General features: G+C 58.2%; 54 protein-coding genes (2 of these 54 only partly in view). 24 read left to right on the top strand and 30 right to left on the bottom strand.

The genetic code is table 11. The annotated features are described in order from the left end of the window. From ACAM27_RS00530 to ACAM27_RS00520, 3 genes are all read right to left on the bottom strand, one after another. Positions 1-232: the 5' end (the start) of a GntR family transcriptional regulator gene (locus tag ACAM27_RS00530; RefSeq protein WP_011784049.1), read on the bottom strand. Its footprint begins 428 nt before the window's first position; only the first 232 of its 660 coding nucleotides appear in the window; the start codon lies at positions 230-232; its stop codon lies off the left edge, out of view. Positions 233-296: 64 nt separating this feature from the next. After that, positions 297-1,733, bottom strand: coding sequence for a cardiolipin synthase (gene cls / locus ACAM27_RS00525; protein WP_369612403.1), 1,437 nt, complete (start codon positions 1,731-1,733; stop codon positions 297-299). After that, the gene (locus tag ACAM27_RS00520) at positions 1,730-2,770 is read right to left on the bottom strand and encodes an AraC family transcriptional regulator (protein WP_369612402.1); all 1,041 of its coding nucleotides are present in this window, start codon (positions 2,768-2,770) and stop codon (positions 1,730-1,732) included. Before ACAM27_RS00520 ends, cls begins: the two co-directional genes overlap by 4 nt. Positions 2,771-3,154: 384 nt before the next feature. On the opposite strand from ACAM27_RS00520, the gene ACAM27_RS00515 reads away from it, so the two are divergent. From ACAM27_RS00515 to ACAM27_RS00500, 4 genes are all read left to right on the top strand, one after another. Beyond that, on the top strand, positions 3,155-3,949 hold the full coding sequence (locus tag ACAM27_RS00515) for an alpha/beta fold hydrolase (RefSeq protein ID WP_113879499.1): 795 nt from the start codon (positions 3,155-3,157) through the stop codon (positions 3,947-3,949). A gap of 98 nt (positions 3,950-4,047) precedes the next feature. After that, complete coding sequence (locus ACAM27_RS00510) at positions 4,048-5,139, top strand: SMP-30/gluconolactonase/LRE family protein (RefSeq protein WP_369612401.1); 1,092 nt, start codon at positions 4,048-4,050, stop codon at positions 5,137-5,139. Continuing rightward, the gene (locus ACAM27_RS00505; protein WP_183580103.1) at positions 5,136-5,606 is read left to right on the top strand and encodes an acyl-CoA thioesterase; all 471 of its coding nucleotides are present in this window, start codon (positions 5,136-5,138) and stop codon (positions 5,604-5,606) included. Before ACAM27_RS00510 ends, ACAM27_RS00505 begins: the two co-directional genes overlap by 4 nt. 81 nt (positions 5,607-5,687) lie before the next feature. Then, entirely contained in the window at positions 5,688-6,668 is a 981-nt protein-coding gene (locus ACAM27_RS00500; protein WP_222534295.1) for an NADP-dependent oxidoreductase, read from the top strand. A 15-nt stretch (positions 6,669-6,683) separates the two neighbouring features. Here the strand turns inward: ACAM27_RS00500 and ACAM27_RS00495 are convergent, their stop codons facing one another. The 3 genes from ACAM27_RS00495 to ACAM27_RS00485 form a co-directional block, all read right to left on the bottom strand. After that, complete coding sequence (locus ACAM27_RS00495) at positions 6,684-8,552, bottom strand: sodium:proton antiporter (RefSeq protein WP_011784056.1); 1,869 nt, start codon at positions 8,550-8,552, stop codon at positions 6,684-6,686. 21 nt (positions 8,553-8,573) lie between these two features. Beyond that, the gene (tcdA, locus tag ACAM27_RS00490; RefSeq protein ID WP_141066845.1) at positions 8,574-9,380 is read right to left on the bottom strand and encodes a tRNA cyclic N6-threonylcarbamoyladenosine(37) synthase TcdA; all 807 of its coding nucleotides are present in this window, start codon (positions 9,378-9,380) and stop codon (positions 8,574-8,576) included. Positions 9,381-9,528: 148 nt separating this feature from the next. Further along, entirely contained in the window at positions 9,529-11,550 is a 2,022-nt protein-coding gene (locus ACAM27_RS00485; protein WP_369612400.1) for a hypothetical protein, read from the bottom strand. Positions 11,551-11,783: 233 nt separating this feature from the next. Between ACAM27_RS00485 and ACAM27_RS00480 the strand changes: the two genes are divergently transcribed. Continuing rightward, positions 11,784-12,941 (top strand): helix-turn-helix transcriptional regulator, encoded by a 1,158-nt coding sequence (locus tag ACAM27_RS00480; RefSeq protein WP_141066847.1) that lies wholly within the window; start codon positions 11,784-11,786, stop codon positions 12,939-12,941. 185 nt (positions 12,942-13,126) lie between these two features. Here the strand turns inward: ACAM27_RS00480 and ACAM27_RS00475 are convergent, their stop codons facing one another. Continuing rightward, the gene (locus ACAM27_RS00475; protein ID WP_206855175.1) at positions 13,127-14,902 is read right to left on the bottom strand and encodes an acyl-CoA dehydrogenase C-terminal domain-containing protein; all 1,776 of its coding nucleotides are present in this window, start codon (positions 14,900-14,902) and stop codon (positions 13,127-13,129) included. Between the two features lie 176 nt (positions 14,903-15,078). Here ACAM27_RS00475 and ACAM27_RS00470 point away from each other — a divergent pair, with 176 nt between their 5' ends. Further along, positions 15,079-15,813, top strand: a complete 735-nt coding sequence (locus tag ACAM27_RS00470) for an SDR family NAD(P)-dependent oxidoreductase (RefSeq protein WP_369612399.1) — start codon at positions 15,079-15,081, stop codon at positions 15,811-15,813. Between the two features lie 34 nt (positions 15,814-15,847). Here the strand turns inward: ACAM27_RS00470 and ACAM27_RS00465 are convergent, their stop codons facing one another. Next, positions 15,848-16,486 (bottom strand): ChrR family anti-sigma-E factor, encoded by a 639-nt coding sequence (locus ACAM27_RS00465; RefSeq protein ID WP_206855169.1) that lies wholly within the window; start codon positions 16,484-16,486, stop codon positions 15,848-15,850. Next, positions 16,483-17,082 (bottom strand): sigma-70 family RNA polymerase sigma factor, encoded by a 600-nt coding sequence (locus tag ACAM27_RS00460; RefSeq protein WP_014420382.1) that lies wholly within the window; start codon positions 17,080-17,082, stop codon positions 16,483-16,485. Before ACAM27_RS00460 ends, ACAM27_RS00465 begins: the two co-directional genes overlap by 4 nt. A gap of 235 nt (positions 17,083-17,317) precedes the next feature. On the opposite strand from ACAM27_RS00460, the gene ACAM27_RS00455 reads away from it, so the two are divergent. Then, on the top strand, positions 17,318-18,355 hold the full coding sequence (locus tag ACAM27_RS00455; RefSeq protein ID WP_153740803.1) for an AraC family transcriptional regulator: 1,038 nt from the start codon (positions 17,318-17,320) through the stop codon (positions 18,353-18,355). A gap of 27 nt (positions 18,356-18,382) precedes the next feature. Here the strand turns inward: ACAM27_RS00455 and speA are convergent, their stop codons facing one another. Then, a complete protein-coding gene (gene speA / locus ACAM27_RS00450; RefSeq protein WP_199453064.1) occupies positions 18,383-20,296 on the bottom strand; it encodes a biosynthetic arginine decarboxylase in 1,914 nt (637 codons plus the stop codon). A 138-nt stretch (positions 20,297-20,434) separates the two neighbouring features. Here speA and speE point away from each other — a divergent pair, with 138 nt between their 5' ends. Continuing rightward, positions 20,435-21,316, top strand: a complete 882-nt coding sequence (gene speE / locus ACAM27_RS00445) for a polyamine aminopropyltransferase (protein WP_369612398.1) — start codon at positions 20,435-20,437, stop codon at positions 21,314-21,316. A 63-nt stretch (positions 21,317-21,379) separates the two neighbouring features. Here the strand turns inward: speE and ACAM27_RS00440 are convergent, their stop codons facing one another. Together ACAM27_RS00440 and glnK are read right to left on the bottom strand one after the other, a co-directional pair. Then, complete coding sequence (locus ACAM27_RS00440) at positions 21,380-22,651, bottom strand: ammonium transporter (protein WP_011784067.1); 1,272 nt, start codon at positions 22,649-22,651, stop codon at positions 21,380-21,382. A 67-nt stretch (positions 22,652-22,718) separates the two neighbouring features. Continuing rightward, a complete protein-coding gene (gene glnK, locus ACAM27_RS00435; protein ID WP_011784068.1) occupies positions 22,719-23,057 on the bottom strand; it encodes a P-II family nitrogen regulator in 339 nt (112 codons plus the stop codon). 378 nt (positions 23,058-23,435) lie between these two features. Here glnK and ACAM27_RS00430 point away from each other — a divergent pair, with 378 nt between their 5' ends. From ACAM27_RS00430 to trmB, 3 genes are all read left to right on the top strand, one after another. Continuing rightward, positions 23,436-23,687, top strand: coding sequence for an accessory factor UbiK family protein (locus tag ACAM27_RS00430; RefSeq protein WP_011784069.1), 252 nt, complete (start codon positions 23,436-23,438; stop codon positions 23,685-23,687). A 66-nt stretch (positions 23,688-23,753) separates the two neighbouring features. Next, the gene (locus ACAM27_RS00425; RefSeq protein WP_022992150.1) at positions 23,754-25,286 is read left to right on the top strand and encodes a YifB family Mg chelatase-like AAA ATPase; all 1,533 of its coding nucleotides are present in this window, start codon (positions 23,754-23,756) and stop codon (positions 25,284-25,286) included. 71 nt (positions 25,287-25,357) lie between these two features. Further along, positions 25,358-26,074 carry a tRNA (guanosine(46)-N7)-methyltransferase TrmB gene (gene trmB, locus ACAM27_RS00420; protein ID WP_011784071.1) on the top strand — a complete coding sequence of 239 codons (717 nt, stop codon included), beginning with the start codon at positions 25,358-25,360 and terminating at the stop codon, positions 26,072-26,074. Between the two features lie 2 nt (positions 26,075-26,076). On the opposite strand, the gene ACAM27_RS00415 is transcribed toward trmB, so the two are convergent. The 10 genes from ACAM27_RS00415 to ACAM27_RS00370 form a co-directional block, all read right to left on the bottom strand. Further along, positions 26,077-26,628: a hypothetical protein gene (locus ACAM27_RS00415; protein WP_011784072.1), complete on the bottom strand. Its 552-nt coding sequence runs from the start codon at positions 26,626-26,628 to the stop codon at positions 26,077-26,079. Continuing rightward, the gene (gene hemW / locus ACAM27_RS00410; RefSeq protein ID WP_369612397.1) at positions 26,628-27,776 is read right to left on the bottom strand and encodes a radical SAM family heme chaperone HemW; all 1,149 of its coding nucleotides are present in this window, start codon (positions 27,774-27,776) and stop codon (positions 26,628-26,630) included. The genes ACAM27_RS00415 and hemW overlap by 1 nt, the downstream gene beginning before the upstream one ends. Positions 27,777-27,780: 4 nt before the next feature. Beyond that, on the bottom strand, positions 27,781-28,380 hold the full coding sequence (gene rdgB / locus ACAM27_RS00405) for an RdgB/HAM1 family non-canonical purine NTP pyrophosphatase (RefSeq protein WP_011784074.1): 600 nt from the start codon (positions 28,378-28,380) through the stop codon (positions 27,781-27,783). A 4-nt stretch (positions 28,381-28,384) separates the two neighbouring features. After that, on the bottom strand, positions 28,385-28,837 hold the full coding sequence (locus tag ACAM27_RS00400; protein ID WP_369612396.1) for a DUF4426 domain-containing protein: 453 nt from the start codon (positions 28,835-28,837) through the stop codon (positions 28,385-28,387). Beyond that, positions 28,834-29,436 carry a methionine biosynthesis protein MetW gene (metW, locus tag ACAM27_RS00395; RefSeq protein WP_011784076.1) on the bottom strand — a complete coding sequence of 201 codons (603 nt, stop codon included), beginning with the start codon at positions 29,434-29,436 and terminating at the stop codon, positions 28,834-28,836. The genes ACAM27_RS00400 and metW overlap by 4 nt, the downstream gene beginning before the upstream one ends. Then, positions 29,433-30,581 carry a homoserine O-acetyltransferase gene (locus ACAM27_RS00390; RefSeq protein ID WP_121208266.1) on the bottom strand — a complete coding sequence of 383 codons (1,149 nt, stop codon included), beginning with the start codon at positions 30,579-30,581 and terminating at the stop codon, positions 29,433-29,435. Before ACAM27_RS00390 ends, metW begins: the two co-directional genes overlap by 4 nt. 171 nt (positions 30,582-30,752) lie before the next feature. After that, positions 30,753-32,717, bottom strand: coding sequence for a dynamin family protein (locus tag ACAM27_RS00385; protein WP_369612395.1), 1,965 nt, complete (start codon positions 32,715-32,717; stop codon positions 30,753-30,755). A 261-nt stretch (positions 32,718-32,978) separates the two neighbouring features. Beyond that, entirely contained in the window at positions 32,979-33,563 is a 585-nt protein-coding gene (locus ACAM27_RS00380; protein WP_011784079.1) for a YggT family protein, read from the bottom strand. Between the two features lie 22 nt (positions 33,564-33,585). Further along, entirely contained in the window at positions 33,586-34,419 is an 834-nt protein-coding gene (gene proC / locus ACAM27_RS00375) for a pyrroline-5-carboxylate reductase (RefSeq protein ID WP_113879490.1), read from the bottom strand. Between the two features lie 62 nt (positions 34,420-34,481). Further along, entirely contained in the window at positions 34,482-35,195 is a 714-nt protein-coding gene (locus tag ACAM27_RS00370) for a YggS family pyridoxal phosphate-dependent enzyme (protein ID WP_369612394.1), read from the bottom strand. 52 nt (positions 35,196-35,247) lie between these two features. On the opposite strand from ACAM27_RS00370, the gene ACAM27_RS00365 reads away from it, so the two are divergent. From ACAM27_RS00365 to ACAM27_RS00355, 3 genes are all read left to right on the top strand, one after another. Further along, the gene (locus ACAM27_RS00365) at positions 35,248-36,282 is read left to right on the top strand and encodes a type IV pilus twitching motility protein PilT (RefSeq protein WP_011784082.1); all 1,035 of its coding nucleotides are present in this window, start codon (positions 35,248-35,250) and stop codon (positions 36,280-36,282) included. A gap of 21 nt (positions 36,283-36,303) precedes the next feature. Next, positions 36,304-37,425 (top strand): PilT/PilU family type 4a pilus ATPase, encoded by a 1,122-nt coding sequence (locus ACAM27_RS00360; RefSeq protein WP_011784083.1) that lies wholly within the window; start codon positions 36,304-36,306, stop codon positions 37,423-37,425. Between the two features lie 146 nt (positions 37,426-37,571). Further along, positions 37,572-39,038 carry an OmpP1/FadL family transporter gene (locus tag ACAM27_RS00355; protein ID WP_369612393.1) on the top strand — a complete coding sequence of 489 codons (1,467 nt, stop codon included), beginning with the start codon at positions 37,572-37,574 and terminating at the stop codon, positions 39,036-39,038. 37 nt (positions 39,039-39,075) lie between these two features. Here the strand turns inward: ACAM27_RS00355 and ACAM27_RS00350 are convergent, their stop codons facing one another. Then, positions 39,076-39,444, bottom strand: coding sequence for a hypothetical protein (locus ACAM27_RS00350; RefSeq protein ID WP_369612392.1), 369 nt, complete (start codon positions 39,442-39,444; stop codon positions 39,076-39,078). A 199-nt stretch (positions 39,445-39,643) separates the two neighbouring features. After that, complete coding sequence (gene polA, locus ACAM27_RS00345; RefSeq protein ID WP_369612391.1) at positions 39,644-42,370, bottom strand: DNA polymerase I; 2,727 nt, start codon at positions 42,368-42,370, stop codon at positions 39,644-39,646. Positions 42,371-42,455: 85 nt separating this feature from the next. Between polA and ACAM27_RS00340 the strand changes: the two genes are divergently transcribed. Beyond that, complete coding sequence (locus ACAM27_RS00340; RefSeq protein ID WP_041654519.1) at positions 42,456-42,794, top strand: DUF2782 domain-containing protein; 339 nt, start codon at positions 42,456-42,458, stop codon at positions 42,792-42,794. Between the two features lie 13 nt (positions 42,795-42,807). Here ACAM27_RS00340 and ACAM27_RS00335 read toward each other — a convergent pair whose 3' ends face one another. After that, positions 42,808-43,305 carry a fibronectin type III domain-containing protein gene (locus ACAM27_RS00335; RefSeq protein WP_369612390.1) on the bottom strand — a complete coding sequence of 166 codons (498 nt, stop codon included), beginning with the start codon at positions 43,303-43,305 and terminating at the stop codon, positions 42,808-42,810. 263 nt (positions 43,306-43,568) lie between these two features. Between ACAM27_RS00335 and ACAM27_RS00330 the strand changes: the two genes are divergently transcribed. Next, positions 43,569-43,988: a hypothetical protein gene (locus ACAM27_RS00330; RefSeq protein ID WP_011784089.1), complete on the top strand. Its 420-nt coding sequence runs from the start codon at positions 43,569-43,571 to the stop codon at positions 43,986-43,988. Between the two features lie 65 nt (positions 43,989-44,053). Here the strand turns inward: ACAM27_RS00330 and ACAM27_RS00325 are convergent, their stop codons facing one another. Then, positions 44,054-44,701, bottom strand: coding sequence for a DUF4124 domain-containing protein (locus ACAM27_RS00325; protein WP_023008361.1), 648 nt, complete (start codon positions 44,699-44,701; stop codon positions 44,054-44,056). A 3-nt stretch (positions 44,702-44,704) separates the two neighbouring features. Beyond that, positions 44,705-45,343 carry an orotate phosphoribosyltransferase gene (pyrE, locus tag ACAM27_RS00320; protein ID WP_011784091.1) on the bottom strand — a complete coding sequence of 213 codons (639 nt, stop codon included), beginning with the start codon at positions 45,341-45,343 and terminating at the stop codon, positions 44,705-44,707. An 81-nt stretch (positions 45,344-45,424) separates the two neighbouring features. On the opposite strand from pyrE, the gene ACAM27_RS00315 reads away from it, so the two are divergent. After that, complete coding sequence (locus ACAM27_RS00315) at positions 45,425-46,231, top strand: exodeoxyribonuclease III (protein WP_011784092.1); 807 nt, start codon at positions 45,425-45,427, stop codon at positions 46,229-46,231. Positions 46,232-46,388: 157 nt separating this feature from the next. On the opposite strand, the gene rph is transcribed toward ACAM27_RS00315, so the two are convergent. Then, positions 46,389-47,105, bottom strand: coding sequence for a ribonuclease PH (rph, locus tag ACAM27_RS00310; protein WP_011784093.1), 717 nt, complete (start codon positions 47,103-47,105; stop codon positions 46,389-46,391). A 182-nt stretch (positions 47,106-47,287) separates the two neighbouring features. Here rph and ACAM27_RS00305 point away from each other — a divergent pair, with 182 nt between their 5' ends. Beyond that, positions 47,288-48,157, top strand: a complete 870-nt coding sequence (locus ACAM27_RS00305) for a YicC/YloC family endoribonuclease (RefSeq protein ID WP_369612389.1) — start codon at positions 47,288-47,290, stop codon at positions 48,155-48,157. A gap of 44 nt (positions 48,158-48,201) precedes the next feature. Here the strand turns inward: ACAM27_RS00305 and ACAM27_RS00300 are convergent, their stop codons facing one another. Then, a complete protein-coding gene (locus ACAM27_RS00300) occupies positions 48,202-49,080 on the bottom strand; it encodes a universal stress protein (RefSeq protein ID WP_199453078.1) in 879 nt (292 codons plus the stop codon). Positions 49,081-49,226: 146 nt separating this feature from the next. On the opposite strand from ACAM27_RS00300, the gene gmk reads away from it, so the two are divergent. The 4 genes from gmk (at position 49,227) to ACAM27_RS00280 (ending at position 52,941) form a co-directional block, all read left to right on the top strand. Beyond that, complete coding sequence (gmk, locus tag ACAM27_RS00295) at positions 49,227-49,859, top strand: guanylate kinase (RefSeq protein WP_023011593.1); 633 nt, start codon at positions 49,227-49,229, stop codon at positions 49,857-49,859. Between the two features lie 88 nt (positions 49,860-49,947). Continuing rightward, positions 49,948-50,160 (top strand): DNA-directed RNA polymerase subunit omega, encoded by a 213-nt coding sequence (gene rpoZ, locus ACAM27_RS00290; RefSeq protein ID WP_011784168.1) that lies wholly within the window; start codon positions 49,948-49,950, stop codon positions 50,158-50,160. Between the two features lie 175 nt (positions 50,161-50,335). Beyond that, the gene (locus ACAM27_RS00285) at positions 50,336-52,480 is read left to right on the top strand and encodes a bifunctional (p)ppGpp synthetase/guanosine-3',5'-bis(diphosphate) 3'-pyrophosphohydrolase (RefSeq protein WP_369612388.1); all 2,145 of its coding nucleotides are present in this window, start codon (positions 50,336-50,338) and stop codon (positions 52,478-52,480) included. A 74-nt stretch (positions 52,481-52,554) separates the two neighbouring features. Next, on the top strand, positions 52,555-52,941 hold the full coding sequence (locus ACAM27_RS00280) for a RidA family protein (protein ID WP_011784170.1): 387 nt from the start codon (positions 52,555-52,557) through the stop codon (positions 52,939-52,941). Between the two features lie 3 nt (positions 52,942-52,944). On the opposite strand, the gene ACAM27_RS00275 is transcribed toward ACAM27_RS00280, so the two are convergent. Then, positions 52,945-53,811, bottom strand: a complete 867-nt coding sequence (locus ACAM27_RS00275) for an NAD-dependent epimerase/dehydratase family protein (protein WP_023008015.1) — start codon at positions 53,809-53,811, stop codon at positions 52,945-52,947. A 76-nt stretch (positions 53,812-53,887) separates the two neighbouring features. On the opposite strand from ACAM27_RS00275, the gene ACAM27_RS00270 reads away from it, so the two are divergent. Together ACAM27_RS00270 and recG are read left to right on the top strand one after the other, a co-directional pair. After that, a complete protein-coding gene (locus ACAM27_RS00270) occupies positions 53,888-54,847 on the top strand; it encodes a hydrogen peroxide-inducible genes activator (protein WP_011784172.1) in 960 nt (319 codons plus the stop codon). 7 nt (positions 54,848-54,854) lie between these two features. Further along, on the top strand, positions 54,855-56,266 hold the 5' portion of the coding sequence (recG, locus tag ACAM27_RS00265; protein ID WP_023008014.1) for an ATP-dependent DNA helicase RecG. 664 nt of this gene lie beyond the right edge of the window; the window shows 1,412 of its 2,076 coding nt (coding positions 1-1,412); its start codon is at positions 54,855-54,857; its stop codon lies beyond the right edge, outside the window.

Genomic DNA, 56,266 nt, shown 5'->3' with positions numbered 1-56,266 from the left:
GTTCATCCAGCGGCGTGACGAACGCGCCTTTGCGGGGTACGTTACGCACCAGATGGCGCTTCTCCAGCAGCAGCAGGCCTTCCCGGATGGAGCCGTGGCTGACATCCATTTGCTTGGCCATGGCACTTTCATAGATGCGCTCGCCGGAACGGAGTTGCTCGAAGGCAATCAGGTTTTCAATGTGACGAGCGACCTGTTCGGTCAGGGTTTCTCTGGGTTTGAATGCGTTCATGAAATGGTCGTTTACAGCATCAGTCGAGCGCTCATGTTCGCACAAGCGCCCGCCCGGGGCCAGATCAAAGCAGGGGCGCCAATAGTCGTACCGCCCGGCAGCCCAGCCGGAACAGGATTGAGCGCTGGCGATAGTCGTTTTCGGTCATGGGCCGGCTGGCGCCCAGATCTTCCTCCAGCATGATTTCCACCTGCTGGATGAACGTCGGGCTGGTGTTGACGGCGGTAATCTCGAAGTTCAGGCGCATGGACCGGTTGTCGAGGTTGGCGGTGCCGATGGCGGCGTAGCGGCTATCCACCAGAACCACTTTCTGGTGCATGAAGCCGGGCTGGTAACGATAGATACCGATACCGGCCTGACTGGCCTGTACCAGATAGGAATAGGCGGCCAGCCGGACCAATGGACTGTCGGTTTTCTCCGGTATCAGGATGCGAACATCCACCCCCCTGAGCGCCGCCAACTGCAGGGCATTCATGATCTGGAAATCCGGCACAAAATAGGGCGAGGCAATCCAGATCCTGGTGCGCGCGTTGTTGATGCAGTTCAGGAAGAACAGGGTGCAGGTTTCCCAGGTGTCTGCCGGGCCGGTGGGCAATACCAGTACTTCCTGGTCGCCGGGAGGCTGAGACACGGACGCCCAGTTCAGTTCCGGCCGGGTATTGCTGGCCCAGTTCCAGTCCTCCAGCCAGGCCAGCTGGAGGCCGGTGACAGCCGGCCCTTCTATCCGGCAATGGGTATCGCGCCAGGGCTCCTGGTCCATGGCGGTGCCCAAGTATTCGTCGCCCAGGTTGATGCCGCCGACAAACCCCACCTTACCATCGCAGACCAGGAGCTTGCGATGATTACGGAAGTTGATCTGGAAGCGCCGACGCCGGATGTTGCCGTCACCAAACGAGGCAATGCGGGCGCCGGCAGCAGACAGTTCATTCAGCCATTTGCGGGACAGAAACGCGCTGCCAATGTCGTCATACAGGAACCAGACTTCTACGCCCTGGGCCAGCTTGCGTTCAAGGATGGCCTTGATGCGCTGGCCGACACGGTCTGAGCGGACAATGTAGAACTCCAGCAGCAGGTAATGGCGGGCGTCTTCCATGGCATCGAACAAGGCTTCGAAGGTGGCTTCACCGTCTCTCAGAAGCGTGCACCGGTTGCCGCTGGTGATCGGTTGTCGGCCGAGCTTGCACAGCACCTGTAGCTCATCGCTGAAATGCTCCTGGCCCGGATTGGTGATGGAGGTGGTCTGGCTTTCAAACTGATCCAACAGGTTGGTGAGGGATTCATCGCCCATGCGGCGGGCCTTGACGTAACCACCAAAGCGATAACGACCAAACAACAGGAACATGGGCACGGCAATGTAGGGCAGGCCCACCAGCGCGAGAATCCAGGCTATGGCTCCCTGGGCCGTCCGATAGGTGAGCAGGATGCGGTAAATACAGGCCAGCGCCGCCAGGTACAGCGCTATCAGCGGAATGGCCAGTAGCGAAAGGTTCTCTGTAATCATGACTCATGTCCCTGATGACTGGCCCGGAACTGGGCCGGGGCAACACCGGTCCAGCGCTTGAACGCACGGCTGAAGGCACTCAGCTCGGAGAACCCCAAGAGAAAGGCGATTTCGCCAAGTGCGTACTGGTCGTCGGCGACATAGCGCAGGGCCTTGTCCTTGCGGACCTGTTCCACCAGGTCGTGGAAACTCATGCCTTCTTTCTTGAGTTTTCGGTACAGGGTCTGGCGGCTCATATGACACTGCCGGGCCAGGGTGTCGGCATCAATCCGGTCGGTGGCCATCTGTCGGGAAATCAGGCGCCGCACCTTTCGGCTGAACGAGCGGCGGGTCTGTAGCCGGGCCATGACCGCATTGACCTGTTTCAGCACCGCTGAGTAAACATAGGGATTCCGGTGCGGGATGGGGTGGCCCAGATGCTTGCTGTCAAACGCCATGCGGGTAACGCCACAGCCGAAATGGACGGTACCACCGAACAGTTTGCGATATTCATCGGCGTACGCCGGCTCCGGATGGGCAATTTCCAGCCAGTCAGCCTCGATACTGCGATGGATAAAATGCCGGGTCCGGCACAGGGCGGCGGCCAGGGTGCGGTCCATGTCCTGGCGACAGTAATGATCCGGACGATCCGGCTGCCAGGTCAGGATGGCCTGGTCCGGGGTTTGCTCAAAACTCAGGGTGACTGATTCGTTGATCAGTCGGTGCAGCCGGACATACTGCACCACGGCTTCGCCCAGAGTGTCGCAGTTGAAGAACACATGGCCGACCAGTCCCATGCGCTCGGGGTCGATGACCTGGCCGGCATGCAGGCCGACGCCCGGATCGGCGGTCAACTGCTCGGCCAGTTCCCACAAACGGTAATGGGCAGAAGCGGGTACCCGCAGGTCCGGATCTTTCAGAGTCGCCAGTGTCAGCCCGGTAGCCTGTTCCACCCGGACACGATCCAGAAGACCCCGTGTTTCCAGATAATGCACCAGCGCCAGGGTGCTGGATGCCGCCACCTGGGGCGATTCCGGATATTCGGTCTGGGGCTGCATGCCTGGGTTCTGCTCCCGGTTGTTATCTGGTGGACTGATACAAAATGTCAAATGATTGGGACAGCAAGTCAACGGGTTGCCACTGCTTCAACGATAGCATGTTGGCTATCAGGTTGAAGTAATGCGTTGCAAAGTGGAGGTGTTGTATGGAACAGGAAATCTTTGTACCCCATAGCGAAATGGAGCGCAAAAACGTTCTGGCACTCGCTGAATACCTGGACAGCATTTTCTATTGCTGATCTTTCAGGCGTATGTCTGTGACCTTCCAGCCGGGCCATGCCCGGCTTTTTTCTGCCTGTCGGGTTGGCACCAAATTCCCCTTGCCCCGTAAACTGGCAGTGGTAGTGTATCCGGTTTGATCCGACAACCGGAGGCTGCCAGACCATGAGTGTTGCACTGAATCACCGTATTTCCGGTCAGGGAGATCCCTTGATCCTGCTGCACGGACTATTTGGTTCCCTGGAAAACCTGGGTGGTATTGCCCGCCGGCTTGAGGACGGCTGGCAGATCCATGCTCTGGATGAACGCAATCACGGCAGCTCTCCCCATACTGACGACATGGACTATCCGGCTATGGCCGAGGATGTCATTGCCTATCTGGATGCCCAGGGTATTGAAAAAGCCAGTCTGCTGGGCCACTCCATGGGCGGCAAAGTCGCCATGCAGGTTGCCCTGAAGCATCCTGAGCGGGTGCGGTCATTGATTGTGGCGGATATCTCGCCGGTTACCTACAAGGCCCACCACGACGCCATTCTTGAAGGCATGCAGCAGATGGATCTTCGTGGCGTGAAATCCCGCAGCGAGGCGGATGCCCGCCTGGCCAGGTTTGTCGAAGTGGCGGGTGTGCGCCAGTTCCTACTGAAAAACCTGGAGCGTATTCCGGCCCAGGAACAGGCCGACGATGAGGTGGCTTTCCGCTGGCGGCTGAACCTGTCTGTCATTGATGCCTGTTATGACAAGCTGGCGGCAGCGCCGGAAGGGCAGGGACCTTTTGAGGGACCGGTGCTTTTTATCAAGGGTGCGGATTCCGCCTACATCCAGGAGAAACACCGGGACACCATTCGTACCCTGTTTCCGGGCGCCGAGTTGAAAATCATTGAAGGCACCGGGCACTGGCTGCACGCGGAAAAGCCGGACGCTTTTGCCATGCTGTGCCGGCGTTTTCTGGAACAGGCCTGATCTTGTCAGAAACCCTGTGATGTCTGCTAAGGTTAGGCACACGGAGTTATCCGCCGGGTCGCCTGCGGACAAAGAATCATAAAAGGGAACGGGCGCGCATGATGAAATGGTTGCTGGTTGGCTTGCTGGTTGTCTTTTTGTTGCTTGGCAGCTTTCTGCTGACCCCGTCTCCGATAGACAGTAAAGCCTGGGATGCGCCCTCTCCACCGGCCATGACCGGTGTGCTGGCGCCCAATGAACGGTTGCGGCTGGCGGATCTGCTTGCTCGTGGCGAGGTGTACGGCCCGGAAGACACCACCATCGGCCCTGATGGTGTGCTCTACACCGGTACCCAGGATGGATGGGTTGTTCGTGTTCACCCTGATGGTACGGTGGAACACTGGCTGGAAACCGGTGGCAGGCCGCTTGGACTGGTGTTTGACAGCAACGGCAATCTGATTGTCGCCGACGCCTGGAAAGGCCTGTTATCCATTACCTCTCAGGGTGACATCACGGTGCTTACCCGGGAGGCCGAGGGCACCCCCTTCCGGTTCACGGATGATGTGGTGATCGCCCCCGATGGCCGAATATATTTCACCGACGCCAGTTCCCGCTTCCAGCAGCCTGATTACGTACTCGACTTGCTGGAGATGCGTCCTCACGGCCGGTTGTTGAGGTACAACCCGAAAACCCGGAAAACCGAGGTGTTGCTGGGTAACCTGCATTTTGCCAATGGCGTGGCAGTATCCCCTCAGGGCGATTATGTACTGGTGAACGAGACCTGGAAATACCGCATTCTCCGGTACTGGATCAGCGGTCCCAAGGCTGGCCGGGCTGAGGTATTTGCCGACAACCTGCCGGGTTTTCCGGACAACCTGGCGGTGGACGGTGGGGGCCGTTACTGGGTCGCCTTCCCGACCCTGCGTAATCCCCGGGTCGATGCCATGCACAAGTCCCCCTGGCTGAAGGATCTGGTTGCCAAGTTGCCGGACAGCCTGAAGCCCAAGCCCCAGAACTACGGTCTGGTCGTCGCCTTCAATAGCAAGGGCCAGATGCTGACCAGCCTGCACGACACTCGCGGTACTCATCTGCAGGAGATTACCTCAGTTAATCCCCACGACGGTGTTCTATACTTTGGTTCACTTCACAACGACCGTATTGGCCGGCTACCGTTGCAGGCCATCCCAGGCCTTGGAGAAGCAACCCCATGACTGATGCCCCTGCCCTGAGCTGGGATTTGCCCGGCCCGTTCACCCTGGAAATCACGGTTCAGGCCGAAGATACCGATCGACTTGGCCATGCCAATAACGTGGTGTACATCCGTTGGCTGGAGGAAGTGAGCTGGGCACACATCGAGAGTCTGGGCATGACCTGGGCCCTGCACGAGGAAACCGGCAAGGCCATGGCCATTACCCACACCGACGTTGACTACCTGATGTCGGCTAATGCCGGCGACCAGCTGGTGCTGGGCACCTGGCTGACGGACTGGGATGGTCGTTTTCGCTCGGCCCGCCAATTCCAGTTGATTCGCCGGGCCGATGGCAAAACCCTGTTGCGGGGGCTGTCTACTCACGCCTGCGTTGATATGAAATCCCAGCGCCCGGCTCGGGCTCCGAAAGCCTTTGTCGATATTCTGTCCGGCGCCCTGGTGCCCGGCGGCCGGGGCCTGCCGCGCTAGGGCCGTCGCCGGAAATATCTGCTAGTCTCATCCTTGATGCCCCTCGAGGGACATCTGACCCCATGCACTCCGGAGGCAACCATGGAACCTACCGACGTTAGTGAATCAATCCTCATGCAGCACGTGATCTACGGCGAGTTTGGTGAGCGGGAGGTGCTTCAGGTGGCGCAGGCTCCGGTGCCTGAGCCCCGGGAGGGTGAAGTGGTTATCCGAGTGCATGGCGCCGGTTTGAACCCGATTGACTGGAAAACCCGGAAGGGGCTGGGGTTCGCCGCCCGACAGATCGAAAACCGGCTGCCCTGGACGCCCGGGTACGACGTTGCCGGTGAGGTCGTCGCCGTTGCTGAGGGCGTGACCACCCTGGCCCCGGGCGACCGGGTGATGGGTATGGTGGGCTTTCCGGCCGGCGGTGGTGCTTATGCGGAGTACACACTGGCTCGTGCTGATGAGTTGGCCATCGTCCCTGATGAGCTTGATCTGGTGACTGCCGGCGCGGTGCCCCTGGCGGCATTGACGGCCTGGCAGGCCCTGTTTGAGGTGGCCAGGCTGGAATCCGGTCAGAAGATACTGATTCACGCCGGGGCTGGCGGTGTCGGCCATTTTGCGGTTCAGTTTGCGCTGGAGCGTGGCGCCCATGTGGTGGCGACAGCCTCACCGGCCAATCGGGATTTTCTGGCAGAGCTCGGCGTGCACGAAGTGATTGATTACCACACTACCGACGTGGCTGAGGAGTGCTATGGCCTGGATGTGGTGCTGGACCTGGTGGGAGGGGAAGCCGGCAAACGCTCCCTGCATACCCTGTCAGAAACCGGCGTGCTGGTGACCATTCCCACTGTGACTGCAGATGACATTGTCAGCGCCGCCGAGGCCATGGGGCTCCGGGCCCACGGCATGACCGTAAGGCCGGACGTGTTTCACCTGGACGAAATTGCCGAGCTCATTGAAGACGGCGATGTGCGGGTCCATATTGACCAGGCTTTCCCGCTGGATCAGGTACAGGCCGCCCACGCATTGCTGGAGGGCGGCCACGTCCGTGGCAAGCTGGTGCTCGACTGCCGCTGACGGTTGCGAATAGCGTCAGGCTGGAGCGGCACCGCTTGCCGTTTTGTCGCCTTTCTCACCGGCAGGTTCTTCCCGGTCCCGACGTTCCTTCTGGGGTTGTGGGGGAACCAGGCTGATCAGTACCCAGTCATCACCTGGCTCAAGGGTTTCCATGTCCTTGACCGGGTGAATATGGTCCCGACTGTCGCGTACGAACAACACCAGGGCCTGGTTCTGATACTGGTTCAGAAACTGCTGGTAGCTGAACTCTTCGCTTAGCTGCGTGGTTTTCACGGTGTAGCCCTGGCTGACCAGGCTCGCCAGCTTGGCATAGCTGACGCCATCGAACAGTCCCCGGGTTCGCTGCACCTTGCCTGCGGTCTGAAGCCGCGCCCGCTGATCCTGGTCGCCTTCCACCAGACCAAATACCGAATCATCTCCGAACCAGTCCAGAAAATGGTAGGTGGCCAGACTGTTCATCTGCTTGTATGGCGACAGTATCAGGAGGTTGCCGATCCCGGTCAGGTCCATATGTGTGGCGGCATGTTCCGACACCGGGTTGCCGAAATACACCGGCAGGTTTTCCATGCGCGCCTGACGCACGTTCTCCCAGTTGGTGTCGGTCAGCATGGTGGGAATGTCATGCTTTTTCAGAGCCTGGGCCACCAGCCGGGCCACCGGGTTGGCGCCCAGAATCAGGAAGCCGTGCGCGGGCGGTTCCTGAACCCCCAGCAGTTTTGCCACTGGTCGTGCAGTGAGGCTTTGCAGGGTAACGGTGGTGATGATGAGCATAAACACCAGTGGTACCAGTACGCCGGCACTCTCATACCCGATTCGCTCAAGCTGGAATGCGAACAGCGCTGAGACCGCTGCAGCGACAATGCCACGTGGAGCAATCCAGCTCAGGTACAGCTTTTCCCTCCAGTTCAGTGTGGTGCCAATGGCCGAGAGGAAGATGCTCGCGGGGCGTGCAATCAGCATGAGGATAGCCAGCACAGCAACCAGGCCCCAGCCCAGTTCGGCGATGGCAGCAAACTCCACGCGGGCGGCCAGAATGATAAACAGGGCCGAAATGAGCAAGACACTGAGGGATTCCTTGAATTCCAGAATGCTGTCGACCGGAACCTGCTTCATGTTGGCCATCCAGATGCCCATCACGGTGACGGTGAGCAGGCCGGATTCGTGGGCCAGTTCATTGGAGATGGCAAAGACACCGAGCATGAAGGTGAGCGTGCCGGCGTTATGCAGGTACTGCGGGATCCAGTGCTTTCTGAGGACCAGGCCGTTCAGGTAGCCGGCGGCGGCACCGATGGCAAAGCCAACCAGCAGAGTCTTGCCGAAAATGTAGAGGGAGTGGCTGAAAACATTACCCTGGCCCCAGGAAACGATGCCCTCGAACACCAGAACGGCCAGCAGTGCGCCTACCGGGTCAATGATGATGCCTTCCCAGGTGAGGATGTTCGCCAGCTTGGAGGTGGGGCGTACTGCCCGGAGCAGGGGGGCAATCACGGTAGGCCCGGTGACCACGGAGATAGCACCGAACAACAGGGCAACTTCCCAGGATACTTGGAGAATCCAGCGGGCGGCCAGGGTGCCGATAATGCAGGTGACGATGGTACCCACAGGAATAAGATTGCGCACCATCTTGCCGTGGCCTTTGATTTCCTCGTAGCGCAGGGTAAGGCTACCCTCGAACAGGATGATGGCCACTGCCAGGGAGATAACAGGAAACAGCAGGTCGTCAAAAATGGCTTCCGGTTGCAGGAACCCGGTCACCGGGCCGGCAAGGATGCCACCGGCGAGCAGGAACAGGATAGCCGGCATGCGTACCCGCCATGCCAGCCACTGGCAAACCAGGGAAGAAACGCCGATGCCGGCCAGAATTAACGTGGTGCTTACGGCCATAAAAGGGCCCCGATGGTTGATTTAGGCGTTGGCCTTGCGGGCGATGCGATTCAGCAGCCGGGACGCTGCGAAAAAGCCGAAACTTGCTGTCACCGGGCTGGCAGCACCAAAACCGGTGGCGCAGTCGAGCCGCACCGGGCCGTCGCTTGTCGGTTTCTGTTGACATACCTCGCCGTCCGGGGCGGGATAGGTCAGTTGTTCCAGAGAGTATACAGCTTCTACGCCGAAGCGCCGTTTCGGGTTTCGGGAAAAACCGTATTCCCGGCGCAACATATTACGGACCTTGGCCAATAATGGATCCTGTGTGGTTTTTGCCAGGTCGGCCACCTGGATCTGGGTCGGGTCCATCTGGCCTCCCGCGCCACCGGCACAGACGATCGGAATCTTGCGCCGCTGGCAGTGGGCAATCAGCGCCGCTTTTGCCTTCACGCTGTCGATGGCATCCACCACGCCGGTCATATCTTCGGTGATCAGCTCGCCGACATTCTTCACCGTGAGAAAGCCAAAGTGCACCCGAATATCCGCCTGGGGATTGATGGCGCGCAACCGCTCCGCCATGGCATCGGTTTTGGTTCGACCATACTGGCCCTGCAGAGCGTGTAGCTGCCGGTTGGTGTTGGAGACACAGATGTCGTCCATATCAATCAGGGTGATGGTGCCGATACCACTACGCGCCAGAGCTTCTGCCGCCCAGGAACCGACGCCACCGAGACCAACAATGGCGATGTGAGCATGGCGGAAAGCATGCAGGGCCTTGCGGCCGTACAGACGCTCTATGCCTCCGAAGCGGAGCGAGTAATCGGTGTTCCTGAGGTGTTCGCTACTCATAGTTGCCCGTGCGATCGGTGTCGACTGGAAATCCAGGGCAGATAGTAACTGACAGACCGTAGAGGCGCGAAGGAGTGAGACAAAAAAAGTGGGCCCGGAGGGCCCACGGATTGATTGCACAAGGAGTGTTGGGTAGGACGCTGAGCCTTTATTGGCTTACATCAATCAGTACGGCCAGTCCCAGTTCGTCGCGATCACCTCCAGCCTCGACATAGCCTGTGGTGAAGACCCCCAACGAGCCGTCTGAATTGAAGAAACCCTCCAGTACGGTATGGTCAGAGTTGGAATCACCAACGGTGATCGTTGTCGCCCCATTGGCTGCCAGTGACATGGTAAAAGCTTCTGCGTTTACGACATCCGCCATTGAAGTGAGGTCCGACCCTAAGCCCGCCGGCATTTCCAGCTCAGAGAAGGTGCCGGTAACGGTGCCTGCCGTATTACTGCTGGCAGTCAGGTAGGTATTGAACTGCGACGCTGACAGGTTGATGGTGTTGCTACCACCTCCTTGCAGGTGCATGGCCATGAACATCAGGCGATACTTTTTGCCGGACAGATCCAGGGTCTGGGTGGGGAGTTTGACCAGCATTGTTTTTTCAAACGACGCAAACTCCCCCTGCAGGCATTGCTGGGCCTGACTGTTGCAACCATCGGTCTCGGTGAAGTCGATATAGTCACCGGTTTCGTTGACCTGGCCAACAGCCCCCCCTCCAAAGTCGATGCTGCCATTGGCAGAAATGGGCAGGGTTACAGCTGCCTCCGCAGCAAAGTTGTTACTGCCATAGATGGCTGCACCGTTGGCGTTAACCACCAGTTCGTGAGAGGTGCCGGCCTGGGCCGTAGCCTCAAAGTCACCAGAAAACGCAACAACATTGTTTTCGGTTACCAGTTCCAGGTAGCCGTTTTCAAGGTAGGCGCTCAGATAGATGCGTCCGTAATCACCCTGGACCTCGGCACTGGTCAGGTTGTCGGGTTGACGAATGAAGACTTCCAGTGTTCGCGCTACTTCGTCCCCGGAGCGGGCATTCGGGTCGAGAGCATCGTCCTGGCCGTCGTTGTCGGTGTCGGTCAGTTCATAGCGAACCCCGGCCTCGTGGTTCAGGCCGATAAACATACCTTGTCCGGAGACCTGCTGAAAAATGTAGCTCTGACCGGGCCAGCGCCAGCCAAAACCGGAATCGGTGTCGAGATCCTCTTCAAACTCTCCTTCAACGGAGAGCACTCCTGCGGTGGTGTAGCTGCCTTCGAAGCTTTCTGAAAGCTGCTCGCTGTCTACTTCGTAGTAGACCATGGCCTGATCCAGCGCGGTACCGTGAAGGTTGGCGTAGGCGGAATCGCTGGCGGTGAAGTTTACATTTACCGTTCCGGTGTCACCGGCTGTGAAGGTGAAACGGTCAATCCAGGTGTCATGGGCATAGGTGCCGTAGCCATTGCCATCGGTATCGTGAAGGGCGAAGGCGAAGGCGGTGTTGATGTAGTTACCGGCAATCGAAGCCGTCGCTGCGCCTTGTGCGCTGATCGCCACGACATCGTTTTCAATGAAGGTCCCAACCTCGTTCTCAAGCGATGTAAACATGGCATCGAGATTTTGGCCGCTTACCTTGGTCAGGTCGTATTCCTCGACCTTGCCGCTGAGTTTGACCACATCGGTAACGACCAACTGGTCAAGATTGGCGCCGGTCTCGATAAATTTTCGCAGCACGAATTCAGACACCGGGCTGATGTCGACGTCTTTTTCAACAACCTGGGCCCGTAACTGCTGGTTGTTCTGCCCGGTGATACGAACGACGAGGTTGCCTGCCAGGTTTACGCCCTCGGGCAGAGTAAGGGTGTAATCACCGGAAATAGAGGTGCTGGTGGTGGCAAGTACATTGCCGATCTGATTGCCGTCGTCGTCCACACGAATGAGCTCGACATTTGCTCCCTGAACTGGTTGAAGGCCCGTTATGGCCGCTGCGGCCGGGGAGATCAGGAAGTTCACTGCAACTTCCATGAGACCGGGCTCCTGCCAATGTGCCACGGTTCCGGCGGGGGCGGTCGCTGTGCCGGAAATGGTCTCTCCGGAGGCTGTGTTGCTATCGCTGCTGCTGCCACCACTGCTTCCCCCGCACCCTGCGATGCCCACAACAGAAGAAACGGCGGTCGCCAGTGCGAGTTTCTTGAAACAATTCATATAAAGCTCCTTGATTCAGTTAAATCACCGGATTCGGCGGGTGAATCCGGCTCGGCCCTGAGGCTCCCTGTGAGAGGGTTATTCAGATATAGCAAGGAGGATCTGGCAGCGCCCCACCCATTTGGGGAGTGGGCGAGAATCTTTTGTAGGCAATGTGTAACGGTCTGCGGGTGGAATATTTCAGCAGTTTGCACTAGTTTACGTCGTAAACAGCGATACAAGAGCTCTCTGCCGTGACCTCCCCGCACCGTGAAGGTTTTTTTCAGCACGACTATCACGAATTGATTGGACTCATCTACGACGCCGTGACGGCAGAGCAGGGATTCTTTCCGTTTCTAAGGCGATTCATCGACATTTTTCATGGGCACAGCGCTTCGTTTGCCATATACAACACGGCAGAAAATGCCTTGCTGGGCGCCTGGACCGTTAATATCCCTGAGCAAGCGCTGGAGTTTTATTCGGAGCACGTCTCCCACCGGGATGTTCTGGTCGAGCGGGCGATGTCGTTCTATCAACGGGGAGAATGCCGGTTTGTCGCCAGCAACCTTGACCTCGGGCCAGATGTTCAGCGGTTACGCGATGAGACCCGGGCAGAGGAATGGCTGGAGAGTTACGGGGCCAGCGAGGCGGCTGGTGCAGTGGCCTACATGGAGGGGCATTACCTGAACTTCTTCGGAATACAACGGTCCGCAGATCAGCCGGCATTCAGTTATGAGGAACTTCGGGTATTTGATGGTTTTCTGCCTCACCTGCATCGTGCGGTAGATCTCTACACCCGGCTGATGCAGAAGCGCTGTGAGCCAGCGGTTGAACGCCTGGTGCTGGAACGTGTTAATCGAGGCATCATCATTTGTGACGCATCCTTTCGTGTCGTTTTCCAGAATGCCAAGGCGGACGAGATACTGGGCAGGAATGTCGGCTTGTGGATTAATGACGAAGGTATGCTGGCAGCAAACGGTAGCGAAAGTGCACGCCGTTTTGCCATTCTCCTGTCATTGGCCGTTGAGGCCTCTATCGCACGCCAGGATCTGGATGACCAGGTGCTCAGCCTGGCTCACGGCCGCCAAAGGATTACACTGGTAGTTTCTCCCTTGCTATCCGGCGCTGGTTCCGGGAGCTCTGCCCAGGGGGCGCTGGTCACCTTGCATGATTTAAGCTGGAGCCCTGAAATCAAGGAGGACCTGCTGCAGAATCTATTCGACTTGACCGATGCCGAGGTTGCCGTGGCCAGTGATCTTCTTCACGGCCAGAGTCTGTCAGATATTGCCCATACGTCTGGACGATCCAGAGAGACCGTTAAATACCACCTCAACAGCATCTTCCGGAAAACCCGGACCCGTCGCCAGGGTGAACTCGTGTCGCTGCTGTCGCGGGCCTGCCTGTCGCCATAAAAAAAGCCGCGCATAGCGCGGCTTCAAGAAGGTACCAGCCTCGCAAGGAGGCGGGTTGGACTAGTTCAGAGACACTAATCAACGTGACTATTATCAATTTCTGATCTGTCTTGATGAAGGTCACAAATTGCCATTTGTCGGTCATTTCCGGCCAGGATTTTTGGCCTGACCGGAAGCTCTGCCGCTTAGGCCATCCACTGCTCATCTTCCAGGGCCATCAGGCTGTCTTTGCCGGACTGAATATCGCGTAGCAGCCAGTCCGCCTCAGGCATCAGTTTCTCGAAATAGAAACGGGCGGATACCTGCTTGCTTTCCAGTAGTGGCTTGTTACCGGCGCCTGCTTCGAGCTGCTGGCCAGCCACGGCAGCCATGCGGGACCATAGATAGCCGATGACGGTCAGGGCTGTCAGGCGCAGATATGGCGTTGCCGCAGCGCCAGCCTGCTCCGGATCTTTCGGGGCATTCTGGGCCAGCCACAGAGTGGCCTGCTCAAGACCCTTGACGGCGCCTTTCAGTTCTTCCCGGTAGGGCGCATCAGGATTGTCTTTCAGGTAACCCGTCAGCTCGGCAAACAGGGCGCGTACCAGTTGCCCGCCCTTCAGCGACAGTTTGCGGCCCACCAGATCCATCGCCTGGATGCCGTTGGTGCCCTCGTAGATACGGGCGATACGGCCGTCGCGTACCAGTTGTTCCAGCGGCCAGTCCTGGGTGAAGCCGGAGCCACCCAGTACCTGCTGGCCCCAGTTGGCGTTGTTGTAGCCCTCATCGGTCAGGAAGGCTTTGACCACCGGCGTCAGCAGTTGCACCAGATCATCGGCGTTTTCACGAACCTTTTCGTCCGGGTGTGCCACGGAGAGATCCAGCTGGTGGCCGGTAAACAGTGCCAGTGCACGCATGCCTTCGTTCAGCACTTTCTGGCGCATCAGCATGCGGCGTACATCCGGGTGCACAATGATCGGATCGGCCGGGCCGTCGGGATTCTTCGGGCCACTCAGGGAGCGGCTTTGCAGACGCTCTTTTGCGAATGCCAGGCTTTCCTGGTAAGCCATTTCCGCCAGACCCAGGCCCTGCATGCCCACCATCAGACGGGCTTCGTTCATCATGGTGAACATGGCGCTCATGCCCTTGTTGGGCTCGCCCACCAGCCAGCCCTTGGCGCCTTCGAAGTTCATGACGCAGGTGGCGGAACCCTTGATGCCCATCTTGTGCTCCAGGCCACCACAGAAGGCCGGGTTGCGCTCACCGGAGTCTGGCAGGAACTTGGGTACCACAAACAGGGAAATCCCTTTGGTGGTGTCTGGCGCGCCCGGCAACTTGGCCAGCACCAGATGGACAATGTTGTCCACCAGATCGTGCTCACCGCCGGTGATCCAGATTTTGGTGCCCTCAATGGCGTAGCTGCCATCATCATTCGGGGTGGCTTTGGTGCGAATCAGGCCCAGATCGGTGCCACAATGGGGTTCGGTAAGGCACATGGTGCCAGTCCATTCGCCGGAAATCAGTTTTTCCAGATACGTCTGCTTAAGCTCTTCCGAGCCGTGGGCATAGAGGGCGCTGATGGCACCATGCGTCAGGCCGGGGTACATGCCCAGCGACAGGTTAGTGGAGCACACCATCTCGTCCACCACGAATTTCAGCGTGTGAGGCAGGCCCTGGCCGCCAAACTCCAGTGGCGCGTCCAGTGCGGTCCAGCCACCTTCGACAAACTTCTGGTAGGCCTCTTTGAAGCCGTCTGGAGTCTTGACCAGTTTGGTTTCTGGGTCGTAGCTGCAGCCCTGACGGTCGCCAACCTGGTTGGTGGGCTGAATAACCTCTGCCGCCAGCTTGCCGGCCTCATCAATGACCGCGGAGATCAGGTCGGGTGTGGCATCGGCATACTTTTCCAGCTCGTGCAGCTTGTCTGCACCCAACACATCAAACAACAGAAAGCGAAGATCGTTCGCTGGTGCCTGGTATTGCATGGATACTCTCCTGTTTTAATTTGACGGTCTCAACGACCGCCGGATGTCGTCGTTCTGATCTGGAAGCCTTACTTCATACGGGCGTTTGAATTATTTGGTTTGCTTCAGGATGGCCCGAACGCATTGATTTTTCGTATCAACGGCATGGTGTTGATTGATAATCGGGAGATCGGTGAATGACGACCGTTATTGCGGGGGTGTCCGGTGCCATCGGCGCGGCATTGGCCCGACGTTATCTGAGCAGCTATCCGGACCGGAGCCTGGTTGGGCTGTGCCGGAGGCCGGAGACGGCGCCGGATGATCTGAAAAATCACTCTGGCGTGAGATTGATGGCCTGGGATGCAGAAGACGAGCAGCGGCTTGATGTCGCCGAGTTCAAGGCTGCGCTGGAAGCTTCTGGTCCGGTTCACACCGTTATTTATGCCGCAGGCCTGCTGCACGATGACCAGTTGTTTCCGGAGAAACGGTTGGAGGATATTGATGGCCGAAGCATGATGCGAAGCTACCAGGTGAACTGCGTCGGGTTTGCCCTGCTGATTCAGAGGCTCGCTCCGGCGCTGAGGGGAAAGCACTTCAAGCGTATTGCCGCGGTGTCTGCGAAGGTGGGGTCTATTTCGGACAACCAGTTAGGGGGCTGGTATGCCTATCGCGCCTCCAAGGCGGCCATGAATATGGTGGTAAAGAACCTTTCTATTGAATTGTCGAGGCGTTACGCGCCACTGGCCTGCGTTTCCCTGCACCCGGGCACCACCTTGTCGCCGCTGAGCCAACCGTTTCAGCAGTCGCTGGAGCGGTTAACGGTACACGAGCCAGAGCAGACGGCAAGCAATCTGTTTTCGGTTCTGGAAAGCCTTGATGCCAGGGATAATGGACGTTTTATCAGTTGGGATGGCAGTGATCTGCCGTGGTAGCGCAGTCATGCTGCGGCGGCGCCGCAGCATACTGTTAACGCAGGAACGGATTGAGCAGGCGGGTGAAGGTCCCGGTCAGCTTCAGGGGGGCGCTCAGCACGGACAGCGTAATGCAGTCTTCGCAACCGACGGCCACCGGACGATGTTCGTCCTGTTCGTTCAGAACCACAAAGTCCCACTGATTGAATACGCCCTTCTGGTCTGCAAATGCCCCTTGAAGCACAATCGTGGTTTCATCGCCACGGTGGGTATGGGCCGGCGCCTTGCCGCCCGCTACCAGTTTTTGCAGAACGACCCTCTCGTTCTGGCCGGGAAACTTGTCGGTAATGTCGAGCACACTCACGTCCGCAAGCTGACGTTTCCAGGGCAGCGCATTGATGTCATCCCCGAGCAGTTTCTGCAGAGGGCTCACCTTCGGTTGAGGAACCACCGGAGATGATGCTTGCGGGGAACTATCGATGCGCGCCATCAGTTGGTCAAAGCTCGAATCAGCCACCGTCACCTTTGGCTGGTGATCCATCATGACAGCGCCCAGGCTGTTCAGAGTATCGACCCGGCTACGGCAGTGGGGGCACTGCTCCAGATGCAGGCGGATGCACAGTGCATGGGGCTCGCTCAGGTTGCCCGCACTGTACTCCATCAGACTCAGGCTGTCGGGATGGTGCCGTGTCATACGTTTTGATCCTGCAAAATCACTTTCAGTTTGTTCAGTGCCAGGCGAACCCGGCTTTTCACGGTGCCGAGAGGAATGTTGAGCTCATCTGCCACCATCTGATGGGATTTGTGCTCCATATATACCTTGGCAATTACGGTAATCTGCTCTTCCGGGAGCTGGCTCAGCGACTCCCGGATGCGCCGCTCGGACATCAGGCGATGCAGGGAGGTGACTGGTTCGTCTTCGTTATCACCCGGGATCTGCCAGAGATCCTCGGTTTCCACCGCCATCTCAGCACTGGTGCGCTGCATTTTGCGCAGCATATCAATGCGCTGGTTCCGGGCAATGGTGAAAATCCAGGTGGAAGCGGCCGCTTTGCGCCAGTCGTACAGACAAGAGCGACGCCAGATAGAGACGAAGACTTCCTGCACCAGCTCTTCCGCGTGGCTGGCCAGCCCGTTCGAGATTGCGTAGTACTTGATCTGCGGGGCAAAGTGCTCGAACAAAGCGTGATAAGCCGCCCGATCCTGATGCTTGCCGACTTTTTCCAACAAAACACCCCAGGGGTCTTTGCGCCCTTCGGTTTTCGTTGGTTGCTGCTCCAGTGTTGTCACCGGGCGCTCCTTGACAGTTATCGTATTTGAGCTGGCTATGGTCATCATTCTATGCACTCGTCACAGATTTGTCAGTGAGAGTGTTTACGCAATGGATTACCGGGCGGATTCATGGATTCCGAAAAAATTGTCGGGATGGCCTGAAGGCCGGAAGAACTGCGTCACCGGGGTTATTGCCGGTTGCCCCGGCAGGGGCTAGTCTGATCGGTAAAACAACGATCAAAAATTCCAGACCATGAACGCAACGCTCTCCAGTGGCTCTTTGCCCGTTATGCGGGTGCATTACGCTGAAATTCTCTGCCAGTTGGCAGAGGAGCGTGGGGTGCGTCGTTCCGATCTGGTGTCAGTGGCCGGTATTCGAAACAGCCAGCTCAGTCATCCCGACAATTTCATTACACTTGATCAGTTCACGGCGTTATGCCAGCAGGCACTGACCCGCTGTGGCGATGAATGCCTGGGGCTGGAATACGGCAAACGTCTGAAGTTCACCGCGCACGGAGCCCTGTCCCAGGCTGCCATCAGTTGCGACACCCTGGAGCAGGCGCTGGCGGTGTTGATCAAATATTTCCGGATCCGGTTTGCCTACATGTCGCTGGCGTTCTTCGTCGAGGATGAGGATGCAGTGATTCAGCTGGAGATTCACCACGACACCGAGAAGCTTCATCGGTTTAATATCGAAGTGGTGATGGCCACCCTGATGGACGTGAATTACCTGTTATTCGGCACTCAGTTACTGGATGGCGGGCGGTGCCTGGTGGATTACCCTCGCCCCGAGGATGTTGAGCGCTACCAGTATCTGTTCGGCGGCAAGGTCACGTTCTCGGCGGGAGTAAACCAGTTGCGTTTTCGCAAGTCGTTTCTGGGGTTACCGATGTCACTGTCCAATCCGGTTGCCCGCCGGGTGGCAGAAGCCCAGTGCGAGGAAGAAATGCGCCAGATGGAAGCATCTGCCTCGGTGAGCGATCGGGTCTTGCGTTTGCTGGAGTCTGCCCGGGATGGTCGTTTGCCCGGCCTCGAGGATGTGGCGCAGCAAATGGGGGTGTCGCCACGAACGCTTCGGCGGCAGCTCTCCGCCGAGGGTGGCGGGTTTCATGGTCTTCAGGAGAGTGTGCGACATCAGCGGGCCCGGGAGCTGCTGTTGCGCCATTCGGCGATGAGCATTGACGAGATTGCCGAGCATCTGGGTTACAGCGACCCGTCCAATTTCGGCCGGGCCTTTCGCAAGTGGGAAGGAGTGTCGCCCTCGGCCTGGCGCCGGGACAATCAGACCTGATCACGCCTTTTCGTCCGTCCTGACGTCTTATCCTTCTTCCAGGTAGGTATAGCCCTCAAGCCCGGAGGACAGCTCGGCCAGCAGCGTTTGCTGCAGCTCTGCAGCCAGGCCGCTGTGCCGGAACTTCTGCCGGTAGGCCTCAAGCAGGTTGGCGGGTTCGAAATTCACATAACGCAGTACTTTCGCCACGGTGTCCCCGGTAATGGCTTTCCCCACCTGATATTGCCCCTGTTGGTCCAGTTTCACGTCCACCGAGTGGGTATCGCCAAACAGGTTGTGCATATCGCCAAGGATTTCCTGATAGGCGCCGGTCATGAAGAAGCCCATCAGCAAAGGGGACTCCGGGTCGTGTTCGGGCAGTGGCAAGGTGGTTTCGATGCCCTGGCCGTCCACGTACTGATCAATCCGGCCGTCCGAATCGCAGGTGATATCCTGAATCACGGCCCGCCGGTTCAGTGACCGGTTAAGCCCGTTGATCGGCATCACCGGAAAGATCTGATCGATGCCCCAGACATCGGGCAGGGACTGGAACAGGGAAAAGTTCACGAACAGTTTCTCAGCAAGCTTCTCGTTCAGCTCGTCGATGATTTCCCGGTGCGCCCGGTTGGCGCTGTCCAGCTCGGCCCGGAGCATCCGGCAGCAGCGCACGTACAGGGTTTCGGCCTGGGCCCGCTCCTGCAGGGACAGCAAACCGTGGGCAAACTGGGCGTGGACATCGGCCATGGCGTGCAGGATGTCGTGATAGATTTCCGCCAGTGAGCGGGGCGAGTCCTCATCCTGAAGACTTTCCAGGTCTCGCCAGAGATCCTGCAGCGGCGCGGGGGCCTCAGCAGCGGGTTCCGTAGGCTCGCGGTTGTCCGGGTATTCGCGGTCAATCACATTGGTGACCAGTACCGAATGATGGGCGGTGAGCGCCCGGCCGGATTCACTGATCAGGTCCGGGTGCGGGATACCCTGGCGGTCACACTCGGACTGCAGCACGTGCACCACGTTGTAGGCGTATTCGAATACGCTGTAGTTCATGGAGCAGCTACTGCGGGAACGGGTTCCTTCGTAGTCGACACCCAGGCCGCCGCCGATATCGACGGTACCGATGGGGGCGCCCATAGCGTGCAGTTCCGTGTAGAAGCGAGCGCATTCACGCAAGCCGGTCTGGATGTCCCGGATATTGGCAATCTGTGAGCCCAGATGGAAATGCAGCAGTTGCAGGGTGCCCAGGGCTCCGGCCTGTTTCAGGGTATCCACCACATCCAGCACCTGGCTGGCAGACAGACCGAACTTGGATTTCTCGCCCCCGGTATTCTGCCAGTTGCCCTTGCCAATAGTCGCCAGACGGGCTCGCACGCCAATCAGCGGGGAAATGCCCAGCTTCTTTGCTTCTTCCAGAATCAGTGGCAGTTCCGACTGCTTTTCCACCACGATAAACACCCGGTGACCCAGTTTCTGGCCGATCAGTGCCAGGCGGATGTACTCCCGGTCCTTGTAGCCGTTGCAGACAATCACCGAACCGGCCTGCTTTGCCAGCGCCAGTACGGCCATCAACTCCGGTTTGCTGCCGGCTTCAAGGCCCACCTGGTTGGCTGAGGCGGCCGGTTCGGCTGACAGCAGTTCTTCCACCACCCGGCGCTGCTGGTTTACCTTGATGGGGTAAACCGCGGTATAGCGGCCCCGGTAGCCCTGCTCCTGAGTGACTTTGTTGAAGGCATTGCAGAGCTTGTTGACCCGATCGTGCAGGATATCGGTAAAGCGAATCAGAACCGGCAGGGGCACACCGGCTTCGGCCAGCGAGCGAGTCAGCGCCGGCAGGTTGATGCGGGCGTCGCTTCTGCCCCGGTCCGGGCAGATTTCAACCTCGCCCTGACCGTTGACTGAAATGTATCCGTCACTCCAGTGAGCGATGTTGTAGACCTTGTGGGCTGGTGATGCAGCGGTTTCAGCCATTGTTGCTATCCTGTCAGGGAACCCGGGGCGGCCGGCGGGCCGGTAACAGGCTGCATTGTAGGAGCTGACCACTGCACCTACAATACGCCCCTTTCAGATGCCCCGGCACATTGCAGCGGCACACAGTGGGAGACAGACATGACCGCATTGAACGAAGGCTGGTTCACCGAGGTATTTCAGGACCAGGGCACCGCTTTTTCCCTTCAGGTAAAGCGCAAGCTCCATGAAGAGCAGACGCCATTTCAGAAACTCGAAATCTATGAAACCGAAACCTTCGGCAACCTGATGGTTCTGGACGGCTGTGTGATGCTGACCACCAGGGACAATTTCCTGTACCACGAAATGATGACCCATCCTGCGCTGTTCACCCACAAGGACCCGAAAAAAGTGGTCATCGTCGGTGGTGGCGACTGCGGCACCCTGAAAGAAGTTCTGAAACACCCAGGAGTGCAGGAAGCCTGGCAGGTGGAGATCGATGAGCGGGTAACCCGCATGTCTGAGAAGTACTTTCCAGAGCTGTGCGAAGCTAATGGTGACCCCCGCGCCAACTTCTTTTTCGGTGATGGCATCCAGTGGATGCGTGATATCGAGCCGAACAGCATTGATGTGCTGATTATCGACAGTACCGACCCGGTGGGTCCTGCGGAAGGCCTGTTCGCGCTGGATTTCTATCGCGATGCCATGTTGGCCCTGAGGGAGGGCGGTATCATCGTTCAGCAGAGCGAATCCCCCCTGCTGCACACCAATACCATCATCAAGGACATTCACGATGATATGCATAAAGCCGGTTTTGGCCATGTGCAGACATTGCCATTCCCCCAGCCGGTATATCCCACGGGCTGGTGGAGCTGCACCATGGGCAGTAAGGAAAACCCGCTGAAGTATTTCCGCGAGGAAGATGCCAGCAACCGCCCCTTTGTCACCCGTTACTACAATGCCGGGGTGCACCACGGTGCCTTGGCCATGCCGCAGTTTATGGTGGATGCGCTGGAAGATGAGGTTCGCCCGGAAGAGGGTTGAATCAGAGCTTAAAGAAAAAGGGCGCCACAAGGGCGCCCTTTTTTATTCCGGTAGGTAGCGGTGTTACTGCTTGCCGCTGACAAACTCCGGATAGGCTTCCATACCGCATTCGGAGAGGTCGACACCTTCGTACTCTTCCTCTTCGGTCACACGGATGCCCATGACAGCCTTCAGGATACCCCAGACGACCAGGCTGGCTACGAATACCCAGATGAAGATGGTCAGGGCGCCGATGATCTGGCCGCTGAAGCTGACATCGCCGTTGGTAACCGGTACCAGCAGCAGGCCCAGCAGACCACAGACACCGTGGGCAGAGATGGCGCCGACCGGGTCGTCGATGCGCAGCTTGTCCAGAGTGACGATGCTCAGTACCACCAGGATGCCGCCCAGGGCGCCCCAGATAGTGGCTGTCAGCGCGCTCGGGGTGGATGGCTCGGCGGTGATTACCACCAGACCGGCGATCGCACCGTTCAGCAGCATGGTCAGGTCAGCCTTGCCAAACATCAGGCGAGCGGTGATCAGGGCGGCAATAGCGCCACCGGCAGCGGCTGCGTTGGTGTTCAGGAACACCATGGCCACGGAGTTGGCACTGGCGACGTCGCCGAGTTTCAGTACAGAACCACCGTTGAAACCGAACCAGCCCATCCACAGGATGAAGGTACCCAGAGCGGCCAGCGGCATGTTGGCGCCCGGGAAGGCACGGATTTCACCGTTGGGGCCGTATTTGCCTTTACGCGGGCCAAGCAGCAATACACCAGCCAGGGCCGCAGCGGCACCTGCCATGTGTACGATGCCGGAGCCGGCGAAGTCACTGAAGCCAAGATCACCGAGGTTGTACATACCGAACACATCGGCGCCACCCCAGGTCCACGCGCCTTCCAGCGGGTAGATAAAGCCAGTCATGAAGACCGCGAATACCAGGAACGCCCACAGCTTCATGCGCTCGGCAACCGCGCCGGACACGATGGACATGGCGGTGGCCACGAACACGACCTGGAAGAAGAAGTCAGAGGCCGCTGAGTAGATGGAGCCGCCGGTGAAGCCGTCTTCACGGGTGGCGAAGTCACCCAGTACGCCGTCCACGTCCACATCGGCGATGCCGGAGAGGAAGACGTTACCGCCGTACATGATGGCGTAACCGCACACCAGGTACATGGTGCAGGCCACGGCAAAGAGCGCGACGTTCTTGGTCAGGATTTCGGTGGTGTTTTTAGCACGCACCAGGCCGGACTCGAGCATGGCAAAGCCTGCGGCCATCCACATGACTAATGCGCCACACACGAGAAAATAAAAGGTATCTATTGCATACTGCAGGTGAAAGAGATTGCTTTCCATAGGAAGCCCTCCGCACAAGGCTCTTCAGGTTATAAGTTTTTTGCGTTGGCTAGGTGTCAGTTCTGGATCAGACCGCTTCTTCGCCGGTTTCGCCTGTCCGGATCCGGATAGCCTGTTCCAGTTCAGTCACGAATATTTTGCCGTCGCCGATCTTGCCGGTATTGGCTGCCTTGGTGATGGCTTCGATGACCTGGTCCAGCAGGTTGTCGCCAATGGCGATCTCCACTTTGACCTTGGGCAGGAAATCCACCACGTATTCCGCGCCACGATAGAGCTCTGTGTGGCCTTTCTGCCGACCGAAGCCTTTGACTTCAGTGACGGTTACGCCTTGTACGCCAATCTCGGATAGTGCCTCACGGACATCATCCAATTTGAAAGGCTTGATGATCGCTGTCACAAGTTTCATTGCTTTCTCCTTGGTAAAGCCGTCCCAACAGTGAGGGCCCGTCGGCCGGTTGTTGAGTTCGGGATGCTGCCACCTCGCACATCAATTGTGCGGATTGCGTACGAGGGCTTTAGCATCGGGTATGCCAACGCAAAAAATAGCTTTTAAAACAAACTCTTAATTATTGTCTGTGCCGAAATGGCGCAGCTTGATGCACTGTTTTGGTGCATTGCGCCTGCGATTGTCTCAAAACAGCGCAGTCGAGCCATCGGCCGCGGCCATTATAATGCCGACCGGGTACAGTATGGCAGGGGGTAGGGTGTGATACACTCCCGCAAACACCCCGGCGACACGGAAAATAGTCTGATATCGCCGAAAAACCGATACGAGAGGTGATTGATGAAAGGGCCCCAGGAAATTTTTTCTCAGTTGCAGGGTCAGTTTGGCCAGTTTGTTCCCGATATGGCTCGGGCAGCACGGGAAGATTTTGAAACCCAGGCCCGGGCCACGGTGATGTCGGTTCTGTCCCGGCTGGAGCTGGTGACCCGGGAAGAATTTGATGCCCAGCAGGCGGTCCTGATGAAAACCCGTGAAAAGGTTGAGGCCCTGGAAAAACGTGTTGCCGAACTGGAGCAACGCCAGAGTTCCTGATGGTTTGCCCGGGCGGCAGGGTCGCTGCCCGCAACGACTGATTGTTCTGTGCCATGGAAGGTTGTCATGCTCGCTATTGTCCATTCGCGCGCCAGCATTGGCGTGTCTGCTCCCCCGGTTACCGTTGAGGTGCACCTGTCTGGTGGCCTGCCGGCATTATCCATCGTCGGGCTGCCGGAAACCGGAGTGAGGGAAAGCAAGGATCGGGTTCGCAGTGCACTGCTGAATGCCGGTTTCGAATTCCCCGCCCGTAGAATCACCATCAATCTCGCGCCTGCTGACCTGCCCAAAGAAGGTGGCCGTTTTGATTTGCCCATTGCCCTGGGCATCCTGGCAGCCTCCGGCCAGATTCCCCCCGAAAGCCTCGAAAGCCACGAGTTTCTCGGAGAGCTGTCCCTGGATGGTGCGCTTCGGCCCCTCAAGGGGATATTGCCCGCGGTACTGGCGGCTCGCGAAGCAGGCCGTTCGCTGTTGCTACCTCAGGACAACGCCGAGGAAGCTGCCCTTGCCAGCCGTGATGATGTGCTTGCCGCCAGCCATCTGCTGACAGTATGTGAGCATCTGGCGGGCCGTGCCAGACTGGTTCCTGTTCCTCGATCTGAAACGCCGGGAGACGGTGCCGCAGCGGTGTCTGTGGCCGATCTCTCAGAGGTGCGAGGCCAGCAAGTGCCCCGTCGGGCGCTGGAGGTGGCCGCAGCTGGCGGTCACAATCTGCTGTTTTTCGGCCCTCCCGGAACCGGTAAAAGTATGCTGGCGAGCCGGTTACCGGGCATTCTGCCAGGTTTGCCAGATGAGGCAGCCATGGAGGTGGCCAGCGTGCATTCCGTTGCGGGCCAGCCGCTAAAGCCAGGTGGCTGGCGTCAGCCACCATTCAGGGCGCCTCATCACACGGCGTCTGCAGTGGCGCTGGTGGGCGGTGGCAGCAGTCCTCGCCCGGGCGAGATCTCTCTGGCGCACCGGGGGGTGTTGTTTCTGGATGAACTGCCGGAGTTTGAACGGCGGGTCCTGGAAGTGCTGCGGGAACCTATGGAAACAGGCGAAATCTCCATCAGCCGGGCGGCGCGGCAGGTCACCTTCCCAGCGCGATTTCAGGTCGTGGCCGCCATGAACCCATGCCCATGTGGTTACAGTGGTCACCCCAATATCGAGTGCCAGTGCACGCCGGCACAGGTGATGCGTTATCGGGCAAAGATCTCGGGGCCGTTGCTGGATCGGTTCGATCTGCATGTGGAAGTTCCGGTGCAGTCCGGAGAGGTCTTGCTCGGTTCCGGGGTGTCCGGTGAGAGTAGCGCCAGTGTCAGGGCCAGGGTTCTGGCTGCCAGGGCCCGGCAGGAGGCTCGTGGGATGCTCAACTCGGCCCTCTCGGGAGCGTTGCTGGATCAGGCTTGCCGGCTGGATGCCGCCAGTGAGCGGTTGTTGACCCGGGCCATGGAGCGACTGGGGTTGTCGGCCCGGGCGCTCCATCGAATATTACGACTGGCCCGCACCCTGGCGGATCTGGAGGGTGCTGAACACCTGAGCCAGTCACACCTGATGGAGGCGCTGGGTTACCGTCAACTCGACCGTCAGGCTGGCCAGGGGTCGGTTGTCTCCGCCTGAAGCTGCTGACTCTGGTAAACTGTGTGCCAGGTTTATTCCATGAGATCCGCTTTGAAGCTTGAGGACACAGAATGACTGACCAGAACGAGACTCAGGATACGAATCCGGTCACCACACGCCGCGGTGTTCGCAGCTTTGTACTGCGCCAGGGGCGGATGACCGAAGGTCAGAAGAAGGCCTTCGATCGCAACTGGGCCAAGTACGGACTGAGCCGTGACAATGGCATGATCGACCCCCGTGAGGTGTTTGGCCGCGATAACATGCTCAACCTGGAGATCGGTTTCGGGATGGGCAAATCCCTTGCCGATATGGCCGAAGCTGCACCCGAGCAGGATTTTATCGGCGTGGAAGTGCACCTGCCTGGCGTCGGCGCCTTGTTGAAAGAAGTGGAATCGCGTGGTCTTGAGAATGTGCGGGTATACAGCATTGATGCCAATGATGTGATTGACCTGTGTCTGCCGGATGCCTGTCTGGATCGGGTGATGGTGTTCTTTCCGGACCCGTGGCACAAGAAAAAGCATCACAAGCGCCGCTTGATCCAGCCGGAATTTGTACAGCGCATCCGCCATAAACTCCGGGTGGGCGGTATTCTGCACCTGGCCACTGACTGGGAGAACTACGCTGAGCATATGCTGGAAGTGATGAGTGCGTCAGAAGGCTTTGCCAATACCCAGGAGCAAGGTGGTTATTCGCCCAAGCCTGATGACCGCCCGATCACCAAGTTCGAGAAGCGTGGCGAAAGTCTTGGCCACGGAGTATGGGATTTGTTGTTTTATCGCACCAACTGAGTTCAGTGGGAGTGAGTCAGGGGCCTGCGGCGGGAAGCACGGATGACCACGAGGCCCGCCATGCCAAGTATCAGGCCGGTGAATTTCACCAGCGCCAGAATGGTGGCGGTCAGGCTCAGGGAGTCTGAAGGCGGATTGAAGTTATTAAGCAGAACAATGTTTTCCGCTACATCGCTGATGCCTGCGATGACAAAAAGGGCGCGCACCCAGCGGGCGACCATCCGTTCCCGGATACCCGGTCTGTCCCGGGTGAAGTGGCGGGTTAATTGAAGCAGCGCGGCCAGATAGACCACGATGAACACAAAGTCGAGCCACAGTGATAGCCGTGCCATGGCGAGATTGCCGTCACGCCAGCTGCGCAGAATGGCGTGAGTCTGCTCGGCGGTACCGGCCAGCTGTAAACTGACAATCCCCTGAGGCGCGGCGGACGTATGCAGTGGCTGGTTCAACGCCACCAGAACCAGCCACAGTGCCAGTGCAGCCACCAGGGAAACCTTCATGGGCAGCTTCATCGGGCGCATGGGAATAAGCGGTGGGCGCTGGGCTGAGTCCATCAGAGAAAGTGCTCCAGCAGGCTGTTCAGGTATCTTTGCCCCTTTGCCGTCGCCTGCAGACGGTCGGGGACGATCAGGTTTTCATTTCGTAACTGCTCAAGTTTTACCGCAATGGACGACAGTGGTAAACCTGTATGCTCACCGTACAGTCTTTCGTCGGTGCCGCTTTTTAGTCTCAACGCATTCATCATGAATTCCAGGGGCCGGTCTTCCGGCTCTATGGCTTCACTGCCAGCGGTGCGGGAGCCGATCCGGTTGAGATATGCGTCGGGCTGCCTGGTCTTCCAGTATCGCAGGATGCGTCCGTCGGCAAGGCTCACCTTGCCATGGCCGCCTGCCCCAAGGGCCAGATAATCCCCGAAGGTCCAGTAATTCAGGTTATGCCGGCTCTGAGCGCCCGGCAGGCTCCAGGCGGAGACTTCATAATCGTCCATCCCCGCCTGGCGCAGCAGATCTCCCCCGAGCTGGCAAATCTCCCAGAGCCGGTCATCGTCCGGCAGGGCGGGTGGTCGGGAGAAAAACTCGGTGTTGGGCTCGATGGTGAGCTGATACCAGGACAGGTGCCGGGGCTGGTAGCTCAACGCTGCCTGTAAATCATCCAGAGCCTGACTCGGTGTCTGGTCGGGCAGGCCATGCATCAAGTCGACATTGAAGTTATCAAAACCGGCCTTGCGGGCGGCTTCAATGGCGCTGTGGGCCGAAGCTCTGTCGTGAATCCGGCCCAGGGTTTTCAGTTGCGCCGGATCAAAGCTTTGAACACCGATGGACAGCCGATTGATGCCAGCCTCCCGGAAGCTCTCGAATCGACCAGTCTCCAGCGTGCCGGGATTGGCCTCCAGGGTGATTTCGGCCTCGGGGCTGAATGTTAGCCGTTCCCGGAGCCGCTCGAACAGGCGGTGGTAGAACGCGCCGCTCATCAGGGACGGGGTTCCGCCACCGATGAACACGGTTTCAATGGGGCGTTCCCGTACCAGGCTCAGATCCTGATCCAGGTCTTCCAGAAGGGCGTTCAGGTAGGCGTGTTCGGGAATCTCTCCCTTGACAGCGTGGGAGTTGAAGTCGCAGTACGGGCATTTGCGCACGCACCAGGGCACGTGAATGTACAGACTCAAGGGCGGGCAGACCGCCACGGGCAGGGTGGCGGTCACAGTATTAAAGCTCCGCCCTGAGTTGATCCAGAAGGCTGGCCAGAGCCCGTCCCCGATGGCTGATCCTGCCTTTCTGCTCCCGTGTCAGCTCGGCAGCGCTGCATCCATGCTCCGGTACCAGAAAGACCGGGTCGTAACCGAAGCCGCCTTGCCCGCGCGGCTCGGCAAGAATGCGGCCTGGCCAGCGACCATGGCAGATGATCGGCGTGGGATCGTCAGCATGGCGGAGATAAACCAGAACGCAGTGAAACTGAGCGCTGCGCTCTGCTTCAGGCGTGTCTTTCAACGCTGCCAGCAACGCCTCGACATTATCATTGTCGGTTGCCTCTTCGCCGGCAAAGCGGGCGGAGCGAACGCCCGGGCGGCCGTCCAGGGCATCCACGGCCAGGCCACTGTCGTCGGCCAGCGCAGGCAGGCCAGTGACTCTCGCTGCATGGCGGGCTTTGATAATGGCATTCTCAACGAAGGTAACGGCCGGTTCTTCGGCCTCTGATACCCCAAGCTCACCCTGGGCGACCGGCTGCAAGCCAAGTGGCGCGAGCAGATCAGTCAGTTCGGCGATCTTGCCCTTGTTGTTGCTGGCGATGACGAGTTTGCGGGCCATGGTATCAGTCGTTGAACAGGGTATGGGAAAAACGGATCGGAAGATCTTCCTGGTGGCCGCTGGGGCGCGCCGTGACGTTGAACGTCATCAGATCTCCGGATTGATACTGGTACTGGGCAATGAAGTACACGGCATCACCTTCCTGAATGCGCCGGAACGCCAGAAAGTTCACCTGCTGGATATCGTTGGAGACCTGGCCTTCCACCTGCCCACTGACGGGCTGGATCTGGCCGTGCTCGTCTTCGGTCATGATCGAGATGTTAACGATGCCGATGCCCCGGCTGCGTTGCAGATTGTTGGCCTGTGCCACTTCCGGCGCGAGGAAGGTGCTGGGGAGCACGCTCCAGTGCACCTGATATTCTCCGAAATCCTTTTGTCCGGCCTGGCTGGTGATCGATACCAGCGTGAGCCCGAATGCCAGAAACAGTGTCTTGCTTGCAGTCAGAAGGTTCATCATGTGCTCTCCCGTGTGATGCGGTATATGGCGATTTCCCCCAACAGATTGGGCCAGAGCCGCGCCAGCCAGCTGTTCTGATGCTGCCCGTCCACTACCCGGCGGCTTTTGATCTTGATGCCTTTCTGCCGGCACAGCGCTTCAAAATCCTTGAAAGTGCAAAGGCGGATATTGGGGGTGTTATACCATTTATACGGCAGTGCATCGGATTCGGGCATTCGGCCGCTCAGCGCCAGGCCCCAGCGCAGTCGCCAGTGGGCAAAGTTGGGGAAGGTGACGATGCCTTCGCGACCCACCCTCAGCATTTCATCAATGACCTTGTCGGGGCGGCGTACCGCCTGCAGGGCCTGGGTCATCAGGACAATATCGAACATGCCATCATCGAAGTTGTCGAGGCCCTGGGTATCCAGGTTCTGCTCGATCACCCGTACGCCGCGGCCCATACAGGTGGTGATGTGGTCCGGGTTGATCTCAAGGCCAAATCCGGTGGCATTGCGCTCCCGTTGCAGGAAATCCAGCAGGGTGCCGTCGCCGCAACCCAGGTCCAGAATGTGGTGGCCCGGGCGCACCCACTGTTGAATAATTTCAAGATCTGCTCTCATGCGCCGACCTCCCGTGCTACCCGGTCCATATACGCAGTAAAGATGTCGGTGTATCTGGGGGTTGGGATCAGGAAGGCATCATGGCCCCAGGGTGCATCAATTTCGGCATAGCTTACGCGCTTTCTGGCGGAAATCATGGCATTGACCATTTCCTCGGAGCGCGCCGGCGAGAATCGCCAGTCGGTGCTGAAGGACAGTACCAGGTATTCACATTGTGCCGGTGCCAGGGCCTTGGACAGATCGCCGCCGAAGTCGTAGGCGGGGTCAAAGTAGTCCAGTGCCCGGGTCATCAACAGATAGGTGTTGGCGTCGAAGGTTTCGGAAAAGCGCTCGCCCTGGTAACGCAGGTAGCTTTCCACCTGAAACTCGGCGTCGAAACCGAACTTGTAGGCTTCCTCACGCAGTTCACGGCCAAATTTTTCGCCCATGGAGGCGTCTGAAAGATAGGTGATGTGGCCAACCATCCGGGCCAGCATCAGGCCGCGCTTCGGCACCAGATTCTCGTCGTAATAGCGGCCTTCGAAAAATTCCCGGTCCGAAGTGATGGCTTGCCGTGCGACTTCGTTGAAGGCGATGTTCTGTGCGGTCAGGCGTGGAGTCGAGGCGATGACCACGGAATGCCTTAGCCGGTCCGGGTAGTCCAGGCTCCACTGCAGGGCCTGCATGCCTCCGAGGGAGCCGCCAACCACAGCGGCCCATTGCTGAATGCCCAGATGATCCGCCAGTCGGGCCTGGCTGGCGACCCAGTCAGCCACGGTAACGACCGGGAAATCCGGACCATAGGGTTTGCCGGTTTCCGGGTTGTTGGAGTTGGGGCCGGTGCTGCCGTGGCAGCCACCGAGATTGTTCAGGCTGACCACGAAAAACCGGTTGGTATCAATGGGCTTGCCGGGGCCGATACAGCTGTCCCACCAGCCCGGCTTGCGGTCGTCCAGCGAGTGGTAGCCAGCGGCATGGTGATGGCCGCTGAGTGCGTGGCAGATCAGTACCGCATTGCTGGCATCGGCGTTGAGTTTGCCATAGGTTTCCACCACCAGATCGTAGCTTTCCAGCGTCTGGCCGCAGGCCAGCTCCAACGGCTTGTCGAAGTGGATGGTCTTCGGGCTTACAAGGCCCACGGAATCCGAGGGCAGGGAATCAGGCATGGGTGTGTTGAGTTCCTGGTTCGGTCCACTGGTGTCTGGCCACAGGCCTTGGCTGGCACCGGAACTGGCGCCAGCACTGCAGTTTAAAGGCGGGGGGAGGTTGCTGCAACCGGCGTTTAGGGTGCCTGTCTGGCGAGTCGCACCAAAGTAGTGCGGCTCGCCAGTGCCTGGTTACATGGCGCCGGAAATATTGACGACTTTTTGCTGGATCATCGTGGGCGCCGGCTTGCGAATCTGGCGCATCATGGCGTCGGCCAGTTCCAGCTGCTTGCGCAGGTCTGCCGTGGCATGATCCAGACGCTGGCGTTCGGCCCGGCTGTCCCGATCGGTGCGAACCATGTCGCGCAGGCGGCGGATCTGGTGCTCAAGCAGCTGTTTCTGTTCCATGGAGAACTGCATGATTGGCAGCAGGGCTTCGTGTGGCCAGCGCTCTACATCTTTGCGCACCCGGCCATGCAGCGTACGGGCCTCGCTCACCATCACATTGAAGAAGCGGCGGACCACCGTTGACTGTTCCGACAGCAGATTCTTCGGGTTATTGCGGAAACGTCGGGCTTTCTTGCGCAATTCACGAATGGCAATCACATGCCGGCCGGCCCGTAGCGGAATGGGCTCCAGGTGCCGGGCGCGGGTGTCTTCGTTGTATCTGCGATAGATGGCGCCTACCATTTTCTCCGCGAGCCGCCCTTCGCTCAGCAGGTTAGTGAGGTCGCTCTCCAGGAGTTCGAAAAAGTGTTCCATGGCCCGGTTCATGCCGGCCGTGGTCCAGCTTTTCGACATCATTTTCCGTACCTGGCTGGCGTGCTGCTCAAAGCGATCTTCGCTGACCAGCTTGGTGAGCATGTCACCCTGGGATTCCATCAGTCGACGCGATGAACGCAGAGTGATCAGCTTCTTGTAGTAGAAGTCATAATCCTTCTGGGCCCGTTCCGCGAGCCGGGACAGCGCAGCCTTGTCGAGGGTGGCGCCGGCGCAGGCCTGGCGTTCTTCTTCCAGGGCATCCAGGCGGTACTGCATGGCCGCCTGGCTGTTCTGTAGCATTCCCAGCAAGTCGTTGATCAGGTTCTGGGTAATCAGCTGCTCCTTATGCATCAGGATGCGCTGAATGATCAGCTGCTCCAGCTTACCGATGTTGGAGCGGTCGAACAGGTTGTTGTCTTTGCGAACCCGTGCCAGCAATCCCTGTTTTGCAGAGAGAGGAATAACGTCCTGCTGGCGGATGCCCAGATGGTCCGCGGTGTAGTTGCGAACACGGTCAATGGATTCCTGGGTGTGCTTCTCGCCCTGAAGGTCGTCCCATAGAACGTCGATCTTGTTGAGAACTGCAAACCGGCCGGCCCGGTGGTCGGCGTGCTCGGTATCGATATGCTCTTTCCAGATAGTCATGTCACTGGCTGTGACGCCAGTATCCGCGCTGAGCACAAAGATAACGGCATGGGCCCGGGGCAGCATGCTGATGGTCAGTTCGGGTTCCGAGCCAAGGGCGTTCAGGCCCGGAGTATCAAGAATGCGCAGGCCGCGCTCGAACAGGGGGTGGCGAATGCTGATCTGGGCATTACGCCAGGCCGGTACCAGCACATTACCGGGATTATTGCGATCGTGTTCCAGCATGGCCTCGTCGAAGCCCAGCTCCCGGGCCTCTTCCGGGCTCACGCTCTTGATCCGGGCAACTTCCGCCAGCACTTCGCGCATGACGTCCGGATTGCGCTCGTCGAGCTCATGCCGAATCCACTGTTCCGGCTTCTTGCGCAGCTGCTGCAGAGACAGATCACCCATGCGGGTTTCGATCGGGAGCAGAAGCAGATAGTTCTGGTTGGCGCTGCGATCAAAAAACAGCTCGGTCGGACACATGGTGGTGCGCCCGGCCTGGGATGGCAGCATGCGCTGGCCGTATTCCGAGAAAAACAGGGCGTTGATCAGCTCCGTCTTGCCACGGGAGTATTCACCAACAAAAGCAATGGTCAGCTCATCTTCAATGAGCAGCTCCAGTCCGTGACGAATACGGGTGCTGACGTCTTCTGAAAACAGGTTGTTATCCTGCAGCCACAGCCGATAGCGGCCAATCTGCCGGATCAGTTCCTTTTTCCAGTTGTGATACGCCTCAACCTGCTGCGACAGAGTTCCCTGCGGGTTCATCGGATAATCCTTCTGCGCGACTTCCGGGTATGTCCTGGGTGAGTCGGTGATGGTGAACACGTGTCGCCAATCGCTCGCCCAGATTAAATGCGTTTAATAATAACCTGTTTTGTTAATGTTTGAGGGTGCGCGAGTCGGCATTTCCGGGAAAGGACCTGAGTTTTCTATCAAAAAGGCCAGCAATTCAGTGGGTTGAATTGCTGGCCATCGATAGTAACAAATCAGTGTATTGTGTAACGAAATGTATATTCGAGACGCGTGTTACATTCCGAGCCCGATTGAGCCCAGTCCGGCCGCCACTTTCATGTGATCAATGACCACGGTAATCACGTTCAGAATCAGGAACACGATGATTGGCGAAAGATCCAGACCGCCCATGGAGGGCATGATATTACGCACGGGTCGCATCACCGGTTCGGTGATCTGGGCCACCAGTTGAATGGCAGGGTGGCCACTCTGGGGGGCGATCCAGCTGACCACTACCACGGCAATGACCGACCAGAAGTAGATCTTCACGATCAGGCTGAGCACGTTCAGTACGGCCCAAACCAGCAGAGTAACCGGATTGATGGCGGGAATGCCGCCGTTCAGTGCGACCAGAATGAGGAAGAAGGTAATGGCCTGGATTAAAACCGCCAATACCAGGGATGCGCCGTCAATGCCGCCCCAGCCCGGAATGAAACGCCGCAGGGGACGCAGTGGCGGGTTGGTGGCCTTGACTACAAATTGTGAAATGGGATTGTAGAAATCCGCCCGCGCCAGCTGCAACAGAAACCGCAGCAAAACGATGGTCATATAGAAAGTGGACGCAATCAGCAGGATCGTAATAACAATATCTGCCAGCATGAAGCTGAGTCTCCGTTATCGGTTACTGTTTATCGGCCAGTTCTCTGGACATCTCGCGTGAGCGCTCGAAGGCAGCGCTGTAGGCTTTTTTCACCAGATCGCGCAGGCCGCCTTCCTCGAAGGTGTTGATGGCGCGTTCAGTGGTGCCGCCAGGGGACATCACGTTGCGTTTGAGCTGGCCGGGATCATCCTCGCTGCGCGCGGCCATCTCGGCGGCCCCGGCCATGGTCTGAATGGCGAGGGCGCGAGCCGTTTCGGACTCAATGCCGGCTTCGGTTGCGGCGGACTCAAGTGCTTCCAGCATCAGGAAGAAATAAGCGGGGCCGCTGCCGGAAAGGGCGGTGACACTGTGCAGAAGGTTTTCGTCGTCAACCCACAGTGCCGAGCCGATGCTCTCGAACACTTTCTGTACCGCATTTCTTTGATCGTCTTTCACCTGGCTGTTGGCGAACAGACCGGCGGCCCCTTTGCCCACCAGAGACGGGGTGTTGGGCATCACCCGAACCAGCGGCAGCCCGCCACCAAGCCAGGTATCCAGTGTGTCGGCCGTCAGCCCGGCCGCAATGGAAACCATCAGCGGGCGGGTGTTCTGAACTACCGGGGCAATGTCCCGGCAAACGTCGCCCATCACCTGGGGTTTGACCGCAAGCACCACAATGTCCGCCTGCTGGGCGCAATAGCGGTTGTCGGTGGTAACACTGACGCCGAAGCGCTTGCGGATCGACTGAAGATGGCCGTCATCCGGGGCGCTCACCCAGATGTCGCCGGCCTGAAATCCGCTATCCAGCATACCGCCGATGATGGCGCTGGCCATGTTGCCGGCGCCGATGAAAGAGATGGTGGGTGATCTGCTCAAGGTTCACTCCCGGTCTTGATCGTTTGAATCGTTGGTTCGGATGATAGCAGGAACCGCAGCGTTCAGCTCTGGCTGTGTTTGGCCGGGCGGGCGCCGAACAGAGCCGTACCGACACGAACCCAGGTGGCACCTTCGGCAATAGCCATTTCCAGATCATCTGACATGCCCATGGAAAGGGTGTCCAGCGGGCCGGCTTCAGGATGCCCCTGCCGCAGCTTTGTCAGGGTGGAGGCCAGCTGCCGGAAGCTCAGCTGCAGCTCGGCCTCGGGTTGGTCCGGGTCCGGAATTGTCATTAATCCCCGCAGGCGCAGATTGGGCAGTTCGCCAATGGCCTCGAGCAGCTCATCAAGCTCGTCCAGCGTGCAGCCGGACTTGCTGTCCTCATTGTTGATGTTCACCTGCAGACAGATATTGAGCGGCGGCAGGGTCTCTGGCCGTTGTTCGCTGAGCCTGCGAGCGATCTTCAATCGATCCACACTGTGAACCCAGGCAAAGGCTTCGGCAATCTGGCGGGTTTTGTTGGACTGGATCGGCCCAATGAAATGCCACTCTATACCCTCTATGCCGGAGAGCGCCTGCATTTTGTCCAGGGCTTCCTGCAGGTAGTTCTCGCCAAACGCGACCTGTCCGGCCTCAAAAGCGGCCTTCAGATCCTCCGCCGGGCGGGTCTTGCTCACCGCCAGAAGACGCACGCTGCCGGGCTCCCGGCCAGCCTGCAATGTTGCTTTTTGTATGCGTCGGGTTACGCTCCCGATGTTGTCTGCTATGCTGCTCATAATGTGAGTTTGCCGCTTCTGGACTAAAAGAAAAAGCCCTCCGAGGAATCCTATGGATATTACTGAACTGCTTGCCTTTTCGGCCAAACAGGGTGCGTCGGATTTGCACCTGTCTGCCGGTTTGCCCCCAATGATTCGTGTCGACGGCGATGTGCGCCGGATCAACCTGCCCCCCATGGAACACAAAGAAGTGCACGGGTTGATCTACGACATCATGAACGACAAGCAGCGTAAGGACTACGAAGAGTTCCTGGAAACCGACTTCTCGTTCGAAGTCCCCGGCGTGGCCCGCTTCCGGGTTAACGCCTTTAACCAGAACCGCGGTGCTGGCGCGGTATTCCGTACGATCCCCTCGAAGGTTCTGACCATGGAAGATCTGGGCATGGGCCAGGTTTTCAAGGATATTTCTTCTGTGCCTCGTGGTCTGGTACTGGTAACCGGGCCTACCGGTTCCGGTAAGTCCACCACCCTGGCGGCGATGATGGATTACATCAACGATACCCGCTACGAGCACATCCTCACCATTGAGGATCCGATCGAATTCGTGCACGAATCCAAAAAGTGTCTGGTGAACCAGCGGGAAGTGCATCGGGATACCCTGGGTTTTAACGAAGCCTTGCGTTCGGCCCTGCGGGAAGACCCGGACATCATTCTGGTAGGTGAGCTCCGGGATCTGGAAACCATTCGTCTGGCACTGACCGCTGCTGAAACCGGCCACCTGGTATTCGGCACCCTGCACACCACCTCCGCCGCGAAAACCATCGACCGGGTAGTGGATGTATTTCCTGCGGAAGAAAAGTCCATGGTTCGCTCCATGCTGTCGGAATCACTTCAAGCGGTTATCTCCCAGACTCTGATGAAGAAAATGGGGGGTGGCCGTATTGCCGCCCATGAAATCATGATCGGCACCGCCGCCATCCGGAACCTGATCCGGGAAGACAAGATCGCCCAGATGTACTCGGCCATTCAGACCGGTGGTTCCCTGGGTATGCAGACGCTGGACCAGTGCCTGGAGCGCCTGTTGCAGAAAGGTCTGATCTCCCGCGAGGCTGCTCGGGCCAAGGCGAAGATGCCGGATAACTTCTGATACTGAAAACTGGGTAGAAAAATGGAATTCGAGAAACTGTTACGGCTCATGGTAGAAAAGGGTGGTTCAGACCTGTTTATCACAGCAGGGGTGCCTCCCAGCATGAAGGTGAACGGTAAGGTGTTGCCCGTTACCAAGAATGCCCTGACGCCAGAACAGACGCGGGAGTTTGTCTACGGCGCCATGAATGACAAACAGCGCGCCGAGTTTGAAGAAACCCACGAATGCAACTTTGCCATCAGTGCCCGGGGCATTGGCCGCTTCCGGGTGTCGGCCTTCTTCCAGCGCAACCTTTGCGGCATGGTGCTTCGCCGGATTGAGGTGAAAATCCCCCAGATTGACGATCTGTCGCTGCCGGAGATCATCAAGGATCTGGCCATGACCAAGCGTGGCCTGATCATGTTTGTGGGTGCAACCGGTACCGGTAAGTCCACCTCGCTGGCGGCCATGCTTGGCCATCGCAACCGTAACAGTCGCGGCCATATCATCTCCATCGAAGACCCGATCGAATTCGTGCATCAACACCAGGGCTGTATCGTGACCCAGCGGGAAGTGGGTATTGATACCGAAAGCTTTGAGGTGGCTCTGAAGAACACTCTGCGGCAGGCGCCGGATGTCATTCTGATTGGTGAGGTGCGGACACGCCAGACCATGGAATACTCGGTTCAGTTCGCCGAAACCGGCCACCTGTGTCTGGCCACCCTGCACGCCAACAACGCCAACCAGGCGCTGGACCGGATTATCCAGTTCTTTCCGCCGGAGCAGCACAACCAGATCTGGATGGATCTGTCTCTGAACCTGAAGGCCATCGTCGCCCAGCAACTGGTCCCGACGCCGGACGGCAAGGGGCGTAAGGCGGTTATCGAGGTATTGATCAATACCCCGCTGGTGGCAGACCTGATCCGCAAGGGCGAAGTGCACAAACTCAAAGAGCTGATGGCAAAATCGAACGAGTCTGGCATGCAGACCTTCGATCAGGCTCTGTACAAGCTGTATGCCGAGGGCTCCATCACCTACGAAGATGCCCTCGCGCACGCAGATTCCGCCAACGATCTGCGCCTGATGATCAAGCTGGGTGCTGACGCCCAGGGTGCAGACAAGCTGTCTTCCTCCGTCGACAAACTCACCATTCAGGACGACTGACGTCCTCGTCTTCCGCCCCCGTTCACCGGGGGCGGCATCTAATACCAAAGTTGTAATTGGTTAGCGGCGCGAACCAGTAGCTTTGGCATTTGAGGCAGTTGCCATGTGCTGCGTATACTCCGCGCGATTCTAAAAAAGGAGACACCATGCACAAAAATACCAACGCACTCGTAAAAGCGATCCGTTTGGCGACGCTGGCAGTCATAGCAGCACCAGCCAGTGTTCTGGCCGGCGGTTTTTCCCTGAACGAGCAGAGCGCCAGCCAGATGGGCGTGGCCAATGCCGGCGCTGCCGCCAACCCTGAGAACGCCACCACGGTTCTGTTCAACCCGGCCGGTATGAGCCAGCTTTCCGGCACCAATATTTCGTTTGGTGCGGCGGTGTTGGATATTGATGCTGAGGCAAAGCGCGCTGAAGCGCGTCGCAATGTCCCCGGTGTTGAGATTATGGCCGACGGCGAGCTCGGCGGCGATATTGCGGATCCTGCTGTCCTTCCAAACTTTTACATGACCCATGAGGTTAACGACAGCATCGACGTGGGCTTTGGTATTCATGCTCCTTATGGCCTGGCGGCAGACTATGAGGATGATTTCGTCGGACGGTTTTTTGCTGACAAGACCGAGCTGACCGCGATTGCTTTCACTCCGTCGCTCTCGGTGAACAACGGCAAAGGCCTTTCAATGGGCATTGGCCTCAACGTTATTTATGCCGAAGGACGTCTGACCCGTTCTCAGGACCTCGCCGGGCAAGTGTATCCGCAAGCTCTGCAAGCGGCGCTGGGTCAGGGCCTACCGATGGCTCAGGCTGACCAGTTCGCCCGCCAGACCGTGGCAGGGATGGACGATCCATATGCGGACATTGAAGGGGACGATATTGGTGTTACCTTCCGTGTGGGTTTTCTCTACGAACTCGATGACAGAACACAGTTTGGTCTGAGTGCCCAGACAGGCACAGAGCTCGAACTCAAAGGCGACGCGGAAATCAGCGGTGTGCCGGTTCCCGGGCAGCCCGGTGTGACGACAACGCTGAGCGAAAAGGTAGAGGTACCGCTGGCGATTCCGGAGGCCATTACGGTTGGTGCTCGCCATCGTCTGACCGATGACATTACGCTGCTGGCTGGTGCCACTTATGCACGGTGGAGTCGCTTCGAGGAGCTTGACATCGTCAGCCGTGAATCCGGTGGTGCAGTAACCAATGCACCCCAGGAAGGAGCTATCCTCAGCCACATCACCGAAGAGTGGAAGAACACCTGGCAGTTCAATGTGGGTGGCATCTGGCAGGCAACCCCGGAATGGGCGCTGAAAGCTGGCTATGCCTGGGATGAGTCTCCGGTGGATGATTACCTGACCGCCAGGATTCCATCCAGTGATCGTCACTGGTTGACCCTGGGTGCGCAGTGGAAGGATGTCCAGAGCGGGTGGACTGTGGATGTTGCAGTAGGTACCTTGCTGTTCACGGACGATCCTTCGTTCACCGAGCGCAACTACCAGCACGCAAACCCGGATCAGGTCGCGAATCTGCCGGGAACCAATATCGAAGACCCGAGCTATTACAAGGCCAAGTATGAACTCAGCGCCTGGAGCGCCGCATTCGAAGTCAGCAAAGCCTTCTGATTCTCGAATAGCCCTCTGAGGCTGATTCCTTCCGGAATCAGCCCACCACCTGGCCCCGGTAGATCACCTTTTTCTGCCGGGGGCAGTCAGGTCCCGACATTTCCTCTGTAGCTTTTTTGGCACCTTCCTCCGCTATGGGTTGTCCGCGGTACATCCGTGGCGCAATTTCCTCTTCGATATTGGCGGTATTCAGCTCCGGCACTCTCTGCTTAAGCGCTTCCCAGGTATGAACCAGATGCTTTGAACGGGTTTTACGGGCGTACTCGGCCAGGTGTTGCTCCAGGCCATCTTCGTTAAGGTGCAGTTTTACGCCGAATTCAGACTGGATAAGCCGGCGGCACTGATGCACGAGTTTCAGAAGACTGGGGTCGAACAGCCAGTTGCGTTCGCTGGTTGCGGAATTCATCGCTTGGACCTCGCATTGGTGTCACTGCATGGGGCGAAGGGCCCCGAGACATCGGAGGACAATGCAGAATTCGTGCCTCTGTGCCGATAGCCGTCTTTGCTGGTGTCTGCGATGGTGTGAGCGGAGAGCCTGCCCTGTTTCTGTGCCCGGAGGCAGGATGTTGTTCAGAAACAGGGCGTTATCCGAAGCTGCGGAGTGTTTAGTGAGCCTGGTCCCAGTTGTCACCCACACCAGCTTCCACCAGCAGTGGCACATCCAGGCTGGCGGCGGCGGACATGCGCTTGACCAGGCCTTCTTTGACTTTGTCTACGGCTTCTTCGCGAACTTCGATGATCAGTTCGTCGTGGACCTGCATGGTCATGCAGGCATCGTTGGCGTGTTCGCGGCGCAGCCAGTTGTCTACCTCAATCATGGCCCGCTTGATGATATCGGCGGCCGTGCCCTGCATGGGCGCATTGATGGCAGTGCGCTCGGCGGCCTGCTGCAGCTGCTTGTTACGTGCGTTGATCTCCGGCAGGTACAGGCGGCGGCCGTAGAGCGTTTCCACGTAGCCGTCGTCATGGGCCTGTTTGCGGATGTTGTCCATGTATTTGAGTACGCCGGGGTAACGCTCGAAATACCGGTCGATGTATTCCTGGGCGGTTTTTCGGTCCACTTCCAGCTGGCGCGAAAGTCCGAATGCCGACATGCCGTAGATCAGCCCGAAGTTGATCGCCTTGGCACTCCGACGCTGGTCGCCGGTTACCTCATCCACCGCCACGCCGAAAACTTCGGCTGCGGTGGCCTTGTGAATGTCTTCGCCGTGTTCGAACGCGGTCAGTAGGCCTCTATCGCCAGACAGGTGAGCCATGATGCGAAGCTCAATCTGGGAGTAGTCAGCGGCCAGCAGCTTGTAGCCTTTCGGGGCAATAAATGCCTGGCGTATGCGTCGGCCTTCCTGGGTCCGAATCGGAATGTTCTGCAGGTTGGGTTCCGATGAAGACAAACGTCCTGTCGCTGTCACTGCCTGGTGATAGGAAGTGTGCACTCGCCCGGTGCGGTGGTGGATAAGCTCGGGCAGGGTGTCAGTATAAGTGGACTTCAGCTTGCTCAGGCTGCGGTGCTCGACAATCAGCCGGGGCAGTTCGTGCTCGTGGGCCAGCTCCTGCAGAACCGGCTCGGCCGTCGATGGCGCGCCCTTTGGTGTCTTCTTGATGACCCGCAGGCCAAGTTTGTCGTAAAGGATGGCCTGCAATTGTTTGGTTGAGCCCAGGTTGAAAGCTTCGCCGGCAACCTCGTGCGCTTCCTTCTCCAGTTCCGCCATGCGCTCGGCAAGTTCCTGGCTGTGCTGGCGCAGCGTGCTGGCACTGATCAGAGTGCCCCGCTGTTCCATCCGGGACAGCACCGGGACCAGCGGCAGGTCGATTTCCCGGTAGACAGATTCCAGTTTGCCGGTGTTTTTCAGCTTCGGGGCAAGAGTCTGGTGCAGGCGCAGGGTGATGTCAGCGTCTTCGGCGGCGTAGGGCCCCGCTCTTTCCAGATCGATCTGGTTGAAGGTCAGTTGCTTGGCGCCTTTGCCCGCAATCGATTCGTAGGTGATGGTTTCTTCATCAAGATAGGTTCGGGCGAGGCTGTCCATGTCGTGGCGGGTGCCGACCGAATTCAGTACGTAGGACTCCACCATGGTGTCCTCGGCGATGCCCTCCAGCTGTATGTCATGGTTGGCCAGCACGTTTTTGTCGTACTTGAGGTTCTGCCCGACCTTTTTGTGTTTCGGGTCTTCAAGCAACGGCTTCAGCTGTTCCAGTACCGAGTCACGGTCCAGTTGCTCCGGCGCACCCATATAATCATGGCCCAGTGGCACGTAAGCGGCCTTTCCTGGCTCGACGGCAAACGACACGCCGACAATTTCGGCATCCATGTAGCGGAGGCTGGTGGTTTCGGTGTCGAAGGAGAACAGATCGGAATCTTTGAGTTTCTTCAGCCACTGGTCCAGGTCCGCCTGCTCGGTAATGACCTGATATTGCTTCTCCACCGAAGGTTTCGGCTGTGGCTGGCTGTTCTGGGAGCCGTCGTCTGATGACGAGCCGTTTTCCAGTTCCGCGATCCAGGTGCGGAATTCGTACTCTTTGAAGAGCTCCAGCAGACTGGCGTCGTCCTGCTGGCGTTCCTGAAGATCTTCCAGCCCGAATTCGAGTTCCACATCGGTCCGGATGGTGGCCAGCTCTCGGCTCAGGGGCAGGGTGTCGGTTGCTTCCCTGAGGTATTCGCCGATCTTGCCCTTGATTTCGTCGGCATGTTCAATGAGGTTGTCGAGGTTGTCGTAGCTCTGCAGCCATTTGACGGCGGTTTTCGGGCCGCATTTGTTTACACCGGGAATGTTGTCGACTTTGTCACCCACCAGGGCCAGGTAATCGATGATCTGCTCCGGGGTAACACCAAACTTTTCAACGACCCCGTCCCGGTCCATGGCGGTTTCGGTCATGGTGTTGATAAGGGTAACGTGGTCACTGACCAGTTGGGCCATGTCCTTGTCGCCGGTAGACACGACCACATCGATGCCCTTGCTGGTGGCTTCATGGGCCAGGGTGCCGATGACATCGTCGGCCTCGACGCCGGGCACGATCAACAGCGGTAAGCCCATCGCCCTGACAATCTCGTGAATGGGCTCAATCTGTACCGCCAGATCATCCGGCATGGGGGGGCGATTGGCTTTGTATTCCTCATACATGTCGTGCCGGAAGGTCTTGCCCTTGGCATCAAACACCACCACGGTTTTCGAACCCGGAAAGTCCTGTTCAATGCGCCGCAACATGCTGATTACGCCTTTGATGGCGCCAGTCGGGTGATTCTTGCTGGTGGTTAGTGGCGGCAGGGCATGGTAGGCACGGAACAGGTAAGACGATCCGTCCACCAGAACCACGGGAGGGTTGGTTTGTTCAGTCATATCAAAACAGGTCCGGATTCTGATTGAAGCGTGGATTGGCTTGTGCAACTCTAGCCAGAAAGATGAACCAAAGGGTACCACGAAAATGAAACGAATCGCCTGTTCCGCCCTGCTATGGGGCTGCTTCTCTGCGCCGTTGCTGGCCCAGGATGAAGGGGCTCTGGATGCCACTCCGGTGGTTACCCCTCAGGAACCTGTGGTTATTTCCGATTACCAGCCGCCGGAGGGTGGTGCGGAGATTGTTATTCGCCCCGGCGAGAAAGAAGTGTTTTATGAGTATCGGGTGAATGGCCAGCTAATGGAGATTAAAGTGGTGCCTGAAATTGGCCCGGAATACTACCTGGTGCCGGCCGACGGCGGTGGCTGGGTTCAGGATACCGAGTCCGACCTGCTCGTGCCCAGTTGGGTGATCTTCCGCTGGTAATCCGTCCTTCCGGTCAGATCAGGTTGACCTCAACCGGATCTGATCGCCTGCTTTCCAGGCCATCCACATCAATGGTTGTGATCGAGAACTCGTAGGCGCCCGGCTGCATCTCCGACAGGGTGTATCGGGTTTTGCTGCCATCGTTCAACGGAATGACGCTGAAGCTGTCCTGATGTTTCAGTCGGTAGTAGATGCGGTAACCGGCAATCTGGCCAGGCGTCAGTGCTGAGCCGTCTTCACGGGTGAGCGGTGGGTTCCAGACCAGGGTTTTCGGGATGTCGGCGCCAGGTGGCTGTGGCGTTTCCTGGTCGCCCGGCTGGCTTTGGCCGAGCGTGGCAAGCAGGTCGCCCTGCGCCTGTTTCAGGCGGTTGTTTGCCACCTCTGAAGCGCGTTTCGAATCCAGTTTACTGGCGCGCGTGTCTTCCTGGCAGCCGGCCAGAAGTATGGCGAACAGGCAAAGGAGTGTGGCCGCGGTTCGTGACAGCGGACTGGGATAAAGCGTTCTCTTCATAACTACTCGCATACGGGGCGCTGCAGGCGCGCCCTCTGGTATTCGTTCGTATGGAGCCTGAATACAACCGGGAGACGGGCTTCGTTAAAACAGTGTGCGATTATGCCAGCGAGTATTCTGTGATCAAGTGAATAATCGGTAAAAACCCCTATCTGTGTTTAGTATGAACATTCTAATTTTTGGCCGTACTTTGGTAGGTGAAAGTTACCAAAGGCTCTGCAAAACGCGGTGCCGAAACGACTCGGAAAACAGGGAGAACCACCATGGGTAAACTGAAATCCTATCAGGAACAGCTGCAAGACATCGTTGAGAAAGGCATCAACGCGGCTGAAGAGCAGCAGAAGAAGCTGGCGTCCAAGCCGTTTGATTATGCAGAAAAGCTGGAAGCGGAAGCGCGTGAGTACAGCGTAAAGACCCTGCGCAAGCGTTACAACGGCTACTCCGAGAACCTGTTCGAGCAGCTGCGTTCGCTGAACTCCCGCTTTGGCAATTTCGCCGCTGAGCTGGTTGCGAAGCTGGAAAAAGAAGCTGCCGAAGGTGCGGACGCCGTTTCTGAAGCAGCCGACGATGTTTCAGAAGCCGCTCAGGATGCCAAGAAGTCCGTAACGGCCAAGAAGCCGGCTGCGCGCAAGACCACTGCCCGCAAGCCTGCAGCCAAGAAAACCACTGCCGCCACGGCTTGATTCGGCGAGTTGGTGAGTCATACGCAAAGGGCGCTCGGTTGAGCGCCCTTTGTCATTAGTGGAGCTTAGTTTTCTTCCGGCTCCAGGGGGAGTGTTCGTGTCTCCCCGGTGATTTCTTCCAGGCGCTTGATGTCTGATTCGTAGGCCTTTTTCATTTCGCCGATATCCTGCCGCTGAGCGGAAATCTCCCGCTCGATATCTCGAATCTGGGCTTCGAGCCTGCGGATTTTCTCCAGCGTCGTTTCCGGGATGTCCCGGCCAGCGCGCTCCATATCCGCCGCGCGGCTCTGCTCGCTGTCGAGCTGGCTGGAAATTACTGAAATGTTCCCGCGCTTCAGCTGGATAATGCCTTCCAGTTCGCGGATCTTGCGATGCATGGCGCGCACAGCCTGATCCGGATGGCTGAAGCGTTTCAGGAGCAGACGATCCTGCTCCTGCTGGATTTCCAGTTGCTTCTGGCGCTCTTTCTCCGCTTCCCTGGCGGCGATTTCTTCGGCGGTAGGGGCGGGGGCAACGGTCTCGACCACCCGGCCGTTGTTGCTCAGGATATCGTAACCACGTTTGGTCGCTTCCTGGGGAATGGTGTTGCTGATAACCAGCCGTCCGTTTTCATCCGTGTAACGGTACATGGTTGCCTGGGCGCCGGCCGCAAACAGCAGTCCGAAGGCCGCAACGCCGGCAACAACAGGAGAAACGGTCAGATGGTGACGCATTCATCAGACTCCGTAGCGGTCCCGGTAGCTGGCCACGTTCTCCGCATGGCCGGCAAATTCCGGATTGGACTTCAGGTAGTCCAGTACCTGTTCAAGACGAATGATGCTGACAACGGGGATGCCGAACTCTTTCTCGACTTCCTGGATGGCGGACAGTTCACCGTTGCCCTTTTCCTGTCGGTCCAGGGCAATCAGCACCCCGGCCGGTTCGGCTCCGGCGGCCCGGATGATGTCGATAGATTCCCGGATGGCCGTGCCTGCGGTAATCACGTCGTCAACAATCAGTACCTTACCTTGTAGTGGGGCGCCAACAATATTGCCACCCTCACCATGATCTTTCTTTTCTTTGCGGTTAAAGGCAAAAGGTTTGCTGTTACCGTCTGTTGCAAGTGCCATGGCGGTTACCGTGGCCAACGGAATGCCCTTATAGGCAGGCCCGAAAATGATGTCATAATCCAGCCCGCTGCGTGCTATCGCAGCGGCATAGGCCTTGCTTAACTCAAGCAGGTCGTTTCCGGTGTTGAACAGTCCGGCATTGAAGAAGTAGGGGCTGGTGCGCCCGGATTTGAGTGTGAATTCTCCAAAACGCAGCACATTCCGCTGGATGGCAAACTCAATGAATTTTTGCTGATAGTCATGCATGGCAAGGCTTCTGGCGGGGTTTGATCTTTAATTAAAGCGTAAAAACGGTATCATACACACAAACCGAATCAGGGAACACGTATGCGGGTAGTATCAATCAGCGTCAATGGTCTTGAGCAGGCTGTTGAAAAGGGTTTTTTTGACTGGCTTGCCGAACAGGACGCTGATGTGGTCTGTGTGCAGGACCACCGCATGCGCGCCTACGAAATTGAAGACAGGAACCTGATTCCGGAAGGCTACGAGGCCTACTTCATTGATGGTGAACTGAACGAACACGGTGGTGTCGGCATCTACACCCGTCATTTCCCGAAGGCCATCATGTATGGCTTTGCCAATGAGCAGGCAGACCGGGAAGGCCGCTTTATCCAGGCCGACTTCGACAAGGTTTCCGTTGCCTGCGTGCTCGCGCCCTGTGCCCTCGGCCGCGAGGAAGAACTGATCGGTGAAGACGACCTGACAGTGCTCGATCACAAAGACGAGTTCATGGAAGCCTTTGGCATTCATATGCAGAAAACCCTGCGCAAACGTCGTCAGTTTATTCTATGCGCGAATCTTCAGACCGCTCATCATGTAACCGACGCAAGCCCGCTTTATCACAAGACCGATTTCTCCGGTTTCCTGCCCCATGAGCGGGCATGGCTGGATCGTTTGTTTGATGAAATGGGCTGTATTGATGCGTTCCGCGAGATCAACAAGCAGAGCAATCAGTTCACCTGGTGGCCGGAGCAGACTGAGGGTTCCCGTAAGAAAGCGGGTATCCGGGTGGATTATCACCTGCTGACGCCGGGTATTCGAAAGACCATTCGCGATGGCTGGATTGATGACGAGACCCGGTTCTCTGATCATGCCCCTGTGATCATGGATTACGATATCGAAATTGGCTTCTGAGCTTTGGGATAGTCGGTCGCGTGTCCGGAGGGGGAAGCCTTTCCGGAACACGCTACAAGCACATCCCTGTGCGCTCGACTCCGGCCATCCCTGGCCGGAGACGGTCCCGGAAAGGCTTCCCCCTCCGAACCCGCTAGCTTTCAGTAGGCCGTCAGGCCTATGCGCTCAAAGCTTCTTTCTGCAGTTCAAACAACTGATCAATCGCTTTCCTTGCCAGCGCCAGCATGGCGTCCAGTTCTGCCTGCTCGAACGGCGCACCTTCCGCAGTTCCCTGGATTTCAATGAAGCCGCCCTGATCGGTCATGATCACGTTCATGTCAGTTTCAGCTTCGGAGTCTTCCGGGTAGTCCAGATCGGCTACCGGGGTGCCCCTGTAGACACCGACCGATACCGCCGCCACCATCTGTTTGAGAGGTGATTTCTTCAGGCGTTTCTCTTTTACCAGGTGATTCAGCGCGTCTACCAGGGCCACGCAGCCACCGGTGATCGCAGCAGTGCGGGTGCCGCCGTCGGCCTGGATCACGTCACAGTCGATGGTGATGGTGTGTTCGCCCAGCGCTTCGAGGTCCACTGCGGCGCGCAGGCTGCGGCCGATCAGGCGCTGGATTTCCACGGTGCGGCCACCCTGTTTTCCACGGGCAGCTTCCCGGCCCATGCGGCTGCCGGTGGAGCGGGGCAGCATGCCGTACTCGGCGGTGATCCAGCCTTTGCCTTCGCCGCGCAGGAACGGTGGTACTTTGTTCTCGACAGAGGCAGTACAGATCACCTTGGTATCGCCGAATTCCACCAGCACCGAGCCTTCGGCGTGGCGCGTGTAGTTCCGGGTGATGCGGACGTCTCTGGGTTGCTCAGGCGTTCTGCCGCTTGGTCGCATAGTGTGTCCTGTTTCTGAATATGAATGTCCGGCTGGTGCCGGTCGGGCGTTTTGAAAGGGCAACGAGTATAGCATGTAGCAAGTGCCCGGCGGGGGACGCTGCGTGCCCCTTTGGTCGGGTTCGCCGCTCCGGGTGTTTGCCTGTTAAACTCGATGTTCCTTTGACGAACACTGGAGTCACTATGATCCGCAGCATGACTGCTTTTGCCCGCAAGGACGCCCAGGGTGACTGGGGTACTCTTACTTGTGAGATTCGTACCGTGAATCACCGCTATCTGGAACCTTCGTTCCGATTGCCGGAGGCTTTTCGTGAGCTTGAAAACAGGTTTCGGGAGGAATTGCGCAAGCAGGGCTTGAAGCGGGGCAAGGTCGATATCTCCATGCGCCTGCAGTCGGCCGAGAGTGATGTCCAGGGCTTTGAAATCAGTGATGAGTTGGCCCGGGCTGTGAATGAGGCGGCCAATCATATCAACCGTATGCTGGATAACCCGGCCCACATCAATGCGCTCGATATTCTGCGCTGGCCGGGGGTGATGTCTCTGCCCGAAAAGGACTACAGCGCGGCGAAGGAGGCAGCGGCAGATCTGTTTGCCGATACCGTGGATGAGTTGACGAGTGTGCGCGAACGGGAAGGCGAGCGCTTGAGGCCGTTGTTCGAGGATCGTCTGGCCACCATGGGTAAGCTGGTGGCTGAGGTGCGTGAGAAAATGCCGCAACTGCTGGCCGCCCAGGAGCGGAATCTGAAAGACCGATTCGAGAAGGCGAAAGTGGAGCTGGATCCGGAGCGTGTGGCCCAGGAAATGGTCATGCTGGCCCAGAAAAGTGATGTGGCGGAGGAGCTGGACCGGCTGGATGCCCACATCAGTGAGGTTGCCGACACCCTGAAGAACGACGATGCTATCGGCCGGCGCCTGGATTTTCTGATGCAGGAGCTGAACCGCGAAGCCAACACCCTCAGCAGCAAAAGCATTGATGCGGCGGTTACCCGTATTGCGGTGGATCTCAAGGTGTTGATCGAGCAGATGCGGGAACAGGTGCAGAATCTGGAGTGAGGTATAAGCCGGGGCGGTTGGTGCCTCCCCGGCGTTCGTGCGGTTTACTCCGCCGGCTTGATGGCGAGCAGGTCGGTCCGCAAATGCGTCAGCACCTTTTCGGCCGTGTTGCCGATGACACGGGCGGCCAGGCCGGTTTTACCGGTGGTGCCGACGACGACCATGTCGGCCTTGATCCGGTTGGCAACACTGGGAATGATCTTTTGAGCAGGGCCAGATTCGATGTGGACCTGTTCCGGCATCAGGTGCCAGGTGTTGCACAGGTGTTCAATCTGCGGTTTCAGGGCCGCTTCCCGTTTTCTGGCGTGGGCCAGAGGGTCGATGATGTCCAGGTCGGCCAGAACCACCGAGGTATGAAGTGCGTGCACCAGGTGCAGCTCTGTTTCCAGAGCCTTCGCCAGATGCCAGGCGCGATCAATGATGCGATTGTTCAGGGCTTTCTTCACGGGTTTGTCGGAGCTCAGGTCCACCGCCGCCAGGATTGGCCGAGCCTTGTTCCATTTGTTCTCCGCCACCAGCATCACCGGTGACGGGCACTCGCGAATCAGGTGCCAGTCAGTTGGGGTATACAGGAAGGTTTCTGAGCGATGGCCCGTCTTTACCACGACACCAACGTTCTCTTTCTGGCACTGGGCAATTACCCACAGGTGAATGTGCTTTTCCCAGACCGTTCGGGCATGGATCTTCAGATCATTGCAATCGGCCAGCGCCAGCATCTGTTCCAGCCATTTCTGGCGATGTTCCATGAGCGCCTGTCGGGCCCGTTGTTGTACCTCCGGATCGCCCGGCAGTGCATCCAGATATTCATGCACAAACGCCACGACCTCCACCGCTGCGCCCGTTGCCCGGGCCAGTGCCACGCCACGGGCGAGGGCGGTTTGGTCTTTATGGTGGTGATCCATGATGATCAGGAGTTTTTCCATGGCGGTATCCGTTTACTGTGGGTGTTTGCGTTCATACTAACAGCTGAACCCGGGCCGGGATGCGGAGATAAGTCAAACCCCGTATAATTTGCCGCTTTCTGGCCATGCGTGTTGGCCGCAAACTGTTGTTCAGGAGTCTTCAAGCCATGAAGCAGGCCGGTGGGCAGGGTACCCTGTTTGTGATTTCCGCTCCTTCCGGCGCGGGCAAGACCAGCCTCGTGTCGGAAATGCTCCGTCAGGATTCCCGGCTGGGGGTGTCGGTATCCCACACCACTCGCCCGATGCGCGATGGAGAGCAGGATGGCGTGAACTATCACTTCATCAGCCGGGATGAGTTCGAGGCCATGATTGCCCGGGGTGATTTCCTGGAGCATGCGGATGTTTTCGGCAACTACTATGGCACCTCCCAGGTGTGGGTGCGGGAAACCCTGGCTACCGGGCAGGATGTGATCCTGGAGATTGACTGGCAGGGGGCGGAACAGGTGCGCCGGCTGATTCCGGAATGTGTGAGCATTTTCATTGTGCCGCCCTCGGCTGAAATCCTCCGCCAGCGACTTGTTGGGCGTGGTACTGACGCGCCGGAAGTCATCGAACGGCGGCTGTCGGAGGCGGAGGAAGAGTGCCGGCACGCGGTCGAGTTTGATTACCTGGTGGTCAACGATGACTTTGCGGTGGCATTAGCTGATCTGCTGGCCATTGTCCGCAGTCAGCGGCTGAAAATGGCCACCCAGCAGGTTCGCCACGGTGAGTTGCTGCGGGACTTGTCCGCTCACGGGTGATGGTGGTTTTCACTGTATACAAATTGAGCCGGGGCCAGTAAACTACGCGGTCTGCTAAATCAGTGATTCTTTTTGTTCGGGGAAGATAATGGCACGAGTTACCGTTGAAGATTGTCTGGAAAACGTAGATAACCGATTCCAGCTGGTCATGCTGGCCACCAAACGCGCCCGCCAGATCGCCACCAAGGGTGCCGAGCCGATGGTTGCGGAAGAGAATGATAAGCCGACCGTTATTGCCCTGCGTGAAATTGCAGAAGGCAAGGTGACCCGCGATCTTCTGCTGGAAGAAGACGACGACTGAGTTCGTCCGGTTGCCGGCGATGCGTAAAAATACGTGCCGGTAATTGAGAAGCATTGAAATCTGCCTTCGCAGTTTTATAGTGTAACTATAGAACTTGCCAGGAAGGACAACGGAAGCCCGGATGCACGCATTCGGGCTTTTTTGTCCCCGGTACACTGACAACGATGGAGGCGCGGTGGTCGCAGCAGAGGCAACGGTAGAAGAACTGGCCAGAGAGCTCAGTTCCTACCTCGATACCAATCGCATCAATCAGGTGCGACGGGCTTACTATTACGCCGAACAGGCCCACGAAGGCCAGATGCGTAAAAGCGGCGACCGTTATATTACCCACCCCCTGGCTGTGGCCGGAATTCTTGCCGACCTCCGGCTCGACCATCAGAGCCTGATGGCAGCCATGCTTCACGATGTCATTGAAGATACCGGCATTCCAAAAGATGCGCTGGCGGAACAGTTCGGAGAGGATGTGGCCGAGCTGGTAGATGGTGTCTCCAAACTGACCCAGATTGAGTTCCGCTCCCGGGCGGAGGCCCAGGCGGAAAACTTCCAGAAGATGACCCTGGCCATGGCCAAGGATATCCGGGTGATTCTGGTGAAGCTGGCGGATCGTCTGCACAACATGCGCACCCTTGGCCCCATGCCGTACGAGAAGCGCCTGCGTATTGCCACTGAAACCCTTGATATCTATGCGCCCATTGCCAATCGCCTGGGCATGCATTCCATCTGTACCGAGCTTGAAGATCTGGGCTTTTCCTCGCTTTATCCCATGCGCGCCAAGTACATTTCCAAGGCGGTGGAGAAGCTTCGTGGCAGCCACCGGGAGATCATTGAAGACATCCGGGGAAAATTGCAGGAAAAGCTGGAGGAGCGTGGGCTTCCGGGCCGCATTCTGGGGCGGGAGAAACACCTGAACTCCATTTATAACAAGATGAAGTTCAAGCAGAAATCCTTCCATGAAATCATGGATGTGTATGCGTTCAGGATCATTACGGATACCGAGGATAACTGTTATCGCATACTTGGTGCCGTACACAATCTCTACAAGCCACTGCCCGGGCGTTTCAAGGATTACATTGCCATGCCCAAGTCGAATGGCTATCAGTCCATTCACACTACCTTGTTCGGCATGCACGTGAACATCGAGATCCAGATCCGGACCGAGGAAATGGAGCACATTGCCAACAATGGTATTGCTGCCCACTGGATGTACAAAAACGAAGCCTCCGGCGTGACCACCATCAATCAATCCCGGGTAGATCGGTGGGTGAAGGGGCTCATGGAAATGCGCGAACGCGCGGATGATTCCATGGAGTTCATTGAACACGTCAAGGTCGATCTGTTCCCGGACGAGATCTATGTGTTTACGCCCAAGGGCCGGATCATGGAGCTGCCAAGCGGGGCCACCCCGGTGGACTTCGCCTATGCAATCCATACCGATATCGGCAATGCCTCTGTGGCGTGTCGGATCAATCGCAATCTGGCATCTCTGAGTCAACCGCTGCAAAGCGGGCAGACGGTGGAAATCATCACCGCGCCCGGCGCCCGCCCGAATCCTGCCTGGCTCAGCTTCGTGGTGACCGGCAAAGCCCGAAGCAGTATCCGGCATGTGCTCAAAACCCGTAAGCGGACCGAGTCCATGGAGCTGGGTCGCACCCTGCTCAAACGTTCGCTCAAGGGTTTTGGTGCCAAACTGTCGGATATCAGCGATGCCCAGAAACAGGCGGTGGTTAATCACAACCAGGTCAACAGCTTTGATGATCTGATCAGCGATATTGGTCTGGGTAACCGTATGGCCTATCTGGTGGCCCGTCAGTTGGTGTCTGGCAATGACGTGATGGACGCGCCGGCCAACCTGGAAAATGCCCCGGACAGCAAGCAGGGCGCCGTCACCATACGCGGCACCGAAGGGCTCTTGGTGCGCTTTGCCAATTGTTGCAAACCCATTCCCGGGGACCCGGTGGTTGGTGTGATGGACTCCGGCAACGGTATGGTGATTCATTCAGATACCTGTTCCCGCCTGCCGGAGGACGATGAAGGCCGTGCCCGGCTGACCCACCTGAAGTGGGCCAAGGACATTACCGATGAATTCTCGGTGGAGCTTCGGGTTGAACTGGAGCGCCAGCGCGGGGTGATTGCCGAAGTAGCGAACGCCGTTGCCATGGCAGACGGAAACATCGAGCGCATCAGTGTGGAAGACCAGAACGCGCGCTTCGGCATCGTCAGCCTCGTGGTGCATGTGAATGGCCGCAAGCATCTGGCGCGGGTGATGCGCAGGGTCCGGAATATTCGTGCAGTGACCCATATCGGCCGGGTTCGGCACTGAGACCTTTGCGTGGTTGACAGTGGCTACGCCCAAAGGTGACGATTGGCGTTTTGGAAAAGAGGAAATTGCAGGTCATGACCAACAAATCTGTTATCCAGACCGAAAACGCCCCTCAGGCGATTGGTACCTACTCTCAGGCTGTTAAAGCCGGGGACACCGTGTATCTGTCTGGCCAGATTCCGCTGGACCCGGAAACCATGGAAGTGGTGGCGGGCGACTTTGCCGCCAAGACCCGTCAGGTGTTCGAGAACCTGAAAGCCGTGTGTGAAGCGGCCGGTGGCGAGCTGAAGGACATCGTCAAACTGAATATCTACATGACGGACCTGGCCAACTTCGCCACTGTCAACGAGATCATGGCCACCTATTTCCAGGAGCCGTATCCGGCACGCGCCGCCGTCGGTGTAGCCGCGCTGCCGAAAGGCGTTCCGGTGGAAATGGAAGCCGTTATGGTGCTCAGCTAAGCGTCAGAGCTTGCTGATCATCTCCCGGTACCCCGCCCGATAGTCGGGGTACCGGAATTCAAAGCCACTCTGAAGCAGTTTTCGATTACTGCAGCGCTTGCTACCGGCCCGCCCGCCTTTACGGGCGCCTTCCACCGGGGCTTTGCACGGCACCTGAGTCCGCACCCAATCAACCACCTCATCCAGCCGAACCGGCTCGCAATCACTGGCGACGTACAGTGGCTCCAGGTCCTCACCGTTCAGGGCTTTTTGCGCAAGCCATGCCACAGCGTTGGCGGCATCCACTTCGTGTATGCGATTGCTGAAAGGTGCGGGTGGTTGGGGATTCATGCGGCCTTCCAGGACTTCCTCAAGAAAACGCTGACGGCTGGGGCCATAAATGCCACTGAAGCGAACAACGGTGGCGGGATGCCCGCTGTTCAGGGCGGTACGTTCGCCCTGGAGGATTTGTTGACCAGTGAACCGGTCCGGATCGGCAGGGCTGTTCTCATCGACCCAGCTGTCATCATTCTGCGCAAAGACGCTGGTGCTGCTGATGAAGATCAGCCGTTTGAGGGATTGCTCACCGATGACGTTGAGCAGGTTCTTGAGACCAGTGACATAGGCTTGATGATAACCCTCTTCGTCGTAGCTGGATGGCGTCAGGCAATAGACGACGATGTCCAGGTGTTCCGGAAGCTTGCCAGCCATGGATTCCGGGTGGGTCAGATCTGCCCCGATCCCGGTCACTCCCTGGGGAACCCGATCCGGGTTGCGGCGCAGCCCGTATACGTCTCCGGCGCCCAGCAGAACCGTGGCAATGTCACCTCCGAGCTTGCCGCAGCCCGCCACCAGAATTTGTGCCTTTTGCTTGTCATCAGTCATTGCCATAGACAATTTCAATCCTTATCCTTTGGCTGATAAAGTAAGTGAAACTTCGACCTGAGTACGTCAACCGGAGCTCACCATGACCCTCACCGAGTTACGATACGTTGTTACGCTTGCCCGGGAAAGGCATTTTGGCCGTGCCGCAGAGCGCTGTCATGTCAGCCAGCCGACCCTTAGCGTTGCGGTTAAAAAGCTGGAGGATGAGCTCGGTATCCCATTGTTCGAGCGCAGCAAAAGCAGTATTCGGGTGACCGAAGTTGGCCAGCGTATCATTGAGCAGGCCCAGCGGGTTCTGGACCAGGTGGGCGTGATCAAGGATATGGCGCAGGACGGCAAGAATCAGCTCAATTCGCCATTGAAGGTCGGCGCGATTTACACCATCGGACCCTACCTGTTCCCGCATTTATTACCGGAGCTGCGCAGAGCGGCGCCAGACATGCCCCTGTACATAGAAGAGAACTACACCGCCAGCCTGCGCCAGAAGCTGCGGCACTCAGAGTTGGATGCCATCATCATTGCCCTGCCGTTTGAAGAGCCGGAAGTAGTAACCCTGCCGCTTTACGATGAGCCGTTTGTGGTGCTGCTGCCAGCAGATCATCCGCTGACAGAGAAAGAGCAGGTGACGGCCGAAGAGATGGCGAAAGAGCAATTGTTGCTGCTCGGGCCCGGCCACTGTTTCCGGGATCAGGTGCTGGAGTCATGTCCGCCCCTGGTGGATGCCATCACCAAACGGGCGGATAACGGCAGACCGGAGCTGGTGACCGAGGGCAGTTCGCTGGAAACCATCCGGCACATGGTGGCCTCCGGTCTGGGAATCACGGTACTGCCGCTGTCGGCCGCCACTGCCATCAAATACCAGGAAGATATCCTTGCGGTGCGGCCTTTTGCGGCGCCGGTGCCTTTCCGAACCGTGGCGCTGGCCTGGCGTGTAACCTTCCCGCGGCCCAAAGCCATCGATGTACTGTCACTGGCGGCTAGCCAGTGCCGGGTGATTGAAAAAGCCAAAACCGACACACCGGCGGTTGCTGAAAGCGCCTGAGGGCCGTATGACGTCACTGGAGGACATCCCGGTAACCCAGCTCAAGGGCGTAGGAAGCGCCCTGGCGGAAATACTTGCCAGGCTGGGCATCCACTCCATTCAGGATCTCCTGTTCCATCTTCCCTACCGTTATGAAGACCGCACCCGTGTAGTGCCCATGGGCAGCCTGCGTATCGGCGATATTGCCGTTGTGGAAGGTGAGGTCATGAAGGCCGACCTGGTGATGGGGCGTCGGCGCAGCCTGCAGGTGACGTTGCGGGATGACACCGGGTTTCTGGTGATGCGGTTTTTTCACTTCAATGCCGCCCAGAAAAACCAGCTTGCTGAAGGCACGCGAGTACGCTGTTTCGGCGAAGTGCGACCGGGCCGGGCCGGTTACGAATTCTACCATCCGGAGTACCAGACCAATCCACCTCCCATGCCGTCGGCCGAACAGGCGACGCTCACGCCGGTGTATCCGCTGACCGAGGGCATTCAACAGCCCCGGGTCAGGGGGCTGTGTCAGCAGGCCCTGAGCTATCTGGATCGCTACCCCATCAAGGACTGGCTGCCCCCGGCACTGCTGGCGGACTACCAGTTGCCCGGCATAACCGAGGCTGTTCGCCTGGTGCATTTGCCTCCGGCCGGCGCCCCGGTGCATCTGCTGGTAGAGGGAAAGCATCCGGCTCAGCAGCGGCTGGTGATGGAGGAGTTGCTGGCGCATCAGCTTAGCCTGTTGCAGGTCCGGGAGCAGATACAGGCCCGGGAGGCCTTGCCGCTGCTACCAGCGGGAGACCGGGCAGAGCGATTTCTGGAGCAACTGCCGTTTAGTCTGACCGGTGCCCAGCGCCATGTGATGGCCGATATCCGGCAGGATCTGAGCCAGCCGGTGCCGATGCTTCGCCTGGTTCAGGGAGATGTCGGCTCGGGTAAAACCGTGGTTGCCGCCTTGTCGGCCCTGCAAGCCATCGAAGCCGGCGCCCAGGTTGCCTTGATGGCACCTACCGAGATTCTGGCGGAGCAACACTATCAGAATTTCCGTAATTGGCTGGAGCCATTGGGTGTGGAGCTGGTCTGGTTGTCGGGGAAGGTGAAAGGCAAGGCCCGGCAGTCAGCATTGAATGCGGTCGCCGAGGGCCGTGCTCAGATTGCCATTGGTACCCATGCTCTGTTTCAGGATGACGTGGTATTCCAGCGCCTGGCGCTGGTAATTGTCGACGAACAGCACCGGTTTGGCGTGCACCAGCGGCTGGCCCTGAGAGAGAAAGGGGTTGGCGGAACGCTGGCGCCGCACCAGTTGATCATGACGGCGACGCCCATACCGCGAACCCTGGCCATGAGCGCTTACGCCGACCTAGATACCTCCGTGATTGATGAGCTGCCACCAGGGCGTAAGCCCATTGAAACGATTGTGCTGCCGGAGAGTCGCCGGGACGACAT

It is taken from the genome of Marinobacter sp. RI1 (assembly GCF_041155085.1).
GTDB classification, from domain to species: Bacteria; Pseudomonadota; Gammaproteobacteria; order Pseudomonadales; family Oleiphilaceae; genus Marinobacter; species Marinobacter nauticus.
This window is presented reverse-complemented; position numbering and strand designations above follow the sequence as displayed.

Coding starts and splice junctions, on each gene's coding strand:
- cls (WP_369612403.1), bottom strand. CDS start 1,733: ATGATTACAGAGAACCTTTCGCTACTGGCCATTCCGCTGATAGCGCTG.
- ACAM27_RS00520 (WP_369612402.1), bottom strand. CDS start 2,770: ATGCAGCCCCAGACCGAATATCCGGAATCGCCCCAGGTGGCGGCATCC.
- ACAM27_RS00515 (WP_113879499.1), top strand. CDS start 3,155: ATGAGTGTTGCACTGAATCACCGTATTTCCGGTCAGGGAGATCCCTTG.
- ACAM27_RS00510 (WP_369612401.1), top strand. CDS start 4,048: ATGATGAAATGGTTGCTGGTTGGCTTGCTGGTTGTCTTTTTGTTGCTT.
- ACAM27_RS00505 (WP_183580103.1), top strand. CDS start 5,136: ATGACTGATGCCCCTGCCCTGAGCTGGGATTTGCCCGGCCCGTTCACC.
- ACAM27_RS00500 (WP_222534295.1), top strand. CDS start 5,688: ATGGAACCTACCGACGTTAGTGAATCAATCCTCATGCAGCACGTGATC.
- ACAM27_RS00495 (WP_011784056.1), bottom strand. CDS start 8,552: ATGGCCGTAAGCACCACGTTAATTCTGGCCGGCATCGGCGTTTCTTCC.
- tcdA (WP_141066845.1), bottom strand. CDS start 9,380: ATGAGTAGCGAACACCTCAGGAACACCGATTACTCGCTCCGCTTCGGA.
- ACAM27_RS00485 (WP_369612400.1), bottom strand. CDS start 11,550: ATGAATTGTTTCAAGAAACTCGCACTGGCGACCGCCGTTTCTTCTGTT.
- ACAM27_RS00475 (WP_206855175.1), bottom strand. CDS start 14,902: ATGCAATACCAGGCACCAGCGAACGATCTTCGCTTTCTGTTGTTTGAT.
- ACAM27_RS00470 (WP_369612399.1), top strand. CDS start 15,079: ATGACGACCGTTATTGCGGGGGTGTCCGGTGCCATCGGCGCGGCATTG.
- ACAM27_RS00465 (WP_206855169.1), bottom strand. CDS start 16,486: ATGACACGGCACCATCCCGACAGCCTGAGTCTGATGGAGTACAGTGCG.
- ACAM27_RS00455 (WP_153740803.1), top strand. CDS start 17,318: ATGAACGCAACGCTCTCCAGTGGCTCTTTGCCCGTTATGCGGGTGCAT.
- speA (WP_199453064.1), bottom strand. CDS start 20,296: ATGGCTGAAACCGCTGCATCACCAGCCCACAAGGTCTACAACATCGCT.
- speE (WP_369612398.1), top strand. CDS start 20,435: ATGACCGCATTGAACGAAGGCTGGTTCACCGAGGTATTTCAGGACCAG.
- ACAM27_RS00440 (WP_011784067.1), bottom strand. CDS start 22,651: ATGGAAAGCAATCTCTTTCACCTGCAGTATGCAATAGATACCTTTTAT.
- glnK (WP_011784068.1), bottom strand. CDS start 23,057: ATGAAACTTGTGACAGCGATCATCAAGCCTTTCAAATTGGATGATGTC.
- ACAM27_RS00430 (WP_011784069.1), top strand. CDS start 23,436: ATGAAAGGGCCCCAGGAAATTTTTTCTCAGTTGCAGGGTCAGTTTGGC.
- ACAM27_RS00425 (WP_022992150.1), top strand. CDS start 23,754: ATGCTCGCTATTGTCCATTCGCGCGCCAGCATTGGCGTGTCTGCTCCC.
- trmB (WP_011784071.1), top strand. CDS start 25,358: ATGACTGACCAGAACGAGACTCAGGATACGAATCCGGTCACCACACGC.
- ACAM27_RS00415 (WP_011784072.1), bottom strand. CDS start 26,628: ATGGACTCAGCCCAGCGCCCACCGCTTATTCCCATGCGCCCGATGAAG.
- rdgB (WP_011784074.1), bottom strand. CDS start 28,380: ATGGCCCGCAAACTCGTCATCGCCAGCAACAACAAGGGCAAGATCGCC.
- ACAM27_RS00400 (WP_369612396.1), bottom strand. CDS start 28,837: ATGATGAACCTTCTGACTGCAAGCAAGACACTGTTTCTGGCATTCGGG.
- metW (WP_011784076.1), bottom strand. CDS start 29,436: ATGAGAGCAGATCTTGAAATTATTCAACAGTGGGTGCGCCCGGGCCAC.
- ACAM27_RS00390 (WP_121208266.1), bottom strand. CDS start 30,581: ATGCCTGATTCCCTGCCCTCGGATTCCGTGGGCCTTGTAAGCCCGAAG.
- ACAM27_RS00385 (WP_369612395.1), bottom strand. CDS start 32,717: ATGAACCCGCAGGGAACTCTGTCGCAGCAGGTTGAGGCGTATCACAAC.
- ACAM27_RS00380 (WP_011784079.1), bottom strand. CDS start 33,563: ATGCTGGCAGATATTGTTATTACGATCCTGCTGATTGCGTCCACTTTC.
- ACAM27_RS00370 (WP_369612394.1), bottom strand. CDS start 35,195: ATGAGCAGCATAGCAGACAACATCGGGAGCGTAACCCGACGCATACAA.
- ACAM27_RS00365 (WP_011784082.1), top strand. CDS start 35,248: ATGGATATTACTGAACTGCTTGCCTTTTCGGCCAAACAGGGTGCGTCG.
- ACAM27_RS00360 (WP_011784083.1), top strand. CDS start 36,304: ATGGAATTCGAGAAACTGTTACGGCTCATGGTAGAAAAGGGTGGTTCA.
- ACAM27_RS00355 (WP_369612393.1), top strand. CDS start 37,572: ATGCACAAAAATACCAACGCACTCGTAAAAGCGATCCGTTTGGCGACG.
- ACAM27_RS00350 (WP_369612392.1), bottom strand. CDS start 39,444: ATGAATTCCGCAACCAGCGAACGCAACTGGCTGTTCGACCCCAGTCTT.
- polA (WP_369612391.1), bottom strand. CDS start 42,370: ATGACTGAACAAACCAACCCTCCCGTGGTTCTGGTGGACGGATCGTCT.
- ACAM27_RS00340 (WP_041654519.1), top strand. CDS start 42,456: ATGAAACGAATCGCCTGTTCCGCCCTGCTATGGGGCTGCTTCTCTGCG.
- ACAM27_RS00335 (WP_369612390.1), bottom strand. CDS start 43,305: ATGAAGAGAACGCTTTATCCCAGTCCGCTGTCACGAACCGCGGCCACA.
- ACAM27_RS00330 (WP_011784089.1), top strand. CDS start 43,569: ATGGGTAAACTGAAATCCTATCAGGAACAGCTGCAAGACATCGTTGAG.
- ACAM27_RS00325 (WP_023008361.1), bottom strand. CDS start 44,701: ATGCGTCACCATCTGACCGTTTCTCCTGTTGTTGCCGGCGTTGCGGCC.
- pyrE (WP_011784091.1), bottom strand. CDS start 45,343: ATGCATGACTATCAGCAAAAATTCATTGAGTTTGCCATCCAGCGGAAT.
- ACAM27_RS00315 (WP_011784092.1), top strand. CDS start 45,425: ATGCGGGTAGTATCAATCAGCGTCAATGGTCTTGAGCAGGCTGTTGAA.
- rph (WP_011784093.1), bottom strand. CDS start 47,105: ATGCGACCAAGCGGCAGAACGCCTGAGCAACCCAGAGACGTCCGCATC.
- ACAM27_RS00305 (WP_369612389.1), top strand. CDS start 47,288: ATGATCCGCAGCATGACTGCTTTTGCCCGCAAGGACGCCCAGGGTGAC.
- ACAM27_RS00300 (WP_199453078.1), bottom strand. CDS start 49,080: ATGGAAAAACTCCTGATCATCATGGATCACCACCATAAAGACCAAACC.
- gmk (WP_023011593.1), top strand. CDS start 49,227: ATGAAGCAGGCCGGTGGGCAGGGTACCCTGTTTGTGATTTCCGCTCCT.
- rpoZ (WP_011784168.1), top strand. CDS start 49,948: ATGGCACGAGTTACCGTTGAAGATTGTCTGGAAAACGTAGATAACCGA.
- ACAM27_RS00280 (WP_011784170.1), top strand. CDS start 52,555: ATGACCAACAAATCTGTTATCCAGACCGAAAACGCCCCTCAGGCGATT.
- ACAM27_RS00275 (WP_023008015.1), bottom strand. CDS start 53,811: ATGGCAATGACTGATGACAAGCAAAAGGCACAAATTCTGGTGGCGGGC.
- ACAM27_RS00270 (WP_011784172.1), top strand. CDS start 53,888: ATGACCCTCACCGAGTTACGATACGTTGTTACGCTTGCCCGGGAAAGG.